The organism is Microcoleus sp. D3_18a_C4, assembly GCF_036702415.1.
GTDB lineage: Bacteria > Cyanobacteriota > Cyanobacteriia > Cyanobacteriales > Microcoleaceae > Microcoleus.
In genome coordinates, this window is sequence record NZ_JAUBTI010000046.1 from 1 (window position 1) to 50868 (window position 50868).

Annotated in this window: 55 protein-coding genes; 25 read left to right on the forward strand and 30 right to left on the reverse strand. The window is 46.1% G+C overall.

Features of this window, described 5'->3' with window-relative positions; translation table 11 throughout:
* Positions 1–71 precede the first annotated feature (71 nt).
* The 3 genes from modA to speB all read right to left on the reverse strand — a co-directional run bounded on the left by modA (position 72) and on the right by speB (position 2645).
* On the reverse strand, positions 72–890 hold the full coding sequence (modA, locus tag QUB16_RS19420) for a molybdate ABC transporter substrate-binding protein (protein ID WP_333318564.1): 819 nt from the start codon (positions 888–890) through the stop codon (positions 72–74).
* 134 nt (positions 891–1024) lie between these two features.
* Positions 1025–1582, reverse strand: a complete 558-nt coding sequence (locus tag QUB16_RS19425; RefSeq protein ID WP_333318566.1) for a thioredoxin family protein — start codon at positions 1580–1582, stop codon at positions 1025–1027.
* A gap of 133 nt (positions 1583–1715) precedes the next feature.
* Positions 1716–2645 (reverse strand): agmatinase, encoded by a 930-nt coding sequence (gene speB / locus QUB16_RS19430; RefSeq protein WP_333318567.1) that lies wholly within the window; start codon positions 2643–2645, stop codon positions 1716–1718.
* Positions 2646–2876: 231 nt separating this feature from the next.
* Here speB and QUB16_RS19435 point away from each other — a divergent pair, with 231 nt between their 5' ends.
* Positions 2877–3791, forward strand: a complete 915-nt coding sequence (locus QUB16_RS19435; RefSeq protein WP_333318569.1) for an alpha/beta fold hydrolase — start codon at positions 2877–2879, stop codon at positions 3789–3791.
* Positions 3792–3833: 42 nt separating this feature from the next.
* On the opposite strand, the gene QUB16_RS19440 is transcribed toward QUB16_RS19435, so the two are convergent.
* From QUB16_RS19440 to QUB16_RS19455, 4 genes are all read right to left on the reverse strand, one after another.
* Complete coding sequence (locus QUB16_RS19440; RefSeq protein WP_333318571.1) at positions 3834–4262, reverse strand: DUF202 domain-containing protein; 429 nt, start codon at positions 4260–4262, stop codon at positions 3834–3836.
* 220 nt (positions 4263–4482) lie between these two features.
* The gene (locus QUB16_RS19445; protein WP_333318573.1) at positions 4483–5898 is read right to left on the reverse strand and encodes an LCP family protein; all 1416 of its coding nucleotides are present in this window, start codon (positions 5896–5898) and stop codon (positions 4483–4485) included.
* Between the two features lie 104 nt (positions 5899–6002).
* Positions 6003–6377, reverse strand: a complete 375-nt coding sequence (locus QUB16_RS19450; RefSeq protein WP_333063371.1) for a hypothetical protein — start codon at positions 6375–6377, stop codon at positions 6003–6005.
* Positions 6378–6499: 122 nt separating this feature from the next.
* Positions 6500–6622 carry a hypothetical protein gene (locus QUB16_RS19455; protein WP_333318575.1) on the reverse strand — a complete coding sequence of 41 codons (123 nt, stop codon included), beginning with the start codon at positions 6620–6622 and terminating at the stop codon, positions 6500–6502.
* On the opposite strand from QUB16_RS19455, the gene rpe reads away from it, so the two are divergent.
* Positions 6621–7322 (forward strand): ribulose-phosphate 3-epimerase, encoded by a 702-nt coding sequence (rpe, locus tag QUB16_RS19460; RefSeq protein WP_333318576.1) that lies wholly within the window; start codon positions 6621–6623, stop codon positions 7320–7322. The two genes, QUB16_RS19455 and rpe, sit on opposite strands and share 2 nt — an antisense overlap.
* A gap of 96 nt (positions 7323–7418) precedes the next feature.
* On the opposite strand, the gene QUB16_RS19465 is transcribed toward rpe, so the two are convergent.
* The 5 genes from QUB16_RS19465 to QUB16_RS19485 form a co-directional block, all read right to left on the reverse strand.
* A complete protein-coding gene (locus tag QUB16_RS19465) occupies positions 7419–8201 on the reverse strand; it encodes a DsbA family protein (protein ID WP_333318578.1) in 783 nt (260 codons plus the stop codon).
* Positions 8202–8920: 719 nt separating this feature from the next.
* Positions 8921–9433, reverse strand: a complete 513-nt coding sequence (locus QUB16_RS19470) for a hypothetical protein (RefSeq protein WP_333219786.1) — start codon at positions 9431–9433, stop codon at positions 8921–8923.
* A 115-nt stretch (positions 9434–9548) separates the two neighbouring features.
* The gene (locus tag QUB16_RS19475; protein ID WP_333318580.1) at positions 9549–9992 is read right to left on the reverse strand and encodes a hypothetical protein; all 444 of its coding nucleotides are present in this window, start codon (positions 9990–9992) and stop codon (positions 9549–9551) included.
* A gap of 77 nt (positions 9993–10069) precedes the next feature.
* Positions 10070–10252, reverse strand: coding sequence for a CsbD family protein (locus QUB16_RS19480; RefSeq protein ID WP_333204751.1), 183 nt, complete (start codon positions 10250–10252; stop codon positions 10070–10072).
* A 383-nt stretch (positions 10253–10635) separates the two neighbouring features.
* A complete protein-coding gene (locus QUB16_RS19485) occupies positions 10636–10842 on the reverse strand; it encodes a hypothetical protein (protein ID WP_333318582.1) in 207 nt (68 codons plus the stop codon).
* 742 nt (positions 10843–11584) lie between these two features.
* Between QUB16_RS19485 and urtA the strand changes: the two genes are divergently transcribed.
* Positions 11585–14491 carry an urea ABC transporter substrate-binding protein gene (urtA, locus tag QUB16_RS19490; protein WP_333318584.1) on the forward strand — a complete coding sequence of 969 codons (2907 nt, stop codon included), beginning with the start codon at positions 11585–11587 and terminating at the stop codon, positions 14489–14491.
* Between the two features lie 345 nt (positions 14492–14836).
* Here urtA and QUB16_RS19495 read toward each other — a convergent pair whose 3' ends face one another.
* On the reverse strand, positions 14837–15319 hold the full coding sequence (locus tag QUB16_RS19495) for a hypothetical protein (protein ID WP_333318586.1): 483 nt from the start codon (positions 15317–15319) through the stop codon (positions 14837–14839).
* Between the two features lie 178 nt (positions 15320–15497).
* On the opposite strand from QUB16_RS19495, the gene QUB16_RS19500 reads away from it, so the two are divergent.
* The 5 genes from QUB16_RS19500 (at position 15498) to QUB16_RS19520 (ending at position 19775) form a co-directional block, all read left to right on the forward strand.
* Positions 15498–16679, forward strand: coding sequence for an RNA-guided endonuclease InsQ/TnpB family protein (locus QUB16_RS19500; protein WP_445251141.1), 1182 nt, complete (start codon positions 15498–15500; stop codon positions 16677–16679).
* A 127-nt stretch (positions 16680–16806) separates the two neighbouring features.
* Positions 16807–18819, forward strand: a complete 2013-nt coding sequence (gene uvrB, locus QUB16_RS19505; RefSeq protein WP_333318588.1) for an excinuclease ABC subunit UvrB — start codon at positions 16807–16809, stop codon at positions 18817–18819.
* Between the two features lie 16 nt (positions 18820–18835).
* Complete coding sequence (locus QUB16_RS19510; RefSeq protein ID WP_333102431.1) at positions 18836–19039, forward strand: DUF433 domain-containing protein; 204 nt, start codon at positions 18836–18838, stop codon at positions 19037–19039.
* On the forward strand, positions 19036–19380 hold the full coding sequence (locus QUB16_RS19515; protein ID WP_333318590.1) for a DUF6883 domain-containing protein: 345 nt from the start codon (positions 19036–19038) through the stop codon (positions 19378–19380). The genes QUB16_RS19510 and QUB16_RS19515 overlap by 4 nt, the downstream gene beginning before the upstream one ends.
* The gene (locus QUB16_RS19520) at positions 19377–19775 is read left to right on the forward strand and encodes a DUF2281 domain-containing protein (protein WP_333318592.1); all 399 of its coding nucleotides are present in this window, start codon (positions 19377–19379) and stop codon (positions 19773–19775) included. Before QUB16_RS19515 ends, QUB16_RS19520 begins: the two co-directional genes overlap by 4 nt.
* Positions 19776–19870: 95 nt before the next feature.
* Here QUB16_RS19520 and QUB16_RS19525 read toward each other — a convergent pair whose 3' ends face one another.
* The 3 genes from QUB16_RS19525 to QUB16_RS19535 form a co-directional block, all read right to left on the reverse strand.
* The gene (locus QUB16_RS19525; protein ID WP_333318594.1) at positions 19871–20197 is read right to left on the reverse strand and encodes a hypothetical protein; all 327 of its coding nucleotides are present in this window, start codon (positions 20195–20197) and stop codon (positions 19871–19873) included.
* Positions 20198–21158: 961 nt separating this feature from the next.
* Positions 21159–21683, reverse strand: coding sequence for a hypothetical protein (locus QUB16_RS19530; protein WP_333318596.1), 525 nt, complete (start codon positions 21681–21683; stop codon positions 21159–21161).
* A 174-nt stretch (positions 21684–21857) separates the two neighbouring features.
* Complete coding sequence (locus QUB16_RS19535) at positions 21858–22895, reverse strand: NADP(H)-dependent aldo-keto reductase (protein WP_333318597.1); 1038 nt, start codon at positions 22893–22895, stop codon at positions 21858–21860.
* A 198-nt stretch (positions 22896–23093) separates the two neighbouring features.
* On the opposite strand from QUB16_RS19535, the gene QUB16_RS19540 reads away from it, so the two are divergent.
* From QUB16_RS19540 to QUB16_RS19560, 5 genes are all read left to right on the forward strand, one after another.
* The gene (locus QUB16_RS19540; protein WP_333318599.1) at positions 23094–24254 is read left to right on the forward strand and encodes a DegT/DnrJ/EryC1/StrS family aminotransferase; all 1161 of its coding nucleotides are present in this window, start codon (positions 23094–23096) and stop codon (positions 24252–24254) included.
* 306 nt (positions 24255–24560) lie between these two features.
* Positions 24561–25436 (forward strand): cyanoexosortase B, encoded by an 876-nt coding sequence (gene crtB / locus QUB16_RS19545; RefSeq protein ID WP_333318601.1) that lies wholly within the window; start codon positions 24561–24563, stop codon positions 25434–25436.
* A gap of 8 nt (positions 25437–25444) precedes the next feature.
* The gene (locus QUB16_RS19550; RefSeq protein ID WP_333318603.1) at positions 25445–26155 is read left to right on the forward strand and encodes a cyanoexosortase B system-associated protein; all 711 of its coding nucleotides are present in this window, start codon (positions 25445–25447) and stop codon (positions 26153–26155) included.
* 185 nt (positions 26156–26340) lie between these two features.
* On the forward strand, positions 26341–27861 hold the full coding sequence (locus tag QUB16_RS19555) for a polysaccharide biosynthesis/export family protein (protein WP_333318604.1): 1521 nt from the start codon (positions 26341–26343) through the stop codon (positions 27859–27861).
* A gap of 194 nt (positions 27862–28055) precedes the next feature.
* Positions 28056–30338 carry a lipopolysaccharide biosynthesis gene (locus QUB16_RS19560; protein ID WP_333318606.1) on the forward strand — a complete coding sequence of 761 codons (2283 nt, stop codon included), beginning with the start codon at positions 28056–28058 and terminating at the stop codon, positions 30336–30338.
* Positions 30339–30800: 462 nt separating this feature from the next.
* On the opposite strand, the gene QUB16_RS19565 is transcribed toward QUB16_RS19560, so the two are convergent.
* Complete coding sequence (locus QUB16_RS19565; RefSeq protein ID WP_333318608.1) at positions 30801–31091, reverse strand: hypothetical protein; 291 nt, start codon at positions 31089–31091, stop codon at positions 30801–30803.
* A 433-nt stretch (positions 31092–31524) separates the two neighbouring features.
* On the opposite strand from QUB16_RS19565, the gene lpdA reads away from it, so the two are divergent.
* The 3 genes from lpdA to QUB16_RS19580 all read left to right on the forward strand — a co-directional run bounded on the left by lpdA (position 31525) and on the right by QUB16_RS19580 (position 34321).
* Positions 31525–32961 (forward strand): dihydrolipoyl dehydrogenase, encoded by a 1437-nt coding sequence (gene lpdA / locus QUB16_RS19570; protein ID WP_333318610.1) that lies wholly within the window; start codon positions 31525–31527, stop codon positions 32959–32961.
* A gap of 296 nt (positions 32962–33257) precedes the next feature.
* Positions 33258–33749, forward strand: coding sequence for a DUF4365 domain-containing protein (locus tag QUB16_RS19575; RefSeq protein ID WP_333318612.1), 492 nt, complete (start codon positions 33258–33260; stop codon positions 33747–33749).
* Complete coding sequence (locus QUB16_RS19580) at positions 33746–34321, forward strand: hypothetical protein (protein WP_333318614.1); 576 nt, start codon at positions 33746–33748, stop codon at positions 34319–34321. Before QUB16_RS19575 ends, QUB16_RS19580 begins: the two co-directional genes overlap by 4 nt.
* Here QUB16_RS19580 and QUB16_RS19585 read toward each other — a convergent pair.
* Both QUB16_RS19585 and QUB16_RS19590 read right to left on the reverse strand, forming a co-directional pair.
* Positions 34318–34707, reverse strand: coding sequence for a HEPN domain-containing protein (locus tag QUB16_RS19585; protein WP_333318616.1), 390 nt, complete (start codon positions 34705–34707; stop codon positions 34318–34320). The genes QUB16_RS19580 and QUB16_RS19585 overlap by 4 nt on opposite strands.
* Positions 34704–35030, reverse strand: a complete 327-nt coding sequence (locus QUB16_RS19590) for a nucleotidyltransferase domain-containing protein (RefSeq protein WP_333318618.1) — start codon at positions 35028–35030, stop codon at positions 34704–34706. The genes QUB16_RS19585 and QUB16_RS19590 overlap by 4 nt, the downstream gene beginning before the upstream one ends.
* Before the next feature lie 86 nt (positions 35031–35116).
* On the opposite strand from QUB16_RS19590, the gene QUB16_RS19595 reads away from it, so the two are divergent.
* Together QUB16_RS19595 and QUB16_RS19600 are read left to right on the forward strand one after the other, a co-directional pair.
* Positions 35117–35440 (forward strand): hypothetical protein, encoded by a 324-nt coding sequence (locus QUB16_RS19595; protein WP_333318619.1) that lies wholly within the window; start codon positions 35117–35119, stop codon positions 35438–35440.
* 16 nt (positions 35441–35456) lie between these two features.
* Complete coding sequence (locus QUB16_RS19600) at positions 35457–35846, forward strand: SCO4402 family protein (protein ID WP_333318621.1); 390 nt, start codon at positions 35457–35459, stop codon at positions 35844–35846.
* A gap of 68 nt (positions 35847–35914) precedes the next feature.
* Here the strand turns inward: QUB16_RS19600 and QUB16_RS19605 are convergent, their stop codons facing one another.
* Entirely contained in the window at positions 35915–36334 is a 420-nt protein-coding gene (locus QUB16_RS19605; protein ID WP_333318623.1) for a hypothetical protein, read from the reverse strand.
* A 354-nt stretch (positions 36335–36688) separates the two neighbouring features.
* Positions 36689–37048 (reverse strand): hypothetical protein, encoded by a 360-nt coding sequence (locus tag QUB16_RS19610; RefSeq protein ID WP_333318625.1) that lies wholly within the window; start codon positions 37046–37048, stop codon positions 36689–36691.
* Between the two features lie 152 nt (positions 37049–37200).
* Between QUB16_RS19610 and QUB16_RS19615 the strand changes: the two genes are divergently transcribed.
* Both QUB16_RS19615 and QUB16_RS19620 read left to right on the forward strand, forming a co-directional pair.
* Positions 37201–38700: an NB-ARC domain-containing protein gene (locus tag QUB16_RS19615; protein WP_333318626.1), complete on the forward strand. Its 1500-nt coding sequence runs from the start codon at positions 37201–37203 to the stop codon at positions 38698–38700.
* A 28-nt stretch (positions 38701–38728) separates the two neighbouring features.
* Entirely contained in the window at positions 38729–38998 is a 270-nt protein-coding gene (locus tag QUB16_RS19620) for a type II toxin-antitoxin system Phd/YefM family antitoxin (protein WP_333318628.1), read from the forward strand.
* Positions 38999–39216: 218 nt separating this feature from the next.
* On the opposite strand, the gene QUB16_RS19625 is transcribed toward QUB16_RS19620, so the two are convergent.
* The 4 genes from QUB16_RS19625 to QUB16_RS19640 form a co-directional block, all read right to left on the reverse strand.
* Positions 39217–39576, reverse strand: a complete 360-nt coding sequence (locus QUB16_RS19625) for a DUF5615 family PIN-like protein (RefSeq protein ID WP_333204798.1) — start codon at positions 39574–39576, stop codon at positions 39217–39219.
* Complete coding sequence (locus QUB16_RS19630) at positions 39573–39908, reverse strand: DUF433 domain-containing protein (protein WP_333090952.1); 336 nt, start codon at positions 39906–39908, stop codon at positions 39573–39575. The genes QUB16_RS19625 and QUB16_RS19630 overlap by 4 nt, the downstream gene beginning before the upstream one ends.
* Positions 39909–40065: 157 nt before the next feature.
* The gene (locus tag QUB16_RS19635; RefSeq protein WP_333318630.1) at positions 40066–40455 is read right to left on the reverse strand and encodes a XisI protein; all 390 of its coding nucleotides are present in this window, start codon (positions 40453–40455) and stop codon (positions 40066–40068) included.
* Complete coding sequence (locus QUB16_RS19640; RefSeq protein WP_333141588.1) at positions 40440–40859, reverse strand: element excision factor XisH family protein; 420 nt, start codon at positions 40857–40859, stop codon at positions 40440–40442. The genes QUB16_RS19635 and QUB16_RS19640 overlap by 16 nt, the downstream gene beginning before the upstream one ends.
* Before the next feature lie 140 nt (positions 40860–40999).
* Here QUB16_RS19640 and trpC point away from each other — a divergent pair, with 140 nt between their 5' ends.
* The 3 genes from trpC to QUB16_RS19655 all read left to right on the forward strand — a co-directional run bounded on the left by trpC (position 41000) and on the right by QUB16_RS19655 (position 43730).
* Positions 41000–41899, forward strand: coding sequence for an indole-3-glycerol phosphate synthase TrpC (gene trpC / locus QUB16_RS19645; protein ID WP_333318632.1), 900 nt, complete (start codon positions 41000–41002; stop codon positions 41897–41899).
* 349 nt (positions 41900–42248) lie between these two features.
* Complete coding sequence (locus QUB16_RS19650; RefSeq protein ID WP_041623669.1) at positions 42249–42494, forward strand: DUF5340 domain-containing protein; 246 nt, start codon at positions 42249–42251, stop codon at positions 42492–42494.
* 78 nt (positions 42495–42572) lie between these two features.
* Complete coding sequence (locus tag QUB16_RS19655; RefSeq protein WP_333141592.1) at positions 42573–43730, forward strand: alanine--glyoxylate aminotransferase family protein; 1158 nt, start codon at positions 42573–42575, stop codon at positions 43728–43730.
* Between the two features lie 55 nt (positions 43731–43785).
* Here the strand turns inward: QUB16_RS19655 and QUB16_RS19660 are convergent, their stop codons facing one another.
* From QUB16_RS19660 to nblR, 4 genes are all read right to left on the reverse strand, one after another.
* Entirely contained in the window at positions 43786–44001 is a 216-nt protein-coding gene (locus QUB16_RS19660) for a DUF2949 domain-containing protein (protein ID WP_333318634.1), read from the reverse strand.
* 115 nt (positions 44002–44116) lie between these two features.
* Positions 44117–44329: a hypothetical protein gene (locus tag QUB16_RS19665; RefSeq protein WP_333318636.1), complete on the reverse strand. Its 213-nt coding sequence runs from the start codon at positions 44327–44329 to the stop codon at positions 44117–44119.
* 677 nt (positions 44330–45006) lie between these two features.
* Complete coding sequence (locus QUB16_RS19670; RefSeq protein ID WP_333318638.1) at positions 45007–45522, reverse strand: DUF192 domain-containing protein; 516 nt, start codon at positions 45520–45522, stop codon at positions 45007–45009.
* A gap of 117 nt (positions 45523–45639) precedes the next feature.
* Positions 45640–46335, reverse strand: coding sequence for a response regulator transcription factor NblR (gene nblR, locus QUB16_RS19675; RefSeq protein WP_333318640.1), 696 nt, complete (start codon positions 46333–46335; stop codon positions 45640–45642).
* Positions 46336–46661: 326 nt separating this feature from the next.
* Between nblR and rbsK the strand changes: the two genes are divergently transcribed.
* Entirely contained in the window at positions 46662–47582 is a 921-nt protein-coding gene (rbsK, locus tag QUB16_RS19680; protein ID WP_333318642.1) for a ribokinase, read from the forward strand.
* Positions 47583–48050: 468 nt separating this feature from the next.
* On the opposite strand, the gene QUB16_RS19685 is transcribed toward rbsK, so the two are convergent.
* Positions 48051–49328: a ribulose bisphosphate carboxylase small subunit gene (locus QUB16_RS19685; protein ID WP_333318644.1), complete on the reverse strand. Its 1278-nt coding sequence runs from the start codon at positions 49326–49328 to the stop codon at positions 48051–48053.
* Between the two features lie 128 nt (positions 49329–49456).
* Between QUB16_RS19685 and QUB16_RS19690 the strand changes: the two genes are divergently transcribed.
* Positions 49457–50728, forward strand: a complete 1272-nt coding sequence (locus QUB16_RS19690; RefSeq protein ID WP_333318646.1) for an aspartate aminotransferase family protein — start codon at positions 49457–49459, stop codon at positions 50726–50728.
* Positions 50729–50868 lie beyond the last annotated feature (140 nt).

The following is a 50868-nucleotide window of genomic DNA, read 5'->3' on the forward strand; positions in this document are numbered from 1 at the left end:
AGAGTGAATTTTCTTGTGGAACAGGCCGAAAAGCCTGTTGCTAAACAAGTAATTGAGAATGGTGCAACATCTCAGTTGTATGAGACTAATTGGTGAGCCATCCCAAATCCGTATTTCTGAAATACTATTTTAGCCCGATCGCCCGCCAAAAAGTCAACAAACGCTTTCGCAGCAGCCGGATTGCGGCTGTTTCTGATAACTGCCAGCGGATAAACAATGGGCGAATGCAAATTTTCGGCAGCCGTTAGCCGCACAGTTACTTTGTCTGAGGCTGTGGCGTCAGTTGCATAAACTATACCAGCATCAACGTTACCGCTTTCGACGAATGTCAGCACTTGGCGGACGTTATTTCCTAGCACTAATTTTGGCTGTATTTGCCCCCACAATCCAAGTTTATTTAGCATTTCCTGAGCGTATTGTCCGACAGGTACGCTCTTGGGTTCGCCGATCGCAATTTTCTTGATTCTGGCATCTGCCAACTGTTTGAAATCCGTCAAAGCAACACCGTTTTTGGGAGTAATCAAAACTAGGCGATTTGTCAGCAAATTGCGGCGCGTGTCGTTAATTAGTAGGTTAGATTGCTGCAAAGCATCCATTGGGTTGGTGGCGGCGCTGAAAAATACATCTACCGGTGCTCCCTGCTGAATTTGCTGTGCGAGGGCGCCGGAAGCACCAAAATTATAAGTAATAGTAAAATTCGGATTACTGCTTTGATAAACAGTTTTGATTTCCCCTAAAGCTTTCGAGAGGCTGATAGCAGCGGATAGGGTTAAGGACGTTTGCTTCTGTGTTGTTGTTGGGGAAACGCTTTTAAACAAGTTCCAAGCAATCAGCAGTGTCAGCGCTACAGCGGCTGCGACGATCGAGTTGAAAATGCGTTTTCTTTCCACAAGGCTGTATTATAATTTGCCCTAGGGCGATCTACACTATCTGTAGTAGTAAGGTGCGCCGTGCACACCTTACAAGTAGATTCTGTTTGTCCAGGATTATCATCTTCTAATGACTGATGACTGCTGACTAATGACTACGATCGCCATTTGACGGAACAGCCTATCGCCTCTGTAGTTGAAGGCTCAACGGGTTGACTGTTGAGCAATTGGTCGATCGCACTTCGCAGATAAGAAACCTGCACCGCCGCCGGATCGTCACCGTTGTCGTCAATTAAACCTTTATAGCGCAGTTTGCCGTCTTGGTCTAACAAAAAAACCTCCGGCGTTTTAGAAGCCCCAAAACTTTCAGCCACATCTTGAGCAACATCCCGGATGTACGGGAAGTTGAGTTGATTGTTGGCGGCAAAAATTTTCATATTCTCAAAACTGTCGTCGGGATACTGGTTTGCATCATTAGCATTAATCCCGATTAAAGTAACATCTCGAGCTTGAAAATCTGCTTGAAGTTCTTTCATACGATTGAGATACAACTGCACGTAAGGGCAATGATTGCACATAAATATCACCGCGATCGCCCGAAATTTTTCTAAATATCGAGCTAAATGGTGAACTTCGTCGTCAACTCCCGGCAGTTCAAAATCGGGAGCGTAGCCGTTAATGGGAGTACCCGTTGTATCCATTAGTAAACTCATGTTTTCAGGAGGTGAAGAGCAGTATTTGCCAGCATGAAAGATGAAACAATCAGCACGAATAAAATTGGCTGTTGTTTAGCTTTAGCTTAATTCTAGCCTTGCCAACAGCCTATTGTGATTCGTGCTTCGCGATTTATCCCTCGTCTGGCTTTAGCCAACCTTGAGCCAGAGCTTGGTATCCAATAAGTTTGTATGCTAATTTGGCGGCGGTAAATTCTGAGACTACAGAATCTACAATAGGTGCTAATTCCATAATGTCACACCCGATTACTTCGTAGGACTCGAAGATGCGGCGCAAAAATGCGGTGAGGGAATACCAATTTAACCCGCCCGGTTCGGGTGTTCCCACCCCTGGAATTAAAGTCGGATCGATGCCGTCTAAGTCGATCGTCAAAAATACTCGCTTAGTTGTTATGCTGGCAATTGCCCGATCTGCCCAATCCGGTTGAGTAGCGATTTCTCTGGCTCGAATCACGTTTAGCTGTTTTGCTTTAATCAAGTCTGCTTCTTCCTTGCAGATAGCGCGAATCCCGATTTGCAGTGTCGGTAAGCCCATATCTACAACACGTCGCATCACGCAGGCGTGGTTGTGAATCGATCCTTCGTACTCGTGCCGCAAGTCGCCGTGGGCATCGATTTGCACGACTGTGAAAGGTTCATCCGGGTATGCTTGGCGATAACCTTCGACAACGCCGGCAGTGATGCTGTGTTCGCCTCCGAGGGAGATCACAAATTTATTTTCGGTAACTAGCTGGTAGACTGCTGCTTGGGTGACTTGCAGCATTTCTGAGGATGAAACCCGTTGACTGTTGCGAGTATCGGCGATCGGCTCTTGTGTATAAATTCCGACATCGTAGCAAACTTCGGAATCCAATTCTTCGTCGTAGCACTCGAGTTGATGAGAAGCTTCTAGAAGTTTAGCGGGCCCGTTTTCGCACCCCCGGCGGTAAGTGGTGGTAGCTTCGTAAGGAATTGGTAAGATAACTACTTTAGCAGTGTCGTAGTCGGGTACAATTTCGGAACCGAGAAACGGCACGACGGAAGTTGGGGCGATCGTTGGCATAGGGGAAATTTCAATAAGGCAAAAAATTCAGCACTTTTAATGGTGGCATAATAGCGGCTCTAACTGCAAAGAAGAAGGAAGAGGATTTAACCGCAGAGGGCGCAGAGGGCGCAGAGGGAGGAGGGAATGAAGGTTTGCGATTTATGTCTCCGTGGTTGCCTCGAATTGCGATACGGTTTGTAGTAATGACGGAAGTCCTTCCAACTCTTAAATTTTCACTTTTTTACCTATATGACTTCTTCTACGTTAACTGCTGCCCGGCCTCAAACTTGGCTGTGGAAAGGCTTTCCGATTTGCTACCAGGCTGCAGGTTCCCAGGGGCCTGCGGTGGTGTTTGTTCACGGTTTCGGTGCGTCTTGGGGCCACTGGCGCAAGAATTTGCCGGCGCTGGCTGCTGATTGTCGGTGTTATGCGATCGACCTCATCGGTTTTGGCGCTTCTGCTAAACCCGCGCCCAAGCTTGAAATTGACTATACTTTTGAAACTTGGGGACAGCTAATTGCTGATTTTTGTCGGGAAGTTGCGGGCGGGCCGGCTTTTTTGGTGGGAAATTCGATCGGCTGTGTGGCAATTATGCAAGCAGCAGTGGATTTTCCCGATATTGCTGAGGGCGTAATTTTACTCAATTGTTCCCTGCGCTTGCTGCACGATCGCAAACGCGCCGAATTGCCTTGGTATCGCAGTTTTGGAGCGCCAATTGCACAAAAAGTTTTAAATGTCAAGTGGATAAGTCAATTATTTTTTAAACAATTAGCAACGCCGAAAACAGTAAAAAAAGTGCTTTTGCAAGCATATCGCCGTCCTGAAGCTGTTAGCGACGAACTGGTAAATATGCTGCTGGAACCTGCTAAAGACAGCGGCGCAGTGGAAGTATTTGTAGCATTTATCAGTTATTCTCAAGGCCCGCTACCGGAGGATTTGTTGCCTCGTTTAAGCTGTCCGGCTTTGATTTTGTGGGGGACAGATGACCCTTGGGAGCCGATCGCATTGGGGCGAGAATTGGCAAAGTTTCCGGCTGTTGAAAAGTTTATTCCTTTGGAAGGCGTAGGTCATTGTCCCCAGGATGAAGCGCCGGAATTGGTCAATCCTATTTTACTCGATTGGATTAAAGAGCGATCGAGATTTGCCGAAAATCGGCCCCTTTAATCAACAAAAAAATAGGCACTTTAGCTAAGCGAGCGGGTTAACTTAGAATTGAGAGTTTTTAGGAGTTGAAGTGGGAGCTATATTTCCGCGATCGCGCCATAGCAACAACGGAATGCTTAACGTTCCTAAAATCATTACAACTCCAGTTAGAATCCAAACTAGCACACGATTTGGGCGATAATCACCTCGCTCAATTTGCCAGAAAACTCGATTATAACGCCATGCTGCTAAGGCAATCACCGCAATGCCAAAAACTACCAGACTCAGCCCTAAAGTTTCTGAGTTGAAGAAGGGAGGGGAGGAAACTTCTTGCTGAGTCACTGTAGCTTGAAATTGACGGAGAAATAAACTGAACCGACTGATTGCAAACCCAAAACCAATTAAAGCCAGTGAAGTTCGCAACCATGCAAGAAACGTGCGTTCATTTGCTTGATGTTCCCGCTGTCGGTCTATTTTAGGACCGTTGTTCATCAACCCTACCTTTATAAAATATTTTAAGCTTTCCCTCGTTGATTATTGTTTCAGTTCAGGTTGCGGAGGGAAGTATCGGTATTGCGATCGTGATTCATCATCACTCAAAAATATAGTATCAGTAAATCGACAAAAAAGCGATCGCCTCCATCTCTACCAACAGAAAAGAAGAGGACACAGCATTGCTGTGTCCCTACAAATACCCTAGTTAAAATCCAGTTTAAAAAGACTTAGCCGCACTGCCGGACTGAGCCTTTTGCTCCAACCAATCCTTACCCAATCTAATTGTCACGTCGGACTGCAAAGAACCGGTACTCTCAACCAGCACATCTCCAAAACCCAAAAACTGGCGAATCGCTTGAGCACCTTTAAGATCGCCTTGTTGAGCTACTAGAGTAGTTACCTCCAGCGGTTCGGGCCAAGCTTTATAAACCTGAACATTCCGATAACCCGCTTGAGTCAAATTATTGACAAAAGCTTCAACAGCCGATGGATCGCCGGTACTATCTTGAATCGCCACTTTCAGAAAAGTCGAATCAGCATTCTCAATTGTCCAAGTATTTTGGCCGAAGTCAAAATGTTCCGCCACCATAGTTTCGATGGCATATTGGTCTGGCAACCAAAAACTTGCCTTGTAGTCCTTAGAATCGCTAAATTTGCCGGGAACCATCAACATCTGCACGCCAGCGCGATCGGTTTGAGTAGCAAAACCAGCCAAAGCCACCAATTCTTCTATACTCAAATTCGTGTCAAGGTGAGACTGAATCACCGATAAAATCTTCGGTAGTCGAGACAGCAAACCTACATTTACTTCCTGTTCCACAAAAGCCCGCATCAACAATTGTTGGCGCTGCACCCGCCCGATGTCACCCAAATCGTCGTGCCGGTAAAGCAAATATTGCACGATTTGTTCGCCGTTTAGTTTCTGCTTGCCAGCCTTTAAATCTATATATAAATGCTGACTGTGATCGGTATACTTCATGTCTTTAGGGACATTAATAGTAATGCCACCCAGGGCATCGACCAAACTTTTTATGCCATGAATATTAACTGTGACATAGCGGTCAATTCCCACACCGCCCAGGAGTCCGCTGACTGACTTCGCTGCCGAAGCCGGGCCCCCGTGGTAATTAGCTTCGTTTATTTTCACCTCCCCTCTACCTTCAACATAGGTGCGGGTGTCTCGCGGAATGGAAAGCACGCTTAACTTTTTATTTTGAGGGTCAAACCTAACCAACAGCATGGTATCGGTTAAGCCCTTAAATGAGTTTTCCCAAACCTCGTGTCCGACATCTTTGTTGACACTTCCTTCGATGTCAGAGGTCAGAACTTTAAGTCCTAAAACTAAAATATTAACTGGGCGAGTCAGCTCTGGCATCTTCATGTTGAGCTTTGCCATGTCGCCTTGAGAAAATACTGCCGCTTCTTCAGGGCTCAACTTTTGTTGCTGAAGCGGCGTTGTGGAAAGGGAGACGGCTAGCAATGCTCCGGCTGTGGCTGAGAGCATGGCTACTCCAGCCAAACCAAAACCAAAACCCAGCCAGCGGCCTCGATGGGGCTGGGAAGCTTTTTTGGTTGCAGGTTGAGCAGTTGATTGTTGGATAGGGTCTTGATTAGGAATTTTTTGAGCTGGCACTGGCTTCCTCACACACAACAAAAATAAAAAAGATAATGGCAATATGTAGTATCAAGCTGAAGACGCACTCAATCAATAGGGTAGGGGCTTAAAAGAACCCTAAATTATGATAAATGTTTGCCCACTACTTGCTCGGCTACCCGACTAATTCCGGGCAACCATAGCGGTTGACGCTTCCAGAGGCGAACCATCAGTCCCAGAGCAACGATGAAATAGCTGGTTGTTAGCAGGCTACTCATTAATAACATGGGAAGTGTCGGAGATTCCGCAGAAATCGCTCCAGCTTCTAAAAGAATATGTCCTAAGAGCCAACTAAAAGCAAGGGCAATTGCCAAGCGGCTGATGGCTTTGCGTTCGGGACTACCCTGACGGCGGTAAAGAGTCCACAGGGCGGGGAAAAAGCCGATGACTGGGATCATTAATACAAACAGACTGGCACGATCGAGTTCAGGATTTTCTAAGGGATCGGTTTTTTTCATAATTAGCTACTCAAAATTTGCAGAAGGTCGGATTTTGCACACAAGTTATTTGTTAGAGGGAAAATTTATATCCTAAACCAAAATTCGGATAGCAGGGCTGGTGCGATCGCAAAACTTGTCTATCACAGGCAAAATTTTTCGGTGCTGGGGATCTCGCGATCGATCGTTGGCAACTTTTCGACCCGGAGACCCGTATTTTGATAAACTGGATACAGCACAGCAGTCAGGAGAACAGACTTAGCCATGACCCAATCCCAAAAACCCATCGTTATTGCTCCATCCATATTATCAGCCGATTTTAGCCGTCTTGGAGAAGAGATTCAGGCTGTCGATCGAGCTGGGGCTGACTGGATTCACGTAGATGTGATGGACGGTCGCTTTGTTCCTAATATTACTATCGGGCCGCTGATTGTTGAGGCAATTCGCCCTGTTACTACCAAGGTGATCGATGTCCACTTAATGATTGTGGAGCCGGAGAAGTACGTGGAGGACTTCGCTAAGGCTGGTGCTGACATTATTTCGGTTCACGCGGAACACAATGCTTCGCCTCACTTGCACCGCACCCTCGGCCAAATTCGGGAATTGGGCAAGCAAGCTGGTGTGGTTCTGAATCCTTCGACGCCGCTGGAGTTGATCGAGTACGTGCTGGAACTTTGCGATTTGGTGCTGATTATGAGCGTCAATCCCGGCTTTGGCGGTCAAAGTTTTATCCCGGCTGTTTTGCCGAAAATTCGCCAGTTGCGTAAAATGTGCGACGACAAGGGCCTCGATCCTTGGATTGAGGTAGATGGCGGTTTGAAGGGGAACAATACTTGGCAGGTTTTGGAAGCGGGCGCAAATGCGATCGTCGCTGGTTCTGCTGTGTTTAAGGCGAATGATTACGCAGGGGCGATCGAGGGTATCCGCCACAGCAAGCGCCCGACTCCTGAGTTGGCTGCTGTTTAATCAAAGATTTTTCGAGTTTTTCGGGTTTTTCTCGTTCCCAGCCAAAGCAGGCTGGGAACGCATTTTTAGACTCGGTTTCCAAGACTCAGGAATTACTTATTTCGAGACAGAGGCGAGAATGCTTTCCATCTCAGAAAGCTCGACCGCCCCGGAGAAAGTTTGACCGTTCATAATAAAGAAGGGAGTGCCTTGAATGCCCAGTTGTTGAGCGAGTTGCACGTCTTTCTCAATGGCGGCTTCGGCGGCGGGGCTGTTGCGATCGGTGTTAAATTTATCTAATTTTAGATTGAGCTTTTGGGCGATCGATGCGTACAATGGCTCGCCTAACTCTTTCTGCCCTTCAAACAAAGCCCTGTAATATTCCCAGAATTTGCCCTGCTGTTGGGCAGCCCAAGCTGCTTTAGCTGCTGGCAGCGCTTGAGGGTGAATAGAAGTCAAGGGTAAATGCTTGTAAGCTAAAGTAACTTTGTCCTGGTGTTTTGCCATAAACTGCTTGACGGTATCGTGAGCGCGCGCGCAAAACGGACATTGAAAGTCAGAGAATTCTAAAAGTACAATCTGCTGCGAAGCTGAACCCGTGCTGGGAGAATCCCCGATCGAAGATTTGGGATTAGTTTTCATCTCCTGCAAAAATGATTGCTGCGCTGCTTTGAGAGACTGCTGCTGCTGTTGCTGGTACGCTTGTACCGAATCTAAAATTGCTTGCGGGTTTTCGCGGATAATCTGCAAAACTTGCTCTTTTAACTTGGGATCGACTGAATTGCCAGCCGCTGACTGGGCGGGGGAACAACCGATAAATAGGAGGCAACCTGCCAGGAGTGCAGCCAAGCAGAAGGCTTGCTGGCTGCGGATTCTTCGCCAAATAGTAGATATGTTCATCTTTTTCGATCATTCACCAAATAACGAGACGGAAGCCCCGGGCTTTAGACCTGGGGAGGAAGTCGCCAGCGGTTTCAACCGCCTTCAATATTTTACATAACTAATTGAAAGGTTGTGTTAGAATTAAATTGTAAGTAAGAACAATCATCTACGTGTTGAAACACTCTAGTATCGGAGAAATCCCGGCACAGTGAGCCACCACTACGATCGTAGTAAGCCTGTATAACTGACAAGTAACGGCAGAGTGTGAAGCGTACCTATCTGGCGAAAGTGATGGACTCCGAAAGCAAGCAAATACAATTTAAAAGTAAGCGCAATTGCAATACCTTTTGTACTGGTAGTTGTTTTGAGCGTCTAGAGGTGATTTGATGACGCCTTTGAGAGTCCCTTTGTGGAATACGTCAAGAATCCTCGTGGCTTCAGCCCTGGGGAGTATCAAGGCAACACTTAATCCTACATTTAATTTTGCCGAGTGTCAGGTGTGCCGCTGTTGACTGCTGTGCAGCTATTTTTATATGTGACGAATAATTAGTAATATCAATTCCGGTGGCATCGGAATTAATCTTACCCGAAATCAGGACACGGCAGTGCCGTCTCCCTACAATTAATCGCGGTAGGGAAACGGCACTGCCGTGTCTTCTATATCATTCCGACACCACCGGAATTGATCTAATTGCAATCAAAAAGATTGGCAGTCAAGAGTGAAAGTGTTTGCTCGATTATTTGCGGTTGTTGAGCCATTTAGCGGCAACTATTCCCAAAATACCAGCAACAACTGGATTTCCCAAAAACTTCATCAAACTCGGCTGTTCTGCCAGCACTTCTTGGAAAATATCCGGGTGATTGTGATAGGTGAAGGAGGCCAGCTTGGTAACATCGTCAGCATTCATGCGGCTGGCGTGGTGGGTAGAAAGTCCTAGCTGCTTTTCCAATTGGCGATCGTCCAATCCTCTCTTGCCCAAATGCTTGAAGAATTCCCGCGCTACATCGTCGCGTTCGTTTGGCTTAATTTGGGCGATCGCCTTTTGCAATTCTGGTTCCAACTGAGCCGGCGGGAGCGAGTCGTGATTCAGCGAACGCCCAAATAATTGTTTGCGCTGAGCCGGCGAAGTTCTCTGAGCAAAATCGTCAAAATTTTCGTAATCTTCACCAGTTGTCTCCGGCATCATTTCTCGATCGCCCTGGGCCAAATCTTTCATGATTTGACTCTTGTAATTATCGCTGCTACTCATGGTAACTCTCTTCCAATCTACACAACATTTCAGTCTTAAATTGAGATTGTTTCGCCTTCAAAAAACTGCGGAATATTAAACCGCCACGCGGCTATCATTTAAGCTTGCTAACCGGTCAAGATTTGTATTCAATCTGATTTGATTGCTGGTCGTACTTAGCAGTCAAAATCAGTTTTTTGTCAGGAGCGTAAACCAAAACACTTACATCCTGATTTGGGAAATTCCGGTGAAAACCTTGTGCTAAAGATTTCGCCAAATCTTTCACTTCAGTCGGGCGGACTTGCGGGGTAATTACAACTCCCAATTTGTTATTGTCGCGGACGTAAGCATCCTGAACCAAGCCCTGAGCCGTCTTTGTTACCCATTGACCAAAATCTTGACCTGCGGCGGTATTGCCACGTTCTAGCTGGGCGTAATAACCCTGACTGCCACCAATTGCTACAGGTACATCAGTCGGTTTTTGGGCTGAAACGCTGGGCGCGCACGCAGTAGTAACTGCCAGCATTAAAACCAAGAGTAAGCCCGCAATCATTTTGCGACTCTGCTGCAATAAACTCACCTTTTTTCCTCCCTTCTGAAAACAACTTGAATACTTGAAAGGGTCAGGTTGCTCGACCCTCTCAATTAGTATTAGGCTTAGTCTAGTTTCTTTTTGAGCTCATCTTTTACATCTTCGATCGCGTGACCCGCTTCAGCTTTTGCCTGCTTGGCTTTGCCTTCTGCTTTATCCTTCGGGTCGCCAGTAACATTACCTAGGGCTTCTTGAGCTTTGCCTGCGATGTTGTCGCCAGTTGCATTTGCTCTATCTTTAGTGCTCATGGGTTTCTCCCTATCTGTATCTCAGACATTTTTTACTTAATAAACTCATCATAGGTAACTAGGGGCTGCGTTGCACTCTACCTCTAGGAAGAAAGAATAAATAACAAATGGAATATGGAATATGGAATATGGCATAGGGAACAGTTATTTGCAGTCTTGAACTAACTGCGACTTTCATACTTAATTATTGTTTTTTTACCGTTTCTGCTGGCTGCAATCAAGTATTTTTGTAAAAAACTGCTGGATGGTCGCCCGTGCGTCCAAGACTATTTTTTTAAACCCAAAAGAATTTATACTTTTAAAATTTTATTTAATTCGGTCTTAAAAAGGCGGGTGTGGGCAAGACCCCATCTTACCCACACCAGAAAAAAAACCTATTAGTTTTAATTTACCTTGTGATGACATTCTTCATCTATTTTGTGCTGAAGTTCTTCTTTCAACTGTTCGACAGCGCGCATAGTTTGAGCATTTTCTTGTTTTTGCTGACCGAGGGCTTTTTCTGTTTCCTCGCCGAGCAATGTTTCCTTTGATTTTGGTAGCGTTACTTGATTTTCGCTGCCAGTGTGGGTCGCATTTTCTTCAATATTCATTTGTCTTGACCCTATTGTTTGCAAAATTTATTTTTAACCAGGCTAGTTACAAGTTAACCTTATATTTATAATAAGGGAAATCATGAAGGCTTCCCTCTGTCTGAAGGGAGATAGGGGCTGGTGAAGAGTTTTGAGTTTTGAGTTTTATAGTTAAGATAAATTACGGAAAGTTCCATGAGCCCGAAAGGAGATAGGGGAAGGGGAATAGTGCGTGAGATTGCTTGGTGAGTCGCAAGGCGCGGGCCGTGAATGAGTAGGGGAGAGGTATGAGGGCAGGGCTGTTTCATTGTTAGGAAAACCAGCCTTTTGACTCTTGTCGTGCGCTGAATGCCGACCCGATCCATCCACGATTTGTTAGGGATTTGGTGGGATTGGGGCTCTTCACGAGGGGATTGGGGCAGCCACGGGGGGATTGCCCCTACAAGAGAATGAAACAGCCTTGGGGAGGAGGGGGGGACAATTTTTCTGCGGCGCGCGCGATGGCATTAAGTGTCGAATGTTGTTGGATGAGGCTCTTTGGACATCGGTAAAAGATGAAGAGAGAAATAGGCGACAGATTTAATGCAGACTTAAGTCAGATGTAGAGCAGTTTGACGGTTAAAATCAACAGGGGGCCGCAATTGGCAAGTTTGGTGCCGATCGGGTTAAATAATCTGCTAAACAAGAGTGAGCGTCAAGGCTAACCTCCAGCAGGATCGAACTAAAATTTCTGTTATTAGTAAAAAAAAATATCTAAAACCCTATGGGAGCAAGGAGCAGTAACCCCCTCGAAGCAGCCGGCCCGACTCGTGAGCCGATCAAAATAGGCGTGTTGCATTCGCTGACGGGCACGATGTCCATCAGCGAAATTTCAGTTAAAGATGCGACGCTGTTGGCTGTTGAGGAAATTAATGCGGCGGGAGGGGTGCTCGGACGCCCCTTGGAAGCGGTTATAGAAGATGGAGCCAGCGATTTGCAGACTTTTGCTCAAAAAGCTAAGCAATTGCTCCTAGAAGCGCAGGTGGCGGTGGTATTTGGCTGTTGGACTTCGGCGAGCCGCAAAGCTGTACAGCCGGCTTTCGAGCACGGCAGCGGGTTGCTGTTCTATCCGGTTCAGTATGAAGGGCTAGAACAGTGTCAGAATATTTTCTACACTGGTGCTGCCCCGAACCAACAGATTGTGCCTGGGGTGAATTACTTGCTGGCACAGGGGAAGCGGAAAATTTTCCTGTTGGGTTCGGATTATATCTTTCCCCGCACGGCAAATCTGATTGTGAAAGCTCAACTGGCGGCACTGGGGGGAGAGTTGGCGGGGGAAGTTTATCTGCCGCTGGGTTCGAGGGAAGTGGGCGAGGCGATCGCACATATCTTAGCAGTGAAACCCGATGCTATTCTCAACACTCTCAACGGCGATAGCAATGTGGCTTTTTTCCAAAAGTTGCGGGAAGTTGGCGTGAAACCCGATGATTTGCCGGTGATGTCGGTCAGCGTAGCAGAAGAGGAAGTGCGGGCGATCGGGCCGTCCAATATTGCGGGACACTTGGTGGTTTGGAACTATTTTCAAACGGTGGATACATCAGAAAATCGTAAATTTGTCAAGGCTTATAAAGCCCGATACGGGGAAAATCGAGTCACGGATGACCCGATCGAAGCGGCTTATTTGGGCGTTTACCTGTGGAAGCAAGCAGTAGAAAAAGCTGGTTCCACAAATGTGGTTAAAGTCAGGGCGGCTGCTAAAAATATTGAGTTTGCAGCGCCTTCGGGCAAGGTAAAAATAGATGCCCAAACTCAGCATACCTGGAAAACAGTGCGGATTGGTAAGGTGAGGTTGGACGGTCAAATTGAGGAGATTTGGAATTCCGGCGCACCGGTTGCGCCAGATCCTTTTCTCAAAGCCTATCCTTGGGCGGCGGCATTTGCTCCGAGGCAGATTTCTTTGGGAACTCGGGCTTCTTTGAGCGGGCTGTTTGTCATCTTGGTACTGATAACTTGGATGGCGGTGGGAGTCGGGTGGATGGGTTCTGTGGATATGAAGAACTATTTGCTGGCAATAAAAGCTGCCTCAGCTCCGGGGGCGGGGGTTTCTGAGACAGCAATGGGGGTGCTGGTGCAGCAAACTCTCTTTGTGGCGAGCCGCACTCAGCACTGGCTGCTGGGGGCTTTGGTTTTGAGTTCGATCGCGGGGATAGTGGCTTTTGTGTCTGTGTCGGCAATTATTCGGAATCTCGGCTTGCTGCGGCAAACTGCCGAACAGATGGCAAGCGGTGATTTGACGGCTCGATCGCCTGTGGTTTCTAATGACGCGATCGGGGTGCTATCTTCTACTCTCAATACAATGGCTCAGCAAATTAGCAGTTTGCTCAACGGTTTGGAAGTGCGGCAGCGGCAGCTAGAGGAACGATCGGAGGAATTGGAAGTCGCGAAGAATGCTGCCGAAGCTGCCAACCGGGCGAAAAGCACTTTTTTGGCAAATATGACTCACGAGTTGCGGACGCCCTTGAATGCGATTATCGGCTACAGCGAGCTGCTACAAGAAGAGGCTCTGGAACTTGGCGAAGAAGAGTTTGTGATGGATTTGGCAAGCATTAATATGGCAGGCAAGCAGTTGCTCAACATTATTAGTGACATCCTGGATATTTCTAAAATTGAAGCAGGAAAGATGACTCTTTTCTTGGAGACTTTTGAGGTGTTGGATTTGATCGAGCAGGTTGTCACTACTGTTCAACCGACGCTAGGGAAAAATGGCAATACTTTGATCGTCAATTGCGATCGCAATATTGGCACGATCTACTCCGATTCGTCGAAGCTGCGGCAAGCGCTGTTAAATTTGGTGAGCAATGCTGCTAAGTTTACCGATCGAGGCAAAATTACGATTAATGTTTGTAAGGAAGAAGGGGAGGTTTTGCCGCGCGGCAATTCCAAAGAACTCTCGGCAGATCCTTCTCGCTGTCAACAGCCTTCGATCGTGTTTCAAGTAACCGATACCGGCATCGGCATGACTGAGGATCAGGTGTCGAGGCTGTTCGGAGCTTTCGCTCAAGCGGACGATTCTACTACCCGCAAATACGGCGGCACGGGTTTGGGGCTGACAATTAGCCGGAAGTTTTGCCAGATGATGGGCGGAGACATTACGGTTGAGAGCGAGTTTGATTGCGGTTCTAGTTTTACGATCCGGTTGCCGATTGCGGTTGCAAGCCCGAAAGAAGTGCAGGAAGATCGAGAAATCCCAGAAATTCAGACAGAGTATTCCGAGGAGTTAGAAGCGAAGCCACCAGAAGTGCGATCGCAACCGCTGGATCTGCCCGATGCTGCTACTGTCCTAGTGATTGATGACGATCCAGATGCGCGGGATTTGATGACTCGCTGCTTGTCGAAACAGGGATTTCGGGTGCGATCGTCGGCTAGCGGTCAAGGGGGGCTGCTGTTGGCTAAGGAGCTGCTGCCGGACGCGATTCTTCTGGACGTGATGATGCCAAGTATGGACGGCTGGGCGGTGCTGTCGGCATTGAAAGCCGATCCAGATTTGGTTGATATTCCAGTGATTATGATAACTTTTTTGGACGACAAAAATCAGGGTTTGGAATTGGGAGCGGCGGAGTATTTGAGGAAGCCTGTGGATTACAAGCGCTTTGCTGCTTTATTGAGTAAATATCAGAGTCTGGGGAAGTAGTTAGTTGACTGTTTGCTGTTGACTGTTGACTGTAATTATTACAGTTCTGGACGCCACAAATTGTTATATCTGCTATTGATAAGGGTAAGGTGCGTCGCCCGGAAAAATCTGCAAGTTTCATTTCTCATCTGAGGGCGACGCACCCTACAGATTAGCATTTCACTTCAAGAGAAAACCGCTATACATCCTTCTCAATTACCAATTACCAGACGTACCTCATTAAACCCAGAAGTGCTATGGTTATTGCTTATTAGTAGCAGGTAACAAATAAGAAATAACAACAGTCAACAGTCAACTGACAACGGTCAACTGACAACAGTCAACTAACAACTAACAACTGACTAATTAATCTAAGAAGCCCATTAATGTCGAGCTATCGTCAATTTCGTTTGAGGCAATAGGGCGGTTTCCTCCCATTGTGGAGTAAACTTCATCAATGTGAAGAGTGCTGATGGCAATAGGGCGAGCACCGGACATACTGAACATTTCGCTGACTTGCATGGCGCTAGAGCCGATCGGGCGATTGCCGAGTGTAGCAACCACTTCAAAATCGCTGGATTCCACCGGGCGATTGCCTACAATGCCGTAGGTTTCGCTGAGGTGCAGGGTGCTAATGCCGATCGGGCGGTTCCCCGACATCGAGACGGTCTCGCTGATGGTAAAATCGTCTGGGCCGACGGGGCGGTTGTCATGCATGAGTTGCGGCCGATAAAGTTGGATTCCTGTTGCTTTGGCATCCGTGGGTTCTGTCGGTTGGCTTTTGGAACTGCCTTTGCCGCGGCGGGCGAGTGCTTTGCCTTTGCCTGTACCTGTGCTCCTCGTATCCATAATTCTTTTCCTCGCTTATTACTGTTGATTGCTGGGTTCGGACAACTGCTTTTGTGGGCTTTCTGCTTTCTATTTGGGCCGATGATTAAAATAATATTACCAAAAACTTGGGTTTAAAGCCCCGTCCTTATAGGACGGCTTTGTGTTAGACTTTTAACGTAGCGAGTTCTCACGTAAGATGTTCGTTTTAGAATTCAAGGCTAAAGGCAAACCAAATCAGTACGCAGCAATAGACGAGGCAATCAAAACTGCTCAATTCGTTCGGAACAAGTGCATCCGATTTTGGATAGACAACCGAGGAGTAGGGCAAAAAGACTTGTATCGGCACAGCACTGCGCTCAGAGAAGAGTTTGCCTTTGTCAAAGATTTGAATTCTAGTGCTTGCCAAGCTTCTGTGGAAAGGGCTTATTCTGCGATTGCTCGGTTCTACGACAACTGCAAGAAAGCCGTTCCCGGAAAGAAATGCTATCCGACTTTCAAGAAAAACAGTCGGTCTGTTGAGTACAAAGTCAGCGGTTGGAAACTTTCAGAAACTCGGAAGCAAATCACATTCACTGACAAAAAGGGAATTGGCAAGCTCAAACTAAAAGGGACGTGGGATCTTAACTTCTACCAAATCGATCAGATCAAGCGAGTTCGCTTAATATGTCGTGCTGACGGCTACTACGTTCAGTTGGCAATCAGTGCTGATCACAATGTAGATACAACGCCAGCAGGTAAAACAGTTGGATTGGACGTGGGCTTGAAAGAGTTTTATACAGACTCCGACGGTCATACTGAACCAAATCCCAAGTTTTACCGAACAAGCGAGAAACGGTTGAAGTTTCGACAGCGACGTGTTTCTCGCACAAAGAAAGGCTCTGCCAACCGAAAGAAAGCAATTAATCGATTAGGGCGAGTACACCTCAAAATAAGCAGGCAACGTGAAGAACACGCTAAGAGACTAGCGCGTTGCGTAATCCAATCTAACGATTTGGTCGCCTACGAAGATTTGAGGGTTAAGAATCTTGCAAAGAATCACTGTCTGGCTAAATCGATTAACGATGCTGGTTGGTATCAATTCAGGAAGTGGTTGGAATATTTTGGCGTAAAGTTTGGCAGGGTAACGGTTGCTGTCAATCCTGCTTATACTTCGCAAAAATGTTCTAACTGCGGTGCAATCGTCAAAAAATCCCTATCCGTAAGAACCCACGTTTGTGAATGTGGATTTGTTATGGATAGGGATTGGAACGCCGCGATTAACATTCTGAAATTAGCCTTGAGTACGGTAGGGCATACCGGAACTTGGGTCAAAGACCCGAACGCTTTGGGAGATTCGACCTCTACTTTGGCTGGAGAAATCCAGTCGCAAGCAAGTTGAGTCTGTGAACAAAGAATCCCCTCGCCTTGATAGCTGGGGAGTGTCAAAAAGTCTAACTATTTTCTTAGAGAAATTGCAGAATATCTGCATTTTTGTTAAGATTTATGGGTAATAGCTACATTTTCCTATGGTAACTGCGGCAGCATCTTTTCAATTGCAAGCGCCCTTCCAGCCCACAGGCGACCAACCGCTAGCGATCGAGCAACTTGTCAAAGGCATCGAAGCTGGCGATCGATTTCAAACCTTACTCGGCGCCACAGGTACGGGTAAAACCTTCTCCATTGCCTCGGTGATTGAAAAAATCGGCAGACCCACCTTAGTTCTAGCACACAACAAAACCCTGGCAGCTCAACTGTGCAACGAACTGCGAAATTTTTTTCCGAACAATGCAGTCGAATACTTTGTCAGTTATTACGACTACTACCAACCTGAAGCATACATTGCCGTCACCGATACTTTCATTGAGAAAACGGCAGCAATTAACGACGAGATAGATATGTTGCGGCACTCAGCCACGCGATCGCTCTTTGAACGCCGCGACGTAATTGTAGTTGCTTCAATTAGCTGCATCTACGGTTTGGGAATGCCTGCAGAATACCTGAAAGCGGCTATTCCTTTGCAAGTAGGAATGGAAGTCAACCAGCGGCAAGTTTTGCGAGATTTAGTTAACGTCCAATACAGCCGCAACGATATAGATTTAGGCAGAGGCAAATTTCGCGTCAAAGGCGATGTTTTGGAAATCGGCCCCGCTTACGAAGATAGAATTATTCGCGTTGAATTCTTCGGTGACGAAATCGATGCCATTCGCTACGTTGACCCCGTAACAGGTAAAATCCTGCAAAGTACAACGGCTTTAAATATCTATCCAGCGCGCCACTTTGTCACGGCAGAAGATAAATTAGAGGCAGCTTGTCAAGGAATAGAACTCGAATTAGAAGACCGACTGGCAGAATTTGAAAAACAGGGTAAACTATTAGAAGCTCAGCGGTTGGAACAGCGCACTCGCTACGATTTGGAAATGCTGCGCGAGGTAGGATACTGCAACGGAGTCGAGAATTATTCGCGGCATTTAGCAGGGAGAAATGCGGGGGAACCGCCAGAATGTTTGATTGATTATTTCCCGAAAGATTGGATGTTGGTGATAGATGAATCTCACGTCACAGTGCCGCAAATTCGGGGGATGTACAACGGCGACCAAGCGCGGAAAAAAGTATTGATAGAACACGGTTTCCGCTTGCCCAGCGCGGCAGATAACCGCCCTTTAAAAGCAGAGGAATTCTGGGCAAAAGAGAATCAGTGCATCTTTGTTTCTGCTACGCCTGGGGATTGGGAAATGGAGATATCTGAAGGCCGAGTTGCAGAGCAAGTAATTCGCCCTACCGGAGTAATAGATCCGACAATTTTCGTGCGCCCCACGGAAGGACAAATTGATGATTTGTTGGGGGAAATTAAGGATAGAGTAAGTCGGGACGAGCGCGTTTTGGTGACGACTTTAACGAAGCGGATGGCGGAAGATTTAACCGAATATTTGCAGGAAAGGGGAATTAGAGTGCGGTATTTGCACTCGGAAATTCAGTCGATTCAACGCATCGAAATTATCCAAGATTTGCAGGATGGTAAGTTTGATGTATTGATTGGTGTTAACTTGCTGCGGGAAGGTTTGGATTTGCCGGAAGTTTCGCTAGTCGTAATTTTGGATGCGGATAAAGAGGGGTTTTTGCGATCGGGACGTTCGTTGATTCAAACGATTGGAAGGGCGGCGCGGCACGTTCAGGGACAGGCTATTTTGTACGCGGATAATTTGACGGATAGTATGGTTAAGGCGATCGACGAAACGGATCGACGCCGGGGGATTCAGCTAGCGTACAATAAGATGCACGGGATTACGCCGCAGCCGATCGCCAAAAAGCGATCGAGTAATGCGATTTTGGCATTTTTGGATGTGTCGCGCAAGCTGAATTCTCAGCAGTTGGAGGAGGTTTACGAACAGGTAAACGAGTTATCTTTGGATGAGATTCCTCAGTTAATCGGGCGGTTGGAAGCGCAGATGAAGGCGGCGGCTAAGAAGTTGGAGTTTGAGGAGGCGGGTAAATTGCGCGATCGGATCAAGCATTTGCGGGATAAGCTATTGGGACATTAAGGAAGAGTGGGAGGATATGATGTTCGATCGCATTACCTTCGATCCAAAAATTATGGGAGGAAGAGCTTGCATTCGAGGAATGCGAATTACTGTTTCTTTGGTAGTGAGTTTAGTGGCAAATGGGATGAGTGTAGAGGAAATTTTGGCAGCTTATCCCTATTTGGAAGCAGAGGATATTAAAGCTAGTCTCCAGTATCAACTCTCAACGTCAATGCTATGAATGCACCCACTCGTTTAGAGTTTCCCATTGCTAAGGCGCAATATCTCTTCAGCAGTGCCACGGAAGCAGGAGTAGGCGGAGATAAGCAGAAATTCTGGCGGGAGGTGATGGGGTTTGAGTCACCGGAGGCGATTCGAGACGCAATTATAGCCCAAATCTCGCTAGAATTGTTACAGCCAGTCGGACAGAATGACTATGGAGAACGCTACCAAGCTATTATTTTACTTACAGGGCGATCGGGAGTATCTTGGCAAATCCGTACAGGTTGGATTGTTTTATTTGGTGAAGATATTGCTAGATTTGTTACCGCATTTCCTCAACGCTTTGGGAGACAGCAATGAGCAAATTTCAGTTATTGGATGCAGTGACTTTAACCGAAGCAGTCGCCCTCGCTGATGGCGAGATTGCACCGCCACAAACAGCCGGGACAATTGTTGAGGTTTTCAAGAACGGTGAAGCTTATTTAGTAGAATTATTTGGGGGATGGGTGAAAGCAGAAGTTGGCGGGGATTTTGTGCCTGCAACTCAGGATGAACCGGGCGCATTTATGGAAACGATTGGTGTTGAAACAGTTTATCCGCATCAGTTGCAATTAGTAAAATCTGCCGATGAAATGATGGGGATTCGAGAGCATTTACTGTCGGTTTTAAATAATTTACCTGACGAGTTAGTGGCTGAAGTCTGCGACTTTGCGGAGTTTTTGCAGGAAAAACAGCAAAAAGTGCGATCGTATTAAGCATTTAGGTGAAGTGCGATCGCCTTTTTCCATTCTCCTATTTTTAGGGATGAAAAGGGCGATCGGACTTTTGATGAATTTACCTACATCCCTGTTTAATATTCCTCGTCCGAAGAGTCTTCAATCGAAAGACAATCTGGCGAATAGGGATCTACTCGTTGTCGCAGTTCAAGGTTCTCCTCCTCCAATGAATCTACCTTGTGTTGTAGTTCCTGGTTTTCATCTTGTAAGTAATCTACCTTGTGTTGTAGTTCTAGATTTTCCTTGCATTTTTGTTGATTCTCAATTTGAAGCAATTCGATAGTTTTGTCCTTTGTTTCGATTTTTGTAAGCAGAGTGCGGAACAAGTTTGCTATAGCAGAGAGTGCTATTTCAAATAGCTCACTGAGTTGTCTGTTTTCAGCAATTTGGATGTTAGCCATTAGCTTCTTTGACTAAGTGTTGGGTGGATTGATACTCGCAATTGCAACAAGTAGATTAGATACAGCTAAGCCAGCCAGTAAGCTGACTGGCTGCTGTCTAGGCTATTTTGTTCTCAGTTAATTTCCTGGTTGGGAGAGTGCTGATCAATCCACCCGAGAATGTCCTTATTAGCCATACCTTTGAAGTACGGTTTGTGTTTTATACCTTGACGCTCGGCTAGCTTCAAGGCCCTCGCAACAAGCCGACGCTCTGGCGGTGTCTTCCTTTGACTATCTTGATGAAGCTGATTAACCAGATGGGCTAACTCTTTAGCTTGAGGATGAGGAAGCAGTGCTATTACTAGCACTAGCGAATCTTTGTGTGCTATCATTTTCTTAGTTATTAAACAACAACGTGACGCATTTGTAATAAGGCGTCATCTTTTTTAGATTATAGCTACTAAAAATTCACATGACAAGTGTTTCTACTCCTAATTTTAAAATTAAATTTGATGTCAAACTCGTTGACATTGTTTTAGGAGTAGGGTATAATATGTAATTTTTTTATCTAACCGTTTTCAACAAAATCTAACCGTAATTAATGATTAAGCCGAATAAATCCTATAATATGAAAAATTGCCGCACAGTGTCAAGTGCTTTTATCCGAAAAATCCCAGCGCTGGGATTTTTGACTTGAAAAATTGTTGAGTTCGGGATTCTATGGCCACGATCGCTCCTCTCTCCCATTTCCTCTGCGTCAATAGCGATCGCCCAAAACATCCTCTTTCATTGTGGTACGGACGAGACGCCCGTACATGATTTGTGGTACGGGCGAGACGCCCGTACATCATCTGCGGTTGAAATATTCATTGACAACAAAAAGTGCGATCGCCAATCCCAGCGCTGGGATTAGATTTTAAACAAGGTTAAAATATTCATTAACCACAAAAAGGTCGATCGCCCAAAACACCACCAAAACAAACTACTTGCTCAATACCGCAGCATCCGAACTGCTAGCAAAAGCCGGACTAATAAACTCGTCCTTCTCTTCCAGCGTGATGTAACCCTTATCTACAGCTAGCTGCATCACTTCCTGAAGAAATCCTCTGAGGGTATTTAATACTTGAGTGCGATCGAACTCAAAATGCTTTTCCCAGCCCGAAGTTCCAAACTTGCTCAAAGTACAGCTAATGCGATCGTCCGTAGGTAGCAACGTAATAATAAACCAACTCTCAGAAAAAGTTATTACTATTTTTTGACCTTGTGATAGCTTAGCAATTTCCTTGGGAAAGTAATTGTCAATCATCATACAGATATCTGGATCTAAAAATACCTCTTTTTGAGCCTCACCTATTTCTATGAAAACTTTATGGTTGTATTCAAAACAGAAACATCGCCATCCCATTTCAAAATGAGAAAGCTCTCCCAATGGATCTTCAGGAGGATCTGCGTAGTTTTCTAAGAAACGCTCGGATAATTTAAAATTAAATTTTTGACTGCTATTCATCGCTGTTCATCCTAAACAATATAAAAACTTAATAAGTTGGGTTTCGTTTCGTGACCTCAACCCAACCTACTAATACCAAATTCGCGGTAAATTTGGCCTCTATTTCTTAGTCCGCGAAGGCGGACTTTGTTTGTGTAGTAGCGGTGGCAACCGCCGATAGAGGGAGTAATAAACTTACGGTGTCGGATTCGGATACTTAGCGTGCACCGCATTGATTTCCGCTACGATCTCCTTATCCAAATTCACATCCAAACTACCGATATTTTCCTCCAACTGTTCGAGACTGGTTGCACCGATAATTGTGCTAGTCACAAACCAGCGCGATCGCACATACGCCAAAGCCATCTGCGCCGGACTTATCCCATGTTTCCCCGCAATCTCAACATACGCTTTCACCGCATCATTCAGATTAGTTTTATCGTAACGCTGACCGAATCCCGCAAATAAAGCCAACCTTGAATTTTCGGGAATTCCCTTCAAGTATTTACCCGTTAACAGCCCAAATCCCAAAGGACTGTAAGCCATCAATCCCACATTCTTAAAGCGGCAAGTTTCTGCTAAATTTAGGTGAAAAGTCCGATTGCTCAAACTGAAAGCATTCTGAATCGAAACAACTTTCGGCAACCCGTGTTTTTCCGCCAACGTGCAAAACTCGCAAACTCCCCAAGGCGTCTCGTTACTCAAACCCAAATAGCGGATTTTTCCAGCTTTAATTAAGTCAGCAAATACCTCTAACTGTTCCAAAATTGGTACAGTTTCGTGTTCTTGGGCGATGTCGTAATCCGGCGCACCAAATAAGGGCACGTAGCGATCGGGCCAGTGGATCTGATAGAGGTCGATGTAGTCAGTTTGCAAGCGCTTCAGGCTGTCATTCAGGGCTTTTTCGACATTTGGGCGATCGATCTGATTTTTCCCTTCCCGAATCCACTTTAAGCGAGTGCTTCTGCCCGCCACTTTAGTCGCTATAATGACTTTATCCCGCTGCTGTTTCGCCAACCATTCCCCGATATATTCCTCGGTTTTTCCCTGAGTTTCCGCCTTTCCAGGGACAGGATACATTTCTGCCGTATCGATAAAGTTGATGCCTTTGGCGATCGCAAAATCGAGCTGTTCGGCCGCTTCTGCAACGGTGTTCTGCTGGCCATAAGTCATCGTACCCAAACAGATTTCAGATACTGATAAGTCACTGTCGCCTAGTTTTTTGTATTCCATGAGTTTGATTGCTGGAAAATTATCTGATTCTATATTACCGAAAAAGTTTTATTTAATTGACAACTCCAGAAAAGTGCGCGAGGCTTTCTCCTCTCTTCCTCTTTTCCTCTGCGCTCTCTGCGCCCTCTGCGGTAAAAAAGAAATTAAAATATCTCCGCACCTAAATGTTAATATAAATAATTCGTATCCCTCTGATGTATGAGTAGTCGCCCGCCAAAAGTTCCATTTGTCAACCTCTCCCTCCAACACCAACCAATCCAATCTCAAATAACAGAAACCCTTGGAAAAATTATCGAGCAAGGAGATTTTATTTTAGGTCAAGCCCTCGCCGAATTTGAAACAGCATTTGCAGCAGCTTCAGGAGTAAAATACGGCGTAGGAGTGGCTTGCGGAACAGATGCGATCGCTCTGGGACTCCAAGCTTGTGGCATTAATCCGGGCGACGAAATTATCATACCCGCTAACACTTTTATCGCCACCGCGATCGCCGTCCTCCAAGCCAAAGCTATACCTATTCTTGTAGATTGCGACCCGGAAACCGCCCTGATTGACCTCACAGCAGCCGAAACAGCAGTTACCTCGAAAACTAAAGCAATTATCCCAGTACACCTCTACGGTCAAATGGTATCGCCCCGGCAGCTTTTAGATTTTGCAAACCGCCACAATTTAATTATATTTGAAGATGCCGCCCAAGCGCACTTAGCCCACAGAGAAGGATACCGCGCGGGTTCCTTTGGAAAAGCAGCAGCATTCAGCTTTTATCCCAGCAAAAACCTCGGTTCTTTTGGCGACGGCGGGATGTTAATTACTAATGATGCAGAGCTCGCAGACAAAATGCGAACTCTCCGCAATTACGGAGCACCCAGCAAATATTTGCACACAGAAATCGGTAGCAACAGCCGCCTCGACAATTTGCAAGCCGCCGTGCTCAACGTTAAATTGCCTTACTTAGAAAAATGGAATCGCGATCGCGCCGAGGCCGCCCAGCACTACAATACTCTACTAGCACCATTGAAACACAAAGGCATTGTACCGATCGCCAACCACAGCAGCAGCGGTCACATTTATCACCTCTATGTTATCCAAATTACTGAGAAAAGCTCGTTAGCGAAGCCCTCGAAGAGGATCGACCGCAACACCCTCCAGGAAAAACTCGCCCAACACGGCATTGAAACAGGTATACACTATCCCGTACCTTGTCACCTGCAACCCGCCTACCAAAACTTAGGCAATCCGGGCGACTTCCCCCACGCAGAAACCCTGTGCCAACAAATTTTATCATTGCCAATGTATCCCGGATTGAGCAATACTCAGATCGAGCAAGTTGTTCGGGCGATCGTACTATCATTGAATTACTAAGAGGGCTATTTCATTCTCTTGTAGGGGCTGCCCCCCGTGGCTGCCCCAATCCCACCAAATGCCTAACAAATCGTGGATGGGTCGGGTCGCCATTCAGGGCACGACAAGAGTCAAAAGGCTGGTTTTCCTGAGAATGAAACAGCCCTGGAATTACTAATTGTTCATAAAACTTATGCTACAGGTGTTTCAAGCAGTAGGGTGCGGTTTTCAAAGCGTTTCTGTGGCGAATTAACAAATCTTTAACTCACAGTTTAAAACCCCAAAGCGTTGCGACTCCTGCGCGGCAATCTTAAAACTTCTCAAACCATGCACATCCAGCGCAAAATTCGCATTGTTTTCAAGCGATACCTCCTGGGGGAAGGTATCACGGTGCTCCTAGTGCTGCTGTACGCCCCCCTGCTAGTACATTGGTACGACGGCTGGCTCAACAAAAGCATCAGCCTCGAACACGAATATTTCAGCCACGGACTAATTGGTTTGCCCTACGCAGCTTATATTGCTTGGATGAACCGAAAGTGCTGGCGCAGCTTACCCAACTCACCGCATCCTTTGGGAGGCTTTTTGCTGGTACTAGCCACGCTTTTTTATCTGAGTCGCTTGAGCGATTTAGTAAATTTATCCCTGCCCGTAATGCTGGCCAGCATTTGCTTATCTTTAAAAGGAATTCCCGGCTTGCAATTGCAGGCGATGCCGCTTTTATTCGTATTTCTGGCCTCGCCAAACCACATTCCTTACCTTATAGAACCCTACGCCTTGCCATTACAGCAATTCATTGCTGAAGCATCAGGCTGGATATTAATTAAGGTTGGTATCAACGTGAGAGTGGAAGAAATTTATCTGTACGTAAACGAGCGCATTGTAGAAGTTGCTCCGCACTGTGCAGGCTTAAAAATGCTGTTTACCAGTCTTTACGTCAGCTTAATTCTGCTGGATTGGACGGGAGTTTGGAACTCTCGCAAAAAAAGCCTTTTGTTTTTAGTGAGTACATCCATTATTAGCATCACTTCCAACATTTTTCGCAATACTTTGCTAACCTACTTTCACGGAACCGAGAGAGAGGCGCTTTTTACTTGGCTGCACGCCGGATGGGGCGGAGATTTGTATTCTGCTTGTATACTAGGGTTATTGGTACTTGTCCTCAACGGGATGGAAAAGTATTTCCCAAGTCAGTCTGGCAATTAATGAAACAGATGATTTCAGCACAGAAACTACTGCGGCGGTATCAATTATCTAAAATTATGGTACTGGTGTTTTTGCTGGTATTAGTTGGGGCAGTAGCAATTCCCGGCTACGCGACGGGAAGATGGCCTTGGACAAACCCGCCAACCCTTGCCAACCTCAAGCAATTAAGAAGTGTCCGCCAAAACGGGATAAAAATTCCTGGGTGGCAGGTTATAGCCGTTCAGAATAACGTCCAAATTGGCGCTCACAGATGGTTAGTTCAAGAAATTAAAAATGATCGAACAATTGCCCTTTTATTGCTGTTGCCTCAAAATTACGCCAAAAACCAGCCCCAAGTGGAATGGCTAGATATCGATGGATTTCACCGGTGGCAAACCGATTCTCATCGCACTTTGAGGTTTACAGTTAAATTAGCACCAATACCCGGCCAGCCACCGCCTAATGTCGAGGCGAGGTTTTTCCGAAGCTGGACTCCCCAACAAACTTTTGCTGTCGTGCAGTGGTACGCTTGGCCTAATGGGGGTTCTCCAACAACCAGTCGCTGGTTTTGGGAAGACAGCATTGCTAGACTGTCGAACCGCCGCGCCTCTTGGGTTGCTGTCAGTATCATCCTTCCCATTCAACCGCAGGGCGACATTAAGATAGCTCAACCATTGCTGGAATCTCTTGCCGAAAGTGTCCAGGCTAAATTAATTACAGAAACTTTTCGGTTTCAGTAAGCACGTAGGTGCAAATAAATCGGCCTAGGGGGTGGGCGAGTTTTGCCACAATCAACTGCTTCCTAGTAAATATCCGGGTTCAACCCGCCCGAAAATATCTTATTGTTTTTTCTCCTCGCTATATTTAGATGAAACTTAAAAGTCAGACCCTTATTCAAAATATTACTTTGTTAAATCCTCGGAAAATGCGGGAAAAATCCACTATTAAAAATCGCCTCGCTTTTGGCTTGGCAGGTCTGCATTCAACTGCTTGGACTCTATCTTTTGCTGCTGTATTCTGGGGTTTTAATAGCAAAAATTTTTCGGAAACGGCTTTAGCTCAACCTGTTGTTCCAAGAGACGAGCGACTCGTGGCGCCACCGCCCTTGCGTGTACCGCCACCGCCGCCTGCCAATTTCAACCGGGATATTAACCCAGCTTTTCGGAATCGGCCCTACCGCCTGGGCCCGGGAGACCAGATTTCTGTTCAAGTTCAGCGCTTCCCAGAGCTAGGTTTTACAGGTGCAATCAGCCCTGAAGGGGTAATTGTACTGCCGCTAATCGGAACAGTAAATGTGCGTGGTCTTACTGTCGAAGAATCACAGCAGCGCCTCCGCGAGCGCTTTGGCCAATTTATCAAAAATCCTCAAGTCTCGGCTGCTTTGCTGGTTCAGCGCCCCGTAGTGGTGACGGTGACGGGGGAAGTGGCCAGACCGGGTTTTTATCCGCTGCAAACCCCCCAGCTTCCTGCGGCTTTGGCGGCGGCTGCTGGGACTAATCCTACGGCCCAACTGCGAGGGGTGCGGGTGCGGCGGACTCTGCCTTCCGGTGATGTCGCGGAGCAAGTTGTTGATATTTTGACACCGTTGCAAACTGGTATTGCTCCACCGGATTTGCGTTTGGAAGATGGAGATGCGATCGTCGTACCGTATAAACAGGTTACGCCCGATCGCAAATCGGATCAAGATTTAGCATCCAGGTACAGCCTCGCTGCTGCTGCTGTCCCCGTCCAAGTCACTGTCACCGGAGAAGTCAGCAAACCGGGTTTTTACACGCTTCCGGCGGGTTCTGGTCGAATTTCGGCTGCTTTGGTGACTGCGGGGGGAGTCACGGGAAAAGCCGATTTGCGGGAGGTGCGAGTGCGGCGGACGCTGATGGACGGCTCGTCTGTGGAGGAACCAATCGACCTCTACACTCCCCTCGCAAACGGTAACGATTTGTTCGATTTTCCTTTGGCATCGGGAGATGTGATTGTCATCCCGGAATTGGACGCTAGTACCAAAAACCTAGACTACGACAAAGCTCTGGTTTCGCGGTCTACTCTGATTAAGCCCAGGATCTACGTTCGAGTTTTGAGTTACGCTAGTGGTGGTTTGACCTCGTTCTACGTTGAAAATGGCAGCAGGTTTTTGGATGCTCTCAACAACTTGCCTGTTAATCTTGCTGACTTGCGGAAAATAGCCCTGATTCGGTTCGACGAAAAGCAAGGTAGAACAATCAACCGTTCGATAGATGCTAAAGCTGCTTTGGAGGGCAATGTTTCTCAGAACCCGATGCTCGAAGATAATGATGTGATTGTTATTGGTAGGAATTTGGTAGAGCGCATTGGTTATGTACTAAACACTTTTACTCGACCATTCCGCGATACTTTGGGATTTATTCTGTTCTTTGAGCAGTTGAGAAATGGAGTAACAGATTTGTTCGGCCCGTCACGTAATGATAGGTAGTCATACTATTTTTGATTTTCGATTTTCGATTTTCGATTTGAGATGGGGAATGACTTATGCAATATGGGTTTAGCTCGCAGACCGAAAGTTCTAAGGTTTTTGGGGGATTTGTAGAATTAGTCAGCAATCATTAGTTATCGTTAACAATTAGCAATCTAAAATCTAAAATCTAAAATCTAAAATCTAAAATCGTCATGACTTTATCCGTTGTTAAACGTTATTTAATTGCTTTCGACCAATACAAGTGGGTGGGACTGGCTACTCTCGCGGTGACTGTGGGGGTGTCGGGAGTAGTTGCTTTGCAGCCAACTCCGCGGCCCGTTTACGTTGCTGTAGGTACGCTGGGCTACGACAGGCCGAAGGTGATTTTTTCATCGACTACTACTAAAATTCAACAGGAAGGACAAGAAATAACTAAAGATATGCTGCTGGATAGAAGGGTGGTTGAAGCAGCAGCAGAAAAACTCATCAAACCCGAAGAAAAATTAAACAAAAAAGAAGCGAAAGAAAAAATACAAGCTTTGGCTGAAAAGCTGGGGAAAGACGTGCAGATAAAGATGCCAAGTAAGAATAATGACCCCAGCGCTTTGATTCAAGTATTGTACAAAAATGCCGATCGCAAAAAAGCAGAAGTGGTACTAGAGGCGCTGATGATCGAAATGGTGGCTCGCAGCAAAACTATTAATACTTCTAGACTGCGTGAGACGATCGCCCAAATTAACGAGCGTTTGCCGAAAGTAACTCAGGAACTTAGAGAGACGGAAGCAAAACTTGAAGCCTACGAAAAACGAGAAGGAACTTCAATTTTAGCAGCTCAGAGCGGTGCTTTGCCGCTAGCGATTACCAACAGCCAACAGCAGCAGCGGCAACTCCGCGTGCAGTTGGGAGGAATAGAAGCTCAAATTAACAGTTTGCAGGATCGCTTGGGATTGAATGTGGAGCAAGCTTACGTCGCTCAAGCACTCTCTGCCGATCCAATTATTGCCCAACTGCGAGTGCAATTGTTTTCGATCGAATCTCAGCTCAAAATTCTCCGCAGCGACTTGCAGGAGGAACACCCGAAAATTGTAGAATTGCTCAAACAAAAACTTGCTTTTGAGCAGCAGTTGCAGCAGCGGCAATCTGAGGTACTCGGCGGTAACGGGGTGGCGGCTCCGCTCAGAAGTGCCGCTCGAATTCGGGTAGACTCTTCTTTAGATCCGGCCAGACAGCAGTTAGCTCAAAGTTTGATTGCTTTGCAAACGCAGCGGGATACTGTGCAACAGCAACTCCAAGGAATCGAGAAAACTGAACAAGAATTGCGTCGGGAACACGCGACAATCCCCAACAAGCAGTTAGAACAAGCGCGGTTAGCCCAGCAAGTGGCGTTCAAAAAAGCTCTCTACGATAAGATGCAGTCGGCTTTGGTAGATGCTGAGGCGGCGGTAGCTGAGACAACGGGGAGTTTGACAATCGCCCACCCTCCCAAAACTGATGACGTTGAGTCAAACAAGAGAGGTTTGCCCGTGATGCTGGCGGTGGGCGGATTTGTGGGATTGCTGCTGGGCGGGGGGTTGATATTTTTGTTGGGGATGCTCAACGGCAAGTTTTACAGTTGGGAAGAAGTGCGGGCGGCTTTGGTGGAAAAAGAGGTGCCGATACTGGGAGTTTTGCCTGAAGTGACGGTGTTTGATTCCTACGCCGATGAAATGCCTTTGGCCCTGGAGGCCAATTCTCCCTATTTGGAATTTTACGAGCGGTTGCGTACTAATTTGCGCCGGATTGGGGACAAACCGGTGAAGGTGGTGTTGTTGACTTCGGCGGCGCCTTTGGAGGGGAAAAGTTTTAGTGCTTACAATTTGGCAATTGCATCGGCTCGATCGGGTAAACGGACTTTGCTAATTGAAGCAGATTTGCGATCGCCTTCTAACGTTGAATCTTTGAAAATTTCTGCTGATCCTTTGGCGGCGGTGGAACCTTTGCACTATTACGGCAATATTAGCGAGTGCGTCCTTTTGGTTCCAGAGGTAGAGAACCTATACGTCGTGCCGAGTCCCGGCTTTTTGCGACAAGCCTCCGCCGTACTAGAATCAAGCGAAATGCGGAGATTGTTTGAGGATGTTCGCAACCGCTTTGATTTTGTGGTTGTGGATTCTCCGGCTTTGAGCGAGTGCAACGACGCGCTGACGCTGGAACCGTACACGGACGGTATGATTTTGGTGGCGAGGCCTGGTTACACTTTGTCTAGTATGTTGTCTGAGGCTGCGGATCAGTTGCTGGAATCTGAGGAGGACGAGTCGCATAAATCTGGGCCGCGGCTGTTGGGAGCGATTATTAACGGTGCTGATATTGCGGTGAAGTTCCGCAATGATATTGATATTGATGAATGGGAGTTGCCTTTGAGTGCGATCGGCGATCGCGCGATCGAAGTGCGATCGAGGCAATTACCGCAGCACTCAAAGCCTAAAAATAAGGCTATTAATAGTAAATTGAGATAATTTATCTGGCTTGATTCTTGTAAAGCAATCCTCAAGAAAATGTGAATGTTTTTTAGGTGCAACCTAAGCAGGTTAAGCCGAAAGCACCGTTAACAGCCCGTCGATTTTAGATTGGGAATTGATATAAATTCTGGTTGCTTTGGAATGATTAAACCGCAGAGGACACAGAGAACACAGAGTCAGAGAACAGAGAGATGAATCATTTCTATGCTATTAGATTTTAGATTTTAGATTTTAGATTGATATCAATTCTGGTTGCTTTGGCCTGATTAAACCGCAGAGAACACAGAGAACACAGAGTCAGAGAACAGAGAGATGAATCATTCCTAGGCTACCGAATTTGACATTAAAAATTGACTCCACAGATTCATCTGGGAGCGTAAACATTAATCTAAAATTATACACTTGTCAACAGTCAACAGTCAACAGTCAACACTCATTACTTGAAAATGTGTCATCGCACTATTGATTGGATTCCGGGCGTTTGGAGTGTTTACTCTGGATAAACTGTTCCAAATCGGCGATCGCATCTTCAAAATCCGACAAATTAATTTTCGCAGGTCTAGTCTTCTTCGGCAAACTCGAAGACTGACTCGAAGACTTAGCCGGAGGCGGTGGAGATTTAGGTTGTGCAGCTTGAGTGCTGTTCGATTCTATAGAATCGAACAATTCATCCAGGGACTCAAAAAATGATTGAGCCGAGGCCCGGCGTAAATCTTTCTGGTCGTCGTCATCCGTCATAAGCCACTCCATAGGGTCTAAAATTTGCCAACAAAGTCTGTGCGCCCCGGCGCGTGCAGATATTAGACATGAAAACCGACTAAAACAAGCAGGAGGACAGAATTTAACCGGGCGATGGGAATGCCTGTGGCTGAACTTGCTGCCCCATATAAAACCTGCAGCGGGCATTGTCAGCCTTCAAACTATATTTAACTCTACACCCGCCTACTGAGTGATTTGAGACTTTGTGTAGACCCAGCTCAAAATCATCGACCCTGAAAAAATCTCAGTTACGGCTCTTTCGTTGTCTAATTAACCCTAGTCTAGTCGAGAATAAGGAAACAGGACTTATGCAACTATTACCGCTGTTCAAGGGTTGCGATGGGAACGCGCCAGCTCGAAAGGACGGAAATACGGTGTTTTTTGCTTGAGTCCTAAGATTTCAAAGGCATTAGGAGATTTTAAGGTGACTCAGGGATTTGATTACGATTTAGCAATTATCGGCGCTGGCGTGGGCGGACACGGCGCGGCCATACACGCGGTTAGCTGCGGGCTGAAAGTGGCAATTATCGAAGCAGGGGACATGGGGGGGACTTGCGTCAACCGCGGCTGCATTCCCTCGAAGGCGCTGTTGGCGGCTTCCGGGCGGGTGCGAGATTTGCGGAATGCCCACCACCTGAAGACTTTGGGCATTCAGTTGGGGAGTGTGGATTTCGATCGCGGGGCGATCGCCAATCACGCTAATACTATTGTTAGCAAACTTCGTGGCGACTTGACCAACAGCCTCAAACGTTTGAACGTGGATGTCATCCAAGGTTGGGGCAAAATTGCCAGTGCTCAAAAAATTACCGTGGAAACCGATAAAGGCGAGAAAACTATTACCGCCAAGGATATTATTCTCGCTCCCGGTTCGATTCCCTTCGTCCCCCCTGGGATAGAAATTGATGGCAAAACTGTTTTTACCAGCGATGATGCTGTCAGGTTGGAATCGCTGCCGAAGTGGATTGCAATTATTGGCAGCGGTTATATCGGTTTGGAGTTTTCGGATATTTACACAGCCCTGGGCTGCGAAATTACGATGATTGAAGCTTTAGACCAATTGATGCCGACTTTTGACCCGGATATTGCTAAGTTAGCAGAACGAGTCTTAATTGCACCCCGCGATATTGAAACAAAAGTAGGTGTTTTGGCGAAGAAGATTACTCCGGGTTCGCCGGTCATTATTGAATTAGCTGATTTCAAAACTAAGGAAGTTGTCGAAGTTTTGGAAGTAGATGCTTGTTTGGTAGCAACTGGCCGAGTTCCGGTGAGCAAGAATTTGGGGTTAGAAACTGTTGGCGTGGAAACGATGCGCGGTTATATCCCAGTTAACGATAAGATGCAGGTTTTGGCGGCGGGAGAACCGGTGCAAAATTTGTGGGCGATCGGCGATGTTAATGGCAAGATGATGTTAGCGCATTCTGCGTCTGCTCAGGGAATTGCCGCAGTGGAAAATATTTGTGGCCGTGCCCGCGAAGTTGACTATTTGAGTATCCCGGCGGCGGCGTTTACTCACCCGGAAATTAGCTATGTGGGGATGACGGAACCTGCGGCCAAAGAGTTAGGAAAAACGGAAGGGTTTGATGTCGGTTCTGTCAAGAGTTATTTTAAGGGAAATTCTAAGGCTATTGCTGAAGGTGAAACTGACGGTATGGCTAAGGTGATTTACCGGAAAGATACTGGAGAGTTGTTGGGAGTTCACATTTTCGGTTTGCACGCTGCGGATTTGATTCAGGAGGCGGCAAATGCGATCGCCCAGCGCGATTCTGTGAACACTTTAGCATTCCGAGTGCACACTCACCCGACGCTTTCGGAAGTGTTGGATGAGGCTTTCAAACGGGCTGCTGGAGCGGGTAGTCATTAATCTGTAGGGGCAGTGTCTCGATTAGTGTCAACTTAAGTCTAAACCCTTGAGAAAACTCGTTTGCATTCCAGTCTAGATCCCCCTAAATCCCCCTTAAGAAGGGGAGTAGGGGTTGACTTTGAAATCCATTTCACCCCTTTTTAAAAGGGGCTTGAATGCTCTTATCCCCCCCTTATTAAGGGGGGCTAGGGGGGATCGAAAGCCTATCGGAGCAACAAAAGACTGGTACTATGTTTGACGTGTTTGTTGACACCAATGTGCGATCGTGACCGCCCCTTTTTGAGAATTGTGTTTAAATGGAACTGAATCAACGCAAAGAATTATTTAGCAAGGCTTATGTCCGTGCTGTGGCGGCAGTGGCCGGCTGTTCTGTAGATCGACCTGAGAATGATTATGATAGCGTGGATCTCTGTATCAAGGCGATCGGCAGCGATCCAATGCAACCGCACCGCCTCGAATTGCAGTTAAAATGTACTTCAAGAGATGTACTCGATGCTGAATCTGTGCGATATCCGCTCAATGTCAAAAATTACAACGACTTGAGAGTCACTGCCTTTATTCCCCGCCTGCTGGTTGTCGTTTTAGTACCGGAAAATATAGGGGAATGGATACAACAGTCAGAACAGGAAATGTTGCTTAGACATTGTGCCTATTGGGTATCGCTGAGGGGAATGCCTGAAACTAGAAATATAAATCGCATTACTGTTGAATTGCCCCGCCGGAATCACTTTACTCCACAGGCTCTTGAGTCAATTATGCAGCGTATTAGCAAAGGAGGTTTCCCATGAAAGTAACTGTACGGGATTTGGAAGTTTTCAAAAGTTTAGATGTGAATGTAATTATAGCATATTTACAAAAAAATGGCTGGCACGAACACAGCCGAATTTACGACAATAAAGGAGCGATTTGGGTCAAAAAAAATGATGCAGGAGATGTGTTTGATATCGGGCTACCTTTGACAAGGGAGTTTGCGGATTATCCAGCTCGGATGGGAGATGCTATCAAGACGCTGGAAGTGTCAGAAAATAGTTCTCAGTTAGAGATTTTAAGCGATTTAATTACTTCGTTAGACAATACTGAGATTCAGGGATTTGTTGTGAAAGTCGATCGGGAAGAAGGGGAGAAATTTGGTAAGGTTGCGATGATGGGATTTGTTGTGGGTAAGTTGCAGAAAATCTATCTCGAATTGAAAGAAAATGATTTCAATTTGGCACGGGAAGCTTATCAGGAAAGAATTCCCGTCACTTGCGGCGGCGATTTTGTCAAAGAGGGCGGATACTTTGCTGTGAAAAATCTGCGGGAGTTTGCTTTGATGGTGGAGGAAGCTAAAGGAGATGAAATTGCGAGCGCAGTTATTTAGACTGGCGGTAGAGTGCCGATCGCATTTTGGGCTAATTCTAGAAATTGCTCGCCGCAGTTAATTTGCTCTGCCGCTTGCTCGACAGTGACAGTATCAAGTCCCCCGTAATCCCCACTATTTCGCAAGTCTTGAGCATCGATTAAGAATCGGTGAAACTCAGCAGGAAGTCTTCCTGTGCGGGCAAATTCTCGGCCAAAAGCTCCAATTACTGCAGCATGGCTGGAAAATGACATTCCTTCGCCATCTAAAAATGCCTCAGCAATGTAAAACATGGCATAATAAGCGCGAGATGCTGCATAGTCTGGGAAACCATTATTTAGTAATAGCTTTGCCGCCGATAGACTTTGACGAGCTTTCAGAAGCAAGTCTAATTGTTCGGGTTTCATAAAGCTATTCCCTCTTTACGAATGTTCCTCAATAAAGGCCCGTTGTAATGTATAAATCGCTGTTCGTCCATAAACAGACAGCTAATCACTTCATCATTTTGGAGCGACAAATCGGCTCGAATGTGGCTGGTTCTTTTAATTTCTTCGCCTGGGTTTACTTGCCCTTTGAGGACGACTAAAATATCAATGTCAGAGTCGGGGCGTGCATCGCCTCTGGCTTGGGAACCGTAGAGTACCATTTGGGTGAGGCGATCGCCGTAGAGTTGCTCGAAGTGCGATCGAAGTTGCATCAGTATGTTCTTAAGTTTATCGTTAATGGTCATATTTGTGATAAATTATTTAAGGTCGATATATCCTCTGTGCTAAAATTCCTGTCTAGGAACAGGATTAAGCATAAACCAGGTGCGAGGTGATTTCAAGTCAAGATTGGACATTTCCAGAAGCAGCTAGCCAGAAAATACCCGAATCCTGGGGCGATGCACAGCCAAACAAAAAGAAACCTGGTTGGCGGTGGCGAGATCCAACAAATCAGGGAAATGGTGTAAGGATTGACAAAGGGGATGCAGATAGCAGTTTTCCTTCTCAGCAGGTAGACCACGTTATTCTTAGAAAAGACGGTCAAGTTATCGGTAAAAATGGTCAACCCATCGCAGGTAGCATCAAAAATAATCCCACAGAAGCTCACATCCCTTTAGATGAATGGTTGCAATGGCAAACCTGGTACGCACCTTAGTCAAGGAGAAAGTTGTATGGTAAAGTATCCGAAAATGAGAGAGGAGTTGTTAGAAACTCTCCGCAGTTTGGCAGATAGAGAATATCAACATAAAGTTTGGCTAGAGAGCGATTATCCGCCCGGAATTGAGTCCGACAGTTTTGATGAGGCGGTTCATTTTCTTTACGACGATACTGTGTTGGCAGAAAACCCGGATGCGGCGATCGGAGTAATTATTGAAGATGAAAAAGAAGCCCGTTTGATCTCAGCAGTTTGTCAGGCTATAGACTTAGTTTTTGAGGCGTTGGGGACAGAAGCTTCTGATGAGGAGTATATTAAATGTTATGAGTGGACAAGCGTAGTTGAGGCGGCATCGAGAGCGTTGCAGGCGATGGAAATTAAATCGCAGGAAGCGGTTAAGGTTTAAGTTAAAGTGCGATTCCCGACGGGATAGCTACCCTTCACGCACTTTAGGCAGAATGGCTGCAAATCTGGCTAAATTTTGGCAACCACAAAAGGGGATTCGAGATCGACGAGCGACCAGTTTTCATCAATAATTTTGAGATTGGTATCTAAAATCAGAGTCAGTTCGCCAATTTCATCATCGCCATCATCGCTAACCAGGTTGTTTTCAACCGCAGATAAATCGGCTTTGAGTAAAAATTTAAGTTTAATCCAGTGAGAAGTGGAATGCTTGTTGATGATATTCGTGCCGATCGATCGCCCGATCAACTCAGCACAGATTGGATGAATGAAAGCTATCTCTTCATAAAACTTATTACTATCCCAATAACCGCGTATTTTGTAATTGCAGGACTCTAGATGTTTCTCTATGACGTGATTCAGGGCGATCGGTGCTAATAGTTGAGCAAGTTCATCCCAACTTTGGTGATTGGTCACAGTTACTGCATTCATCAGATTCCATTGGGTTGTCTGCGATCGGGATTATTTCGTTATACCAAATACCCCACTCCGATTTTCTCCTACTCACTATAGTTTGTCTTATCAATGGTTGTCAAAGCGGTAAAAATCCCCTATGGTGTTGGAGAAAAAGAATTAGTGATACTCAAAAAAAGAGCGATCGCACCTCAACAATAGAAGGGCGATCGCCACGAGCGGTTTACATTTTTTCTTATTTCACTCCTGGGAATTGGCAATCAAGCTGCCAACTACAGAAAACGAGGGGTTTCAGACTAGAACCTAAAAACTGTCCGGACTATTGATATAAGAACGGTACTTAGTTGTAGCTTCGCTAGCTTAATAATCGGCTTACTTACAAGTTACTTTGGTCAGGTACATTGTACATTTTTCACAAAATTCCCATTCAGAAGTTTTTGGATTCCACTGCATAGTGCCGACGGTACTATCACGAGCAAAATCTAAACTTACGGCTTGGGTATATTGATTTGCCTTGCAAAAAGCATTGGCGCCTTGCTGACGTGCTCTTTGATTTAGCCCACTAGCGCCTTTTACTACTACATCAACAGGAATATTCTCTCCTTCGGTTGGATTGAGAAAAACACGGATGTCTTCACTGCTTTGGGCTTTTGTTGGGAGGTTAGAAGCAAGGGTCGAAATAGTTAAACCTATAACGAAAAAAACACCGAAAATTCGTTTCATACTTTTCATAACTGTTGAGTGGAAATCTTTATGTAAATATCATCTGCAAAAACTTCCTTTTTGCCAGTCGGAAAAAGTCGGTAATTAAACAACCGACTCAAATAGGAAAAAGTAGGAAAAAGTCGGATACAATCAGTAAAACTCTAATAACAAAGCAACCTATGGACGTTCAAGAAGTCTTAAAACTTGCCGACGACCTAGTTTTTATCAATACGGGAAAACACTTAGATAATCTGGAAGAGGTGATACTGCGGGGAACTTTACAAGGTCTGAAATACTCAAAAATAGCCGATGAATCTCACTGTACTGAAGGTCACGTCAAGGATATTGCATCTGAATTATGGAAGCTACTATCAGAAGTATTAGGCGAAGAAGTCAATAAAGCAAATTTTAGAGTTAGATTGGAGCAAGTAAAATTATCAAATCCCTGGAACTTCAATAATAAAGACTGTGTACACATTGGTAACGTCAACGTCTGTGAAAATAGTTCACAGTCACCAAAATTCCCCAACTCACCAATTGATGAAGAACCTCTAAACAAAGGCAACACTGAACCAAAATTGCGTCAATTCTTAGCTGAAATGCCTAAGTCGGGAATTTTCTACGATCGCACATCCGAACTCACCACCCTCAAAGAGTGGATTCTACAAGAAAACACCCGCCTACTCGCCATACTAGGCATAGTCGGCATTGGCAAAACCGCACTCGCCGTACACCTAGTAGAACAAATCAAACATGAATTTGATTTCATCATCTGGCGAAGTCTCGCCACATCTCCACCCCTGTCAATACTTCAAAAAAATATAATTCAATTCTTCTGTAGGGGCGGCGCCCCCGTGCCCGCCCCAAACGCCGACGGCGTGCCCGCCTTCGGTAGGGGCGGCGCCCCCGTGCCCGCCCCCTCCCCAGAAGAAGGGGCAACCACGGGGGGTTTGCCCCTACTGAACTACTTGCAAAAATACCGCTGTCTGCTGATACTCGATGACGTACAAATGGTAAATAGCAGCGGACAACTCGCTGGCAATTATAAACCTGGATATGAAGATTACGGCACACTCTTCAGACAGGTAGGAGAATTATCTCACAACAGTTGCTTAATCCTGATAGGGTCGGAAATACCCAGAGAAATCGCCGCATTAGAAGGCAAAAACCAGCCCATTCGCTCATTACAACTCAATGGTTTAGGTGCTGAAGCGGGGGAAATCCTTAGAGAAAAAGGTTTAACTGAAGATGCAAAATTTTCCGAACTAATTGAACAATACAGAGGCAATCCCTTGTGGTTAAAAATAGTTGCTACAATGATTCAAGATTTGTTTAACGGCAGCCTATCGGAATTTTTGTCGGAGGATACACTATTTTTAGGTGATTTAGAATCTTTACTGCATCAGCCATTTAATCGCTTATCCGAGTCAGAAAAACAGGTAATGTCATGGCTAGCGAGTGAAACCGCGCCAGTTTCCCTCTCAAAAGTGCCAGAGAATCTGCAATTATCTCGATCGCACTTTTTGCAAGTGATGCAATCCTTGGGACGGCGTTCATTAATTGAGAAAATCCCGGAGGGCGATCGCACATTTTTTACCCTTTGCCCGATACTAAAAGAGTATGTCAAAACTAACTATTCCCGCCCAAACATAGAAAAAGAAGCCCGATCGCCCTTATAATATCCTTAGTATTGGGAAGCCAAAAACCATGTCACTCACACAAACCCAAGTAACCTATACTGAAGCTCTGGCGAATCTTGATGAATTGTGCGAACAAGTCATCAGCGATCGCGATGCCATCATCATCACCCGCAAAGACGGCGAAAACGTAGCCTTAATTGCCGCTGACGAGTTGGCAAGCTTACTGGAGACATTACACCTGCTGCGATCGCCCAAAAACGCCGATCGCTTGTTAAGTGCCCTGAAACAGGCAAAAGCCAGAACAGCCCAACCTCAGACTGTCAGCGAATTATCTTGAACTTAGAAATGTGCGATCGACCTTTTGGTAAAATTTGGGAATGCGCGATCGACCTTTGTTTATTGAATTGGCTTTTCAGTCCTCTTTTAGAGGACTTTTGCTATGAGACGGGGGTTTTCAACCCCCGGCGGACTTGCGGGTTAGCGAAGGGATTTTGGCGGCAAAATGTGCGATTCCCTACAGGATAGCTAAGCTTCACGCACTTTATCAACATTTTTTTATAATGGAATCCAATCCAATTTATCAATCCATTCTTCAGCTTCCGAAGTCTCCCAAACTATCACAATTTCTTCTGCCCATCTGCCTAAACTTGCACTTGGACGCACCCAAAACAGTCCCCAAATTTGTCCTCCCGTTGCCCAATATTCCTCCAAATGTCCAGGAATACTTTTGCGGTTATCCGTTACCAATAGCCTTTGCGATGATTCCAAATAGCTGATGATTTCTGGATCGAGGGTTCCTAATGGCGGTGCATTTGCGTCGCCCACCCGCAAAATATCTATCTCCGGCTGGAGTTTTAAGACAGCACTTTTAAGCTTAGGCGGCAAATTTTCATCGAGTAAAAAACGAATTTTCACTTGAGTAGAAGTAACTCCTGTTCTCGCTGTGCTTTGATTGCTCTTACACGCTTTACTACATCAGAAGGTTCCTTAGCCAACCATTCCTGATAGCGTTCTTCCCGCCACTTCGCCAGCCGCAACATATAAGCATCCATCTGCCTCCGATTTTGCAGATAATAAGTTAGCGTTGCGTAAATTTTCTCTAAATTCAAACTTGGTAATTCTTCCAGAATTTGGTCTGGCGAATATCCATCCAAGTAATATTTAATTACATCGTCAATGCCGATCCGATGTCCTTTGATGCGGATGTCATCGGGGTCGAGAAATTCAAAATAGTCTTCTAGTTGCATCGGTTTATCTCCGAATACTTAGTTAATCGCATTTTATCATAAATGGAAAAGGGCGATCGACCTTATATAATAGAAACTTGTTACGATCGCCCTTTATCCCCTTATCATGCTTCAAATCCGCCGTCGTCCCCCCAGCACATCCGTCTCCGTACTCTACTTAGGCAGATCGCACAGCAGATTCAGCAAAATTTTCTTCATCTTTGTCGCTCAAACCAGTTCCAAATTCAGTATATTGTCGCACTTGAGGATGCCTAAAACCGAGTACAATATCTTCTTTAGGAACACCTGCAGCCAATAAATCAGTCGCCACTCCTTCTTCAGTATCATCATATTGAATCCAGATTTTATCGCCGATTAAATTGATGTGGATTGGTGTGGCGTGAAGGTAATTGTCATCATTCCAACCTATATCCAAAACTAAATATCCTCCTCGTTCATCATCAAATAACAGTTGAGAATGATAGCCGTCAGGTATAGTATTGCGGTATTTAGCGTGTTCCTGAAGTATGCTTTTGATAATTTCTTGGTATCTCAATCGGGTATCCATTGAAGTATTTCCTCACTTTTTACATCAAAAACAATCAGTTTAACAATTTGATTTTTTAATAACACTTGCCCTAGTTCTATGGTAAATACGCTCTTAAAAGCAGGCTTAGAAATAGCAAGATAGAGTTTTCTATCGCTCTGCATTTCATTAAGCACTTGGTGGTAAAGAACGTACTGTCCCAAAGCCTGTTCCAAATCTTTTACATCCGATCGTCCTACAAAACTCTTGACCTCAACAACTATTTTTTGGGTGTCTTTTTCAGCATTAATTAGACGTTCTGCACCCAAGTCAGCAGATAAACGCTTGCGACCAATTTGCATGGAAAATGGATCGTGAGTAATTGTCCACCCATCCTTTTGCAAGGCACGCTTAACTGTATCGTGATAAATATCTTTAGCTGGCACGCATTAGCTCTCAGGCTAGGAGGATTTACTGTAACCATTATATAATAGGTTGAAACTTGTTGCGATCGCGGTAAGGTATAAATCCCCAGCCTAAAAACCTCGCTGTCAACTGTCAACTGTCAACTGTTTATCCCCCTATCATGCTTCAAATCCGCCGCCGTCCCCCCAGCACATCAGTCTCCGTACTCTACCTCAGCTACCAAATCGCCGTACCCGACGCCGAACCTCAGCACATCCTCGAAGAAATCGTCTGGGAAAAAGAAGCTGAAGTAGCCCAAAAGCGCGATCGCACCCCGTTAGCCGATCTTCACAAAAAACTCCCGTTTGCACCGCCCATCCGCGACTTTCTTGCCGCCCTTAAAAACGGCAAAACCACACCCGCTATCATCGCCGAAGTTAAAAAAGCTTCCCCCAGCAAAGGCGTAATTCGCGAAGATTTCGACCCGGTGGCGATCGCCCTAGCTTACCAACAAAACGGCGCCAGTTGCATCTCCGTACTCACCGATGAAAAGTTCTTTCAAGGCAGCTTTGACAACCTCGCTAAAATCCGTGCCGCCGTCGATTTACCCTTACTTTGCAAAGAGTTTATTATCTATCCCTACCAAATTTATCTCGCCCGCATTCACGGTGCCGATGCTGTACTTTTAATCGCAGCTATTCTATCTGACAAAGACTTACAATACTTTGTGAAAATTGTCAAGACATTGGGCATGACAGCTTTAATAGAAGTTCACACTCTCGAAGAACTCGATCGAGTATTAACCCTAGAAGGCGTCAACCTAATCGGCATCAACAACCGCAACCTAGCAGACTTTTCCGTCAGCCTAGAAACAACCGGTCAACTATTAGCCGATCGCCAAACCGAAATTCAAGCAAAAGGCATCCTCATCGTCAGCGAGTCAGGAATCCACACTCCCGACGACCTAGCTAAAGTTGCCAGCGCCGGAGCAGAAGCCGTCCTCATCGGCGAATCTCTGGTCAAACAGCCCGATCCGGGCGCCGCTTTAGCCTCGCTGGCCGATCGCCCTCCCAGCCTGTGAAAGGCGAGACCGCTTGACAAAGCACCCTTAATTCTGATAAAAAGTGATTAAGTAGGTAAATAATGAGAATTTCTAGCCTGCATCGACTCAAGCGCTACTGTAAAAAAGAAATAGCACTGAAAGCTATATTGCATAGAAATATTTTGCCAGAAAGCAATTAAATCTATTCTGTAAGCCTGTCGATCGCAAGATTTAGCGTGTCCAACGCACCCAGCCCCGAATATTCGATCGGCAAAGCAGGGGTTATTGTACGGTTAGAAAACAAATAAAAAATCGGGCATCTAATGTTCACCGTGATGCCTCATGCAATTGCAATGGGGTATCGGTTCGCTGAGGTATATTAGCTTTCATGGAGCCAATCCCCCTTCCTTCGTACATTCATTATGAATTGCTACTTCAATTGTTAGAGCGCAAAACGATGTTTGCTGTCAGTCCACAATCGCCGCAGCAGCAACAAGTGCACCAACTTATTATTACACTGCGTAAAGCCCTTGCCATTCAAAAGCAATTAGAACAAAGCTGCGAGCGATCGAACTTAGCGGTAGAACACCGCTGGTCTCTAAATGAAATTAACCACAAGGGAGTTAAAAGTTAAAAAAGTTAGAGTAGCGACGTGACGGATCGTATTTGATTTATTCTATATAACTCCCACCGAAAAACTTAGGACAATATCATGGACAACAAATTAATGCTGATGATTCCCGGCCCGACGCCGGTGCCTGAAGCGGCATTGTTAGCGATGGCAAAACACCCGATGGGCCACCGCAGCAAGGAATTTGACGCGATTTTTGCAGAATGTACCGAAAACCTCAAATGGCTGCACCAAACTAAAAGTGACGTGCTGAGTTTAACGGTTTCTGGTACCGGCGCGATGGAAGCTGGGATAATTAATTTCTTGAGTGCGGGCGATCGAGTTTTAGTCGGCACCAACGGCAAATTTGGCGAACGCTGGGCCGAAGTCGCCGAAGCTTACGGTTTAAACGCCGAAATTATTAAAGCCGAGTGGGGCCAACCCTTAGACCCCGAAAACTTCCGCGAAAAACTCGAAGCAGATACAGAGAAGCAAATCAAAGCTGTCATCATCACGCACTCGGAAACCTCTACCGGCGTCCTCAACGACCTCGAAACCATCAACCGCCACGTTAAAGCCCACGGTGAAGCTTTAATTATGGTTGATGCTGTCACTAGCTTAGGCGCTGTCAATATTCCGATGGACGCTTGGGGAATCGATGTCATTGCTTCGGGTTCTCAGAAAGCTTACATGATTCCTCCAGGTTTGGGTTTTGTGGCCGTCAGTCCCAAAGCTTGGGAAGCTTACAAAACTGCAAAACTGCCCCGCTATTATTTGGATTTGGGCAAATATAGCAAAGACGCTGCCAAAAATACCACTCCTTTTACTCCCCCTGTCAATATGTTTTTTGCCCTGCAAGCATCGCTGCAGATGATGAAAACAGAAGGGTTGGAAAATGTTTTCGCGCGGCACAAACGGTTGATGACAACTACTCGCGCTGCTGTAAAAGCTTTAGGTTTGCCGTTGTTTGCTGCTGACGATGCCGCCAGCCCTGCGATTACTTCGGTTATGCCGCCAGAATCCGTAGATGCTCAAAAAGTGCGGACTTTGATGAGAAAGAGATTTGACATTGCTCTCGCCGACGGACAAGACCATTTGAAAGGTAAAATCTTCCGAATCGGTCATTTGGGCTTTGTGTGCGATCGCGATATTCTAGCAGCAATTTCCTCTTTAGAAGTTGTGCTGAGCGAATTGGGTCATGAAGGCTACACTCCTGGTGCCGGCGTTGCCGCTGCTGCCAAATTCTTGGCTGAATCCTAATCTCAGTTGTTAAAGGATTTTAGATTTTTGATACTCTCTAAAATCTAAAATCCTTTTAATATGCTTCGGATAACCAATCAAAGATTTTATCCAACTGTTCGAGAGTGACTAAACCGTATTGCCACAGAACCATCGGCAAGGAATTCGGGTCTCGATCGCGATGCCGCTGTTTGTTATCGCCGACACGTTCTGCGACAGCAATTGACGCGGGCGAAATTGCCAAATCTTCTTGTAAAAATCGAATTAATCTAGTGTATGTAGCGGGTGCCATGTGATTTCACCTCTAAGTATAGGACACCATTTTCTGATGTGAACCTGATGTTTTTGATGAGTAATAAGCCAGTTTTAAATTTGTCTTGTTACCGTCGATAGGTTTTAAAACGCTATTAGCGGTTGAACTGCCAAACGTAATGCTGAGTGCGAGCGCACAAGCTAACCTTTCCCAAAAAGTGAAAGGTTTTGCAATTTGGCTGATGTCTGCCCGATCGACTGGTAATCGCGATCGAACCTAAACTGAATACCTCGGCATCTCTGCAGCGCGAATCAGAATAAATTCTGCTACCTAAAACTACTAAACCAGGTTCAGAGTTTAACTTCATCTGCCGAAATGCAGAATCCGCAAATCTACTTCGGCAAAATTAGTTAGATATTTCGATCTAACCCGAAACTGCTACCACAAGTTAAGTTTGCCAATTCCCGCCAATTAACTTGGCTCGTAGCATATTACTTTAGATAGGTTTAGTAGATTTAGCTCGATCGCCAGAACTTCCAGAGAATTTCTTTTCGTTTTGCTACACCTTGAGGCTGAGTATCGTCTCTCAGGATTGGTAACGAGTCGCTGACCCGTCTGATACCTGCGACCAACCATCTACAGCTTCGGGAAACAAGCTCAAGTCCTGACTGACTGAGATCGACATCGTAGCAAATGTTTGGGTGTTTGTACTGAATGTTACATTAATATTCTAATAGATTTTATCAATTTTTGTAAAGTTTCTAAATTTTCTTGGGTATTCCGAAGGCAGGCAGGGCTGTTTCATTCTCACCAAAAACATGAATTTTGACTCTGTAGGGGTAGTGCTACCCCTACTCCCCGTGCCTACCCCCCCGTGCCTACCCCGCCACAGACGACTGCACAGGCGTTTGGCACATGGGGGCAGCCACGGGGGGCTGCCCCTACAAGAGAATGAAACAGCCCTGCGAAGGCAGGGGGCTCTCTGGGCGATGGAAACCGGGGGATTGTGTCTGTCTGCAGATTTTACGGAAACAGTCCGAAGTTTTAGTCGAAAAACTCGATTTCAATACGATCGCCCTTTTTGACACCGAGTTCAGCAGCCCGCCCGCCCCGGAGTTCAATAACTCGATCGACAACTGTATCGGGCCCGTAGGTAGGACAAGGATCTTCAGTACAAGGAGGTGCAGAAACTTCGATCGCCTCAACCACCCCATCTCGCAGAAAAATCATATCCAGAGAAATCTTGCAATTTTTCATCCAAAAATTGACCCGCCGCGCCGGTTTAAACTCAAACAGCATTCCTCTGTCATCCGGCAAAGAAGTTCTGTACATTAAACCCATAGCCTGCTGTTCCGGTGTTTTCGCCACTTCGAGTTCGATTGGGCGATCGCCTATCCGAGCTCTAGCAGAAACAGGCAGCACTTGACCCGATGTTATCGCCGTCGGAGACTGCGAGGCCAAAATACCAGTAGCACCAGCATTCGCGATCGGTAAAGTCGGCGAACATCCCAGCAAAAATATACTTACTCCAATACCGAGCAAATTAGTTAAATAATTCATAATGATTTTAGATTGTTGACTGTTGACTGTTGACTGTTGACTGTTGACTGCGTTGAGTGATGACAACTGACAACTGACAACTGACAACTGACTGATGACTAATGACTGATGACTTCTTCAAGCTTCCCGCATCACATAGCCAACACCGCGCACCGTCTGAATCAAGCGCTTTTCGCCCTCATCTTCAATTTTGAGCCGCAGATAGCGGATGTAAACCTCAATCACATTCGACTCACCCAAAAAGTCGTAACCCCAAACATTTTCCAGAATTTGTTCGCGAGTCAAAACCTCGCGGGGATGTTCCATCAAATACTTTAGCAGCTCATATTCCTTCATCGTCAGGTCGATCGCCCGTCCATTGCGTAAGGCCCGCCTAGAGGCCAAATCCAAAACTAAATCGCCAAACCTCAATTGTTCGTTGCTGCTGTTATCCGGCTGCAAATACAAGCGCACCAACTGCAAAAACTCCTCAGTGCGGTAAGGTTTAAGAAAATAATCATCCGCACCAGCTTCCAGACAAGCTACGCGATCGTCAACTGTATCACGACCGACCAATAGCAGCACCGGCGCCCGATTGCCAATACTTCTGAGGTGAGAACACAGTGACAGCCCCGACTCAGCGCCAAGTATGCGATCGATTACAATCAAAGCTGGCTGCAATTCATGAGCTAAATGTTGGCCTGTGGCGGTATTAGAAGCCACTACCGGTTCGTAGCCGGAGGATTTTAAGTCGAGACTCAAGTGTCCGGCGAGAACTTCGTCTGTTTCAACTAGCAGGACACAGGGATTGCGATCGAGAGTAATTGCAGCCATTGAATTGACCTGTGGAGACCATAACTGTTCTAGCACGTTTGATGGCCGTTGGTTGTTAACTGTTGGTTGTTGGCGGTTGACAGTTGACAGTTGACTGTTAGCTGTTGGCTGTTGTTATTTGTTATTTGTTGTTATTAGACTTCTCCTAAAAAGCAGATTTTGAACAGGCATCCTGCCTGTTCCACGATAATTATGGGAGATGTCTATTCGTTATGGGTTATTTGCGAGTTGCTACCCATTACCAATTCCCAATTCTATAATGCCCAATGCCCAATGCCCCATGCCCCATCCCTCCGCTTCGCTCCGCCCAATTCCCAATTTAAATTATGAGTATCATCGTATTCGGCAGTATCAACATCGACCTAGCAGCAAAAACTCCCCGGTTGCCACAGCCAGGGGAAACTATCATCGGTAGCAATTTTTTCACGGCAGGCGGCGGCAAAGGAGCAAATCAAGCCGTCGCGGCCGCCCGTCTCGGCACTTCCACCCACATCATCGGTCGCGTCGGCAACGACAAATTTGCTGAAGAATTATTGACTAATTTACAATCTTATGGTTTAAGTACAGACAATGTATTAATAGACCAAAACACTCATTCAGGAGTGGCAATTATCGCGGTAGACGAGACAGGTCAAAATAATATTATTGTGATTCCGGGGGCGAATAACAATGTCGGTGAAGCAGATATAGAACGTCTCAAAAAACTGTTAACAGCAGCTACATCTTTGCTGTTACAGTTAGAAATTCCCCTGGAAGTTGTCCAAAAAGCTGCGAAAACTGCTCGTCAAGCGGGGGTGCGAGTTATTCTCGATCCAGCACCGGCTAGGGCGGATTTGCCACTGGAACTTTATCCGCTAATTGACATTATGACGCCGAATGAAGTGGAAGCGGGCCAGTTAGTCGGTTTTCGGGTGAATGACACGGAAACAGCGATTGTAGCTGCCAAACACTTGCAGGAGCGTGGGGTCAAGAATGTTATTGTCAAATTGGGCGATCGCGGGGCTGTTGCTGTTACTGCGGATGAAACCTTTTTTGTACCGGCTTTTGCTGTGGAGGCGATCGACACTGTGGCTGCTGGCGATGCTTTTAACGGCGGTTTGGCCTCTGCATTAGATGCCGGTCTGTCCTTGTCAGAGGCGGTGCGGTGGGGCGCAGCAGCGGGCGCTTTGTGCACAACTAAAGTGGGTGCTCAAGGTGCTATGTGCGATCGGGCAACTTTTGATAAATTTTTGCATAATTTAATTTGAATTTGTCAGGTGCCGAAGGCGCACCCTACTTTAACTTGTAAAGCTAATTCGCCGCTGGTTTGCATCATCTCTATCTGTCCAGTAGTTTAGGGCAAGATAAAGAAGATATTGCCTGTAGGGACACAACAGTGTTGATTGGTTTCAACTTAACATTAAACCGACAGTCCGACAGTCCGACAGGGGTTGAAACCCCTGCCTCAAAGCTAAAGTCCTCTCAAGAGGACTGAGAATAAAAATTTTTAAACTCATTATATCATGTCCGATCGATTAACCATAATATCCCGGTCGGGGCGGGTTTTTGAGATGGTCAATTAGTGGCAGGTATTGTTGGTGAACCCGCCCCTACAAAAATCGCGATCGCTCGATCGGACATGATATGAGTATAAAATTTTTTAAACTCATTAGTCCTCATAGCGAGGACTTTAGCTATTAGACAGGGAATTCATTCCCTGGCGGACTGCTTTAACTTTAACCATTCGGCCGCTGAATAATTGTTTCAACTACCCGTCGCTTAACTTTTGGATCGATACCAATCAGCCGCACGTATTCGCCGCCGTGTTCCGCCAAACAAGTTTCTAAAGATGCAACCACATCTTTTTCTTGTTCAGTTTTAATCGTCGCGCAGCTTTGCCAATAACCAGTTTTAAATCGGCGATTATCTGCATATTCCATGCCAATTTTGCAGCCTCTTGCTAACAACTGCTTTACTTGTTCCAATACCTCGGAACTTAGCCGCGCCGCATGACCGTTACCACCTTCAGAACTTGGCTCAACGTAAGCCTTATAATATTTGGAGGACGGGTCGTTTAATTCACTTTGCGTGGGCGCAGCAGCAGGAGGATTGGGGGTTCCTTGAACGTTGAACAGGCGCGATTGGTTGTATTCATCTACTAAGCGCATTTCCTTAATCCGCTTTTGTTGGCCCACCATCAAACTGCCCATTTCTAATAAATGAGCGAGGCTGAAATTCGGGTTATGGAAATCTGGCGCTGCTTCCAAAGTGTTTACCAAACGCTTGGAAACTCGCTCGATTCCTACTTTGTGAATGAATTCGCGGATTTGTTCGTCATAAATGCGCGATCGCAAAGCGCTAAAAAAGTCGATCGCCTGATCGGCAAAATTATCGACTAACGCGACAATATCGGTTTTTGACAATTTGTCAGATTCAAAAATTCCCCCAACAATGCCAATTTTATCATCCCGGCTCGGTTCCCAATAAAACTTTTCCATCCGCCCGTCGCGAATCAGCGGCGCGTACAGGGTAGAAAAATCATTTCCGGTGACAATAATCGGCACTCGGTGCAGGGGCGTACTGTCATAACTTCCTGGTAACTGCACGTTAGTTGGATTATCAGCAATATTCATCAGAGTCGCATTGACCATCTGAGTATTGACAGTATATTGAGTAGTAGTATCGAACCTGCCAGCACCAGCATCCAAATCGTTAATAAAGATGGCGCACATCTCACCCCGCACCCTAATTTGCTCCGCAGCTTCCCGGTAGCGCAAGCGAATTAAACGCGCTGGATCTCCAGCATCCGGGCTTTCTAATTCCCCACCAGATATCATCACCGGTTCAAAGCCCATCCGCCGAAAAACCAGTTCGGTTTGAAAAGTTTTGCCTTCTCCTTTGCGGCCGTGAATTCCCAAAATTAGGGGAACTCTTACCCCTGGCAAATTTAAAAAGTTCTTAGTGACGTGCACCGCAACTTTATCGAGAAAGTTAGGAGAAATGTAATAACTCATCAGTAGATTTGTGAGGGATTAATGGATGTTACTGTTATGATTTTATGACAAAACTAACAGCCTGCACCGCTAACCTGGATTTTTACCGTACAATCGAGGTCTGTATATTATGTGTTAAGGAGCGATTCGTGAGTCCAGAAACCTTACTAAAAGAACCAAGCGTGCAAGCCGAAGCCAGTCCCTTCAGTTCTGAGAGCTTCGACAGCTATGTAATGACAACTTACGGGCGTTTTGCGATCGCCCTAGAACGGGGCCTCGGCTGCCGCGTTTGGGATACCGAGGGCCGCGAATATCTCGATTTTGTGGCTGGTATTGCTACCTGCACTCTGGGACACGCCCACCCGGCAATGATTGCAGCGGTAACTCAGCAAATTCAGACCCTGCACCACGTTTCTAACCTTTATTACATCCCCGTACAGGGGGAGTTGGCAAAGTGGCTTGTAGACCATTCTTGCGCGGACAGAGCCTTCTTTTGCAACTCCGGCGCGGAAGCTAATGAAGCGGCAATTAAACTCGCTCGCAAGTACGCCCACGAAAAATTAAATATCTCGAATCCGACAATCATTACGGCTGTTGCGAGTTTCCACGGGCGGACTTTGGCGACAATTACGGCAACGGGACAGCCTAAATACCAGAAGGGTTTTAGCCCTTTGGTGCCGGGATTTCACTATGTGCCCTACAACGATATTAGTGCGATCGAAAGTGCGATCGAGCAACTCGACAAAGACGAACGCCAAGTAGCTGCAATTATGCTGGAAGCGCTGCAAGGCGAAGGCGGAGTTCGCCCCGGAGATATCGCCTACTTCCAGCGCATTCGGGAAATTTGCGACGAAAAAGGTATTTTGCTCATTCTCGACGAAGTGCAAGTCGGGATGGGACGCAGCGGCAAATACTGGGGCTACGAAAACCTCGGCATTGAACCGGATATCTTTACGTCTGCGAAAGGGTTGGGCGGCGGTATCCCGATCGGCGCTATGCTGTGCAAATCTTCCTGCGATGTATTTGAACCGGGAAGTCACGCCAGCACATTCGGCGGCAATCCTTTTGCTTGCGCTGTAGCTTTGTGCGTTTGCCAAACTTTGGAACGGGAAAACCTTCTGGAAAACGTGCAGCAGCGCGGGGAACAGTTGAAAGCAGGGCTCAACAAGTTGGCGGCCGAATATCCGCATTTAATTGCCGAAGTGCGCGGCTGGGGTTTGATTGTCGGGATGGAATTGCAAGCTGACATCGAACTTACATCCGCTGATATTGTCAAATCTGCCATCGCCGCAGGAGTTTTGTTGGTTCCTGCAGGGCCGAAAGTGCTGAGGTTTGTCCCGCCGCTGATTGTCACTGTCGCTGAAGTCGATCGAGCTCTGCAGGCGGTAGAGTCAGCCTTGCGCTCTCAAGCGGTACAGTAAAATCTACTGAGTTGATTTTTGTTAGCTGTAGCGCTGAAGTTCGCGCAATATCCTAGATAACTCACTTAGGATCGTCAATTAAATAATTTCCCTTTTTTCTTGTGGGATGGGCGTCCCGCCCGCCCAGAAAGGACGGGCGG

Bases quoted from the DNA above. Each gene is read 5' to 3' on its own strand.
- QUB16_RS19590 (WP_333318618.1), bottom strand. From the start codon at position 35,030: ATGACCATTAACGATAAACTTAAGAACATACTGATGCAACTTCGATCG.
- QUB16_RS19600 (WP_333318621.1), top strand. From the start codon at position 35,457: ATGGTAAAGTATCCGAAAATGAGAGAGGAGTTGTTAGAAACTCTCCGC.
- QUB16_RS19425 (WP_333318566.1), bottom strand. From the start codon at position 1,582: ATGAGTTTACTAATGGATACAACGGGTACTCCCATTAACGGCTACGCT.
- QUB16_RS19580 (WP_333318614.1), top strand. From the start codon at position 33,746: ATGAAAGTAACTGTACGGGATTTGGAAGTTTTCAAAAGTTTAGATGTG.
- QUB16_RS19685 (WP_333318644.1), bottom strand. From the start codon at position 49,328: ATGAGTTATTACATTTCTCCTAACTTTCTCGATAAAGTTGCGGTGCAC.
- QUB16_RS19515 (WP_333318590.1), top strand. From the start codon at position 19,036: ATGAATGCACCCACTCGTTTAGAGTTTCCCATTGCTAAGGCGCAATAT.
- nblR (WP_333318640.1), bottom strand. From the start codon at position 46,335: ATGGCTGCAATTACTCTCGATCGCAATCCCTGTGTCCTGCTAGTTGAA.
- QUB16_RS19620 (WP_333318628.1), top strand. From the start codon at position 38,729: ATGTCACTCACACAAACCCAAGTAACCTATACTGAAGCTCTGGCGAAT.
- QUB16_RS19650 (WP_041623669.1), top strand. From the start codon at position 42,249: ATGGAGCCAATCCCCCTTCCTTCGTACATTCATTATGAATTGCTACTT.
- uvrB (WP_333318588.1), top strand. From the start codon at position 16,807: ATGGTAACTGCGGCAGCATCTTTTCAATTGCAAGCGCCCTTCCAGCCC.
- QUB16_RS19455 (WP_333318575.1), bottom strand. From the start codon at position 6,622: ATGGCTAAGTCTGTTCTCCTGACTGCTGTGCTGTATCCAGTTTATCAA.
- QUB16_RS19655 (WP_333141592.1), top strand. From the start codon at position 42,573: ATGGACAACAAATTAATGCTGATGATTCCCGGCCCGACGCCGGTGCCT.
- QUB16_RS19535 (WP_333318597.1), bottom strand. From the start codon at position 22,895: ATGGAATACAAAAAACTAGGCGACAGTGACTTATCAGTATCTGAAATC.
- QUB16_RS19565 (WP_333318608.1), bottom strand. From the start codon at position 31,091: ATGGAGTGGCTTATGACGGATGACGACGACCAGAAAGATTTACGCCGG.
- QUB16_RS19550 (WP_333318603.1), top strand. From the start codon at position 25,445: ATGATTTCAGCACAGAAACTACTGCGGCGGTATCAATTATCTAAAATT.
- QUB16_RS19510 (WP_333102431.1), top strand. From the start codon at position 18,836: ATGATGTTCGATCGCATTACCTTCGATCCAAAAATTATGGGAGGAAGA.
- QUB16_RS19530 (WP_333318596.1), bottom strand. From the start codon at position 21,683: ATGAATAGCAGTCAAAAATTTAATTTTAAATTATCCGAGCGTTTCTTA.
- QUB16_RS19525 (WP_333318594.1), bottom strand. From the start codon at position 20,197: ATGGCTAACATCCAAATTGCTGAAAACAGACAACTCAGTGAGCTATTT.
- QUB16_RS19465 (WP_333318578.1), bottom strand. From the start codon at position 8,201: ATGAACATATCTACTATTTGGCGAAGAATCCGCAGCCAGCAAGCCTTC.
- QUB16_RS19635 (WP_333318630.1), bottom strand. From the start codon at position 40,455: ATGGATACCCGATTGAGATACCAAGAAATTATCAAAAGCATACTTCAG.
- QUB16_RS19450 (WP_333063371.1), bottom strand. From the start codon at position 6,377: ATGAAAAAAACCGATCCCTTAGAAAATCCTGAACTCGATCGTGCCAGT.
- QUB16_RS19470 (WP_333219786.1), bottom strand. From the start codon at position 9,433: ATGAGTAGCAGCGATAATTACAAGAGTCAAATCATGAAAGATTTGGCC.
- speB (WP_333318567.1), bottom strand. From the start codon at position 2,645: ATGCCAACGATCGCCCCAACTTCCGTCGTGCCGTTTCTCGGTTCCGAA.
- QUB16_RS19630 (WP_333090952.1), bottom strand. From the start codon at position 39,908: ATGCAACTAGAAGACTATTTTGAATTTCTCGACCCCGATGACATCCGC.
- QUB16_RS19585 (WP_333318616.1), bottom strand. From the start codon at position 34,707: ATGAAACCCGAACAATTAGACTTGCTTCTGAAAGCTCGTCAAAGTCTA.
- QUB16_RS19480 (WP_333204751.1), bottom strand. From the start codon at position 10,252: ATGAGCACTAAAGATAGAGCAAATGCAACTGGCGACAACATCGCAGGC.
- urtA (WP_333318584.1), top strand. From the start codon at position 11,585: ATGGGAGCAAGGAGCAGTAACCCCCTCGAAGCAGCCGGCCCGACTCGT.
- QUB16_RS19555 (WP_333318604.1), top strand. From the start codon at position 26,341: ATGCGGGAAAAATCCACTATTAAAAATCGCCTCGCTTTTGGCTTGGCA.
- QUB16_RS19560 (WP_333318606.1), top strand. From the start codon at position 28,056: ATGACTTTATCCGTTGTTAAACGTTATTTAATTGCTTTCGACCAATAC.
- QUB16_RS19440 (WP_333318571.1), bottom strand. From the start codon at position 4,262: ATGAACAACGGTCCTAAAATAGACCGACAGCGGGAACATCAAGCAAAT.
- QUB16_RS19575 (WP_333318612.1), top strand. From the start codon at position 33,258: ATGGAACTGAATCAACGCAAAGAATTATTTAGCAAGGCTTATGTCCGT.
- QUB16_RS19605 (WP_333318623.1), bottom strand. From the start codon at position 36,334: ATGAATGCAGTAACTGTGACCAATCACCAAAGTTGGGATGAACTTGCT.
- trpC (WP_333318632.1), top strand. From the start codon at position 41,000: ATGCTTCAAATCCGCCGCCGTCCCCCCAGCACATCAGTCTCCGTACTC.
- QUB16_RS19615 (WP_333318626.1), top strand. From the start codon at position 37,201: ATGGACGTTCAAGAAGTCTTAAAACTTGCCGACGACCTAGTTTTTATC.
- crtB (WP_333318601.1), top strand. From the start codon at position 24,561: ATGCACATCCAGCGCAAAATTCGCATTGTTTTCAAGCGATACCTCCTG.
- QUB16_RS19435 (WP_333318569.1), top strand. From the start codon at position 2,877: ATGACTTCTTCTACGTTAACTGCTGCCCGGCCTCAAACTTGGCTGTGG.
- QUB16_RS19495 (WP_333318586.1), bottom strand. From the start codon at position 15,319: ATGGATACGAGGAGCACAGGTACAGGCAAAGGCAAAGCACTCGCCCGC.
- QUB16_RS19485 (WP_333318582.1), bottom strand. From the start codon at position 10,842: ATGAATATTGAAGAAAATGCGACCCACACTGGCAGCGAAAATCAAGTA.
- QUB16_RS19540 (WP_333318599.1), top strand. From the start codon at position 23,094: ATGAGTAGTCGCCCGCCAAAAGTTCCATTTGTCAACCTCTCCCTCCAA.
- rbsK (WP_333318642.1), top strand. From the start codon at position 46,662: ATGAGTATCATCGTATTCGGCAGTATCAACATCGACCTAGCAGCAAAA.
- QUB16_RS19610 (WP_333318625.1), bottom strand. From the start codon at position 37,048: ATGAAAAGTATGAAACGAATTTTCGGTGTTTTTTTCGTTATAGGTTTA.
- QUB16_RS19520 (WP_333318592.1), top strand. From the start codon at position 19,377: ATGAGCAAATTTCAGTTATTGGATGCAGTGACTTTAACCGAAGCAGTC.
- QUB16_RS19500 (WP_445251141.1), top strand. From the start codon at position 15,498: ATGTTCGTTTTAGAATTCAAGGCTAAAGGCAAACCAAATCAGTACGCA.
- rpe (WP_333318576.1), top strand. From the start codon at position 6,621: ATGACCCAATCCCAAAAACCCATCGTTATTGCTCCATCCATATTATCA.
- QUB16_RS19665 (WP_333318636.1), bottom strand. From the start codon at position 44,329: ATGAAGTTAAACTCTGAACCTGGTTTAGTAGTTTTAGGTAGCAGAATT.
- QUB16_RS19670 (WP_333318638.1), bottom strand. From the start codon at position 45,522: ATGAATTATTTAACTAATTTGCTCGGTATTGGAGTAAGTATATTTTTG.
- QUB16_RS19660 (WP_333318634.1), bottom strand. From the start codon at position 44,001: ATGGCACCCGCTACATACACTAGATTAATTCGATTTTTACAAGAAGAT.